Source organism: Arthrobacter sp. Marseille-P9274 (genome assembly GCF_946892675.1).
Lineage (GTDB): Bacteria > Actinomycetota > Actinomycetes > Actinomycetales > Micrococcaceae > Crystallibacter.
Genome location: NZ_CAMPOV010000003.1, coordinates 630364 through 683715 on the forward strand (window position 1 = coordinate 630364; position 53352 = coordinate 683715).

General features: G+C 68.3%; 51 protein-coding genes and 1 tRNA gene (1 of these 52 only partly in view). 23 read left to right on the forward strand and 29 right to left on the reverse strand.

Translation table 11 applies throughout. The features are described 5' to 3' along the window. A protein-coding gene (locus tag OC550_RS20175) for an O-methyltransferase (protein WP_262107714.1) crosses the window boundary here: on the reverse strand, window positions 1-92 show its 5' portion. Its footprint begins 592 nt before the window's first position; the window shows 92 of its 684 coding nt (coding positions 1-92); its start codon is at window positions 90-92; its stop codon lies beyond the left edge, outside the window. Next, window positions 89-418: a thiamine-binding protein gene (locus tag OC550_RS20180; protein WP_262107715.1), complete on the reverse strand. Its 330-nt coding sequence runs from the start codon at window positions 416-418 to the stop codon at window positions 89-91. The genes OC550_RS20175 and OC550_RS20180 overlap by 4 nt, the downstream gene beginning before the upstream one ends. Window positions 419-541: 123 nt before the next feature. Here OC550_RS20180 and OC550_RS20185 point away from each other — a divergent pair, with 123 nt between their 5' ends. The 4 genes from OC550_RS20185 (at window position 542) to OC550_RS20200 (ending at window position 4289) form a co-directional block, all read left to right on the forward strand. Continuing rightward, the gene (locus OC550_RS20185) at window positions 542-1699 is read left to right on the forward strand and encodes an acetate/propionate family kinase (protein WP_262107716.1); all 1158 of its coding nucleotides are present in this window, start codon (window positions 542-544) and stop codon (window positions 1697-1699) included. Between the two features lie 182 nt (window positions 1700-1881). Further along, window positions 1882-2832, forward strand: coding sequence for a zinc-binding dehydrogenase (locus OC550_RS20190; RefSeq protein WP_262107717.1), 951 nt, complete (start codon window positions 1882-1884; stop codon window positions 2830-2832). Window positions 2833-3011: 179 nt separating this feature from the next. Then, the gene (locus OC550_RS20195) at window positions 3012-3539 is read left to right on the forward strand and encodes an HtaA domain-containing protein (RefSeq protein WP_262107718.1); all 528 of its coding nucleotides are present in this window, start codon (window positions 3012-3014) and stop codon (window positions 3537-3539) included. A gap of 96 nt (window positions 3540-3635) precedes the next feature. Further along, entirely contained in the window at window positions 3636-4289 is a 654-nt protein-coding gene (locus OC550_RS20200) for a hypothetical protein (RefSeq protein WP_262107719.1), read from the forward strand. Window positions 4290-4337: 48 nt separating this feature from the next. Here OC550_RS20200 and OC550_RS20205 read toward each other — a convergent pair whose 3' ends face one another. The 7 genes from OC550_RS20205 to OC550_RS20235 all read right to left on the reverse strand — a co-directional run bounded on the left by OC550_RS20205 (window position 4338) and on the right by OC550_RS20235 (window position 11723). Further along, complete coding sequence (locus tag OC550_RS20205) at window positions 4338-4601, reverse strand: DUF1876 domain-containing protein (protein ID WP_262107720.1); 264 nt, start codon at window positions 4599-4601, stop codon at window positions 4338-4340. A 154-nt stretch (window positions 4602-4755) separates the two neighbouring features. Next, window positions 4756-5667: an NUDIX domain-containing protein gene (locus tag OC550_RS20210; RefSeq protein WP_262107721.1), complete on the reverse strand. Its 912-nt coding sequence runs from the start codon at window positions 5665-5667 to the stop codon at window positions 4756-4758. Between the two features lie 49 nt (window positions 5668-5716). Next, a complete protein-coding gene (locus OC550_RS20215) occupies window positions 5717-7363 on the reverse strand; it encodes an AarF/ABC1/UbiB kinase family protein (protein ID WP_262107722.1) in 1647 nt (548 codons plus the stop codon). A gap of 71 nt (window positions 7364-7434) precedes the next feature. Beyond that, window positions 7435-7746, reverse strand: coding sequence for an AzlD domain-containing protein (locus OC550_RS20220; protein WP_262107723.1), 312 nt, complete (start codon window positions 7744-7746; stop codon window positions 7435-7437). Continuing rightward, window positions 7743-8540 carry an AzlC family ABC transporter permease gene (locus OC550_RS20225; protein ID WP_262107724.1) on the reverse strand — a complete coding sequence of 266 codons (798 nt, stop codon included), beginning with the start codon at window positions 8538-8540 and terminating at the stop codon, window positions 7743-7745. Before OC550_RS20225 ends, OC550_RS20220 begins: the two co-directional genes overlap by 4 nt. An 18-nt stretch (window positions 8541-8558) precedes the next feature. Beyond that, window positions 8559-10727, reverse strand: a complete 2169-nt coding sequence (locus OC550_RS20230; RefSeq protein WP_262107725.1) for a glycoside hydrolase family 15 protein — start codon at window positions 10725-10727, stop codon at window positions 8559-8561. A 123-nt stretch (window positions 10728-10850) separates the two neighbouring features. Further along, window positions 10851-11723: a glycerophosphodiester phosphodiesterase family protein gene (locus tag OC550_RS20235; RefSeq protein WP_262107726.1), complete on the reverse strand. Its 873-nt coding sequence runs from the start codon at window positions 11721-11723 to the stop codon at window positions 10851-10853. A gap of 102 nt (window positions 11724-11825) precedes the next feature. Here OC550_RS20235 and OC550_RS20240 point away from each other — a divergent pair, with 102 nt between their 5' ends. Then, entirely contained in the window at window positions 11826-13106 is a 1281-nt protein-coding gene (locus OC550_RS20240; RefSeq protein WP_262107727.1) for a DUF445 domain-containing protein, read from the forward strand. A 512-nt stretch (window positions 13107-13618) separates the two neighbouring features. Here the strand turns inward: OC550_RS20240 and OC550_RS20245 are convergent. Continuing rightward, window positions 13619-14518, reverse strand: a complete 900-nt coding sequence (locus OC550_RS20245; protein ID WP_262107728.1) for a hypothetical protein — start codon at window positions 14516-14518, stop codon at window positions 13619-13621. A gap of 184 nt (window positions 14519-14702) precedes the next feature. On the opposite strand from OC550_RS20245, the gene OC550_RS20250 reads away from it, so the two are divergent. After that, entirely contained in the window at window positions 14703-14954 is a 252-nt protein-coding gene (locus tag OC550_RS20250; protein WP_262107729.1) for a DUF6458 family protein, read from the forward strand. Between the two features lie 29 nt (window positions 14955-14983). Here OC550_RS20250 and OC550_RS20255 read toward each other — a convergent pair whose 3' ends face one another. Together OC550_RS20255 and OC550_RS20260 are read right to left on the reverse strand one after the other, a co-directional pair. Continuing rightward, the gene (locus OC550_RS20255) at window positions 14984-15607 is read right to left on the reverse strand and encodes an alpha/beta hydrolase (RefSeq protein ID WP_262107730.1); all 624 of its coding nucleotides are present in this window, start codon (window positions 15605-15607) and stop codon (window positions 14984-14986) included. A 30-nt stretch (window positions 15608-15637) separates the two neighbouring features. Then, window positions 15638-16039: a hypothetical protein gene (locus OC550_RS20260; RefSeq protein WP_262107731.1), complete on the reverse strand. Its 402-nt coding sequence runs from the start codon at window positions 16037-16039 to the stop codon at window positions 15638-15640. A 157-nt stretch (window positions 16040-16196) separates the two neighbouring features. On the opposite strand from OC550_RS20260, the gene OC550_RS20265 reads away from it, so the two are divergent. Genes OC550_RS20265 through OC550_RS20285 form a run of 5 tightly spaced genes read left to right on the forward strand, consistent with a single transcriptional unit; the run spans window position 16197 to window position 22070 of the window. Further along, window positions 16197-16979: a DeoR/GlpR family DNA-binding transcription regulator gene (locus OC550_RS20265; RefSeq protein WP_262107732.1), complete on the forward strand. Its 783-nt coding sequence runs from the start codon at window positions 16197-16199 to the stop codon at window positions 16977-16979. Then, complete coding sequence (locus OC550_RS20270; protein ID WP_262107733.1) at window positions 16976-17962, forward strand: 1-phosphofructokinase family hexose kinase; 987 nt, start codon at window positions 16976-16978, stop codon at window positions 17960-17962. The genes OC550_RS20265 and OC550_RS20270 overlap by 4 nt, the downstream gene beginning before the upstream one ends. A gap of 12 nt (window positions 17963-17974) precedes the next feature. Beyond that, window positions 17975-20044, forward strand: a complete 2070-nt coding sequence (locus OC550_RS20275; RefSeq protein ID WP_262107734.1) for a fructose-specific PTS transporter subunit EIIC — start codon at window positions 17975-17977, stop codon at window positions 20042-20044. 46 nt (window positions 20045-20090) lie between these two features. Then, window positions 20091-21776: a phosphoenolpyruvate--protein phosphotransferase gene (ptsP, locus tag OC550_RS20280; protein ID WP_262107735.1), complete on the forward strand. Its 1686-nt coding sequence runs from the start codon at window positions 20091-20093 to the stop codon at window positions 21774-21776. Between the two features lie 15 nt (window positions 21777-21791). Next, window positions 21792-22070: an HPr family phosphocarrier protein gene (locus OC550_RS20285; RefSeq protein ID WP_262107736.1), complete on the forward strand. Its 279-nt coding sequence runs from the start codon at window positions 21792-21794 to the stop codon at window positions 22068-22070. Window positions 22071-22245: 175 nt separating this feature from the next. Here the strand turns inward: OC550_RS20285 and OC550_RS20290 are convergent, their stop codons facing one another. Beyond that, entirely contained in the window at window positions 22246-22458 is a 213-nt protein-coding gene (locus OC550_RS20290; protein WP_262107737.1) for a hypothetical protein, read from the reverse strand. 267 nt (window positions 22459-22725) lie between these two features. On the opposite strand from OC550_RS20290, the gene OC550_RS20295 reads away from it, so the two are divergent. Further along, complete coding sequence (locus tag OC550_RS20295; protein ID WP_262107738.1) at window positions 22726-23274, forward strand: hypothetical protein; 549 nt, start codon at window positions 22726-22728, stop codon at window positions 23272-23274. 30 nt (window positions 23275-23304) lie between these two features. Here the strand turns inward: OC550_RS20295 and OC550_RS20300 are convergent, their stop codons facing one another. The 4 genes from OC550_RS20300 to OC550_RS20315 form a co-directional block, all read right to left on the reverse strand. Beyond that, the gene (locus tag OC550_RS20300) at window positions 23305-23595 is read right to left on the reverse strand and encodes a GNAT family N-acetyltransferase (RefSeq protein ID WP_262107739.1); all 291 of its coding nucleotides are present in this window, start codon (window positions 23593-23595) and stop codon (window positions 23305-23307) included. 47 nt (window positions 23596-23642) lie between these two features. Then, on the reverse strand, window positions 23643-24878 hold the full coding sequence (locus OC550_RS20305) for an endonuclease/exonuclease/phosphatase family protein (RefSeq protein WP_262107740.1): 1236 nt from the start codon (window positions 24876-24878) through the stop codon (window positions 23643-23645). Between the two features lie 77 nt (window positions 24879-24955). After that, on the reverse strand, window positions 24956-26413 hold the full coding sequence (locus OC550_RS20310; protein ID WP_262107741.1) for an amino acid permease: 1458 nt from the start codon (window positions 26411-26413) through the stop codon (window positions 24956-24958). Window positions 26414-26426: 13 nt separating this feature from the next. After that, window positions 26427-29894, reverse strand: coding sequence for a bifunctional proline dehydrogenase/L-glutamate gamma-semialdehyde dehydrogenase (locus OC550_RS20315; RefSeq protein WP_262107742.1), 3468 nt, complete (start codon window positions 29892-29894; stop codon window positions 26427-26429). Between the two features lie 125 nt (window positions 29895-30019). Here OC550_RS20315 and OC550_RS20320 point away from each other — a divergent pair, with 125 nt between their 5' ends. The 3 genes from OC550_RS20320 (at window position 30020) to OC550_RS20330 (ending at window position 33202) form a co-directional block, all read left to right on the forward strand. Beyond that, entirely contained in the window at window positions 30020-30916 is an 897-nt protein-coding gene (locus tag OC550_RS20320) for a LysR substrate-binding domain-containing protein (protein ID WP_262107743.1), read from the forward strand. A gap of 280 nt (window positions 30917-31196) precedes the next feature. After that, the gene (locus OC550_RS20325) at window positions 31197-31865 is read left to right on the forward strand and encodes an ABC transporter ATP-binding protein (RefSeq protein WP_262107744.1); all 669 of its coding nucleotides are present in this window, start codon (window positions 31197-31199) and stop codon (window positions 31863-31865) included. Then, on the forward strand, window positions 31862-33202 hold the full coding sequence (locus tag OC550_RS20330; RefSeq protein ID WP_262107745.1) for an FtsX-like permease family protein: 1341 nt from the start codon (window positions 31862-31864) through the stop codon (window positions 33200-33202). The genes OC550_RS20325 and OC550_RS20330 overlap by 4 nt, the downstream gene beginning before the upstream one ends. 44 nt (window positions 33203-33246) lie before the next feature. On the opposite strand, the gene thpD is transcribed toward OC550_RS20330, so the two are convergent. From thpD to OC550_RS20355, 5 genes are all read right to left on the reverse strand, one after another. After that, complete coding sequence (gene thpD, locus OC550_RS20335; protein ID WP_262107746.1) at window positions 33247-34197, reverse strand: ectoine hydroxylase; 951 nt, start codon at window positions 34195-34197, stop codon at window positions 33247-33249. A gap of 91 nt (window positions 34198-34288) precedes the next feature. Then, on the reverse strand, window positions 34289-34684 hold the full coding sequence (locus OC550_RS20340; protein ID WP_262107747.1) for an ectoine synthase: 396 nt from the start codon (window positions 34682-34684) through the stop codon (window positions 34289-34291). 68 nt (window positions 34685-34752) lie between these two features. After that, window positions 34753-36021, reverse strand: a complete 1269-nt coding sequence (gene ectB, locus OC550_RS20345) for a diaminobutyrate--2-oxoglutarate transaminase (protein ID WP_262107788.1) — start codon at window positions 36019-36021, stop codon at window positions 34753-34755. 101 nt (window positions 36022-36122) lie between these two features. Continuing rightward, a complete protein-coding gene (ectA, locus tag OC550_RS20350) occupies window positions 36123-36539 on the reverse strand; it encodes a diaminobutyrate acetyltransferase (RefSeq protein ID WP_262107748.1) in 417 nt (138 codons plus the stop codon). Between the two features lie 366 nt (window positions 36540-36905). Then, window positions 36906-36978 (reverse strand) — tRNA-Lys (locus tag OC550_RS20355). Window positions 36979-37109: 131 nt separating this feature from the next. Between OC550_RS20355 and OC550_RS20360 the strand changes: the two genes are divergently transcribed. The 3 genes from OC550_RS20360 to OC550_RS20370 all read left to right on the forward strand — a co-directional run bounded on the left by OC550_RS20360 (window position 37110) and on the right by OC550_RS20370 (window position 39710). Continuing rightward, complete coding sequence (locus OC550_RS20360) at window positions 37110-37757, forward strand: hypothetical protein (protein WP_262107749.1); 648 nt, start codon at window positions 37110-37112, stop codon at window positions 37755-37757. Window positions 37758-38132: 375 nt separating this feature from the next. Continuing rightward, window positions 38133-38696: a nuclease PIN gene (locus tag OC550_RS20365; RefSeq protein WP_262107750.1), complete on the forward strand. Its 564-nt coding sequence runs from the start codon at window positions 38133-38135 to the stop codon at window positions 38694-38696. Next, window positions 38697-39710 (forward strand): inorganic phosphate transporter, encoded by a 1014-nt coding sequence (locus OC550_RS20370; RefSeq protein ID WP_262107751.1) that lies wholly within the window; start codon window positions 38697-38699, stop codon window positions 39708-39710. A gap of 111 nt (window positions 39711-39821) precedes the next feature. Here OC550_RS20370 and pstB read toward each other — a convergent pair whose 3' ends face one another. The 4 genes from pstB to pstS form a co-directional block, all read right to left on the reverse strand. Beyond that, on the reverse strand, window positions 39822-40601 hold the full coding sequence (pstB, locus tag OC550_RS20375) for a phosphate ABC transporter ATP-binding protein PstB (protein WP_262107752.1): 780 nt from the start codon (window positions 40599-40601) through the stop codon (window positions 39822-39824). Window positions 40602-40630: 29 nt separating this feature from the next. After that, window positions 40631-41743, reverse strand: coding sequence for a phosphate ABC transporter permease PstA (gene pstA, locus OC550_RS20380; protein WP_262107753.1), 1113 nt, complete (start codon window positions 41741-41743; stop codon window positions 40631-40633). Continuing rightward, window positions 41743-42672 (reverse strand): phosphate ABC transporter permease subunit PstC, encoded by a 930-nt coding sequence (pstC, locus tag OC550_RS20385; protein WP_262107754.1) that lies wholly within the window; start codon window positions 42670-42672, stop codon window positions 41743-41745. Before pstC ends, pstA begins: the two co-directional genes overlap by 1 nt. Window positions 42673-42822: 150 nt before the next feature. Further along, the gene (gene pstS, locus OC550_RS20390; RefSeq protein ID WP_262107755.1) at window positions 42823-43938 is read right to left on the reverse strand and encodes a phosphate ABC transporter substrate-binding protein PstS; all 1116 of its coding nucleotides are present in this window, start codon (window positions 43936-43938) and stop codon (window positions 42823-42825) included. Between the two features lie 272 nt (window positions 43939-44210). Here pstS and OC550_RS20395 point away from each other — a divergent pair, with 272 nt between their 5' ends. The 3 genes from OC550_RS20395 (at window position 44211) to disA (ending at window position 48054) form a co-directional block, all read left to right on the forward strand. Then, window positions 44211-45338, forward strand: a complete 1128-nt coding sequence (locus OC550_RS20395; RefSeq protein ID WP_262107756.1) for an FUSC family protein — start codon at window positions 44211-44213, stop codon at window positions 45336-45338. A gap of 31 nt (window positions 45339-45369) precedes the next feature. Beyond that, complete coding sequence (gene radA, locus OC550_RS20400) at window positions 45370-46797, forward strand: DNA repair protein RadA (RefSeq protein WP_262107757.1); 1428 nt, start codon at window positions 45370-45372, stop codon at window positions 46795-46797. A gap of 183 nt (window positions 46798-46980) precedes the next feature. Beyond that, window positions 46981-48054 carry a DNA integrity scanning diadenylate cyclase DisA gene (disA, locus tag OC550_RS20405; protein ID WP_262107758.1) on the forward strand — a complete coding sequence of 358 codons (1074 nt, stop codon included), beginning with the start codon at window positions 46981-46983 and terminating at the stop codon, window positions 48052-48054. A gap of 5 nt (window positions 48055-48059) precedes the next feature. Here disA and OC550_RS20410 read toward each other — a convergent pair whose 3' ends face one another. Beyond that, the gene (locus OC550_RS20410; RefSeq protein WP_262107759.1) at window positions 48060-48716 is read right to left on the reverse strand and encodes a hypothetical protein; all 657 of its coding nucleotides are present in this window, start codon (window positions 48714-48716) and stop codon (window positions 48060-48062) included. 89 nt (window positions 48717-48805) lie between these two features. Here OC550_RS20410 and OC550_RS20415 point away from each other — a divergent pair, with 89 nt between their 5' ends. Both OC550_RS20415 and OC550_RS20420 read left to right on the forward strand, forming a co-directional pair. Next, window positions 48806-49774: an A/G-specific adenine glycosylase gene (locus tag OC550_RS20415; protein WP_262107760.1), complete on the forward strand. Its 969-nt coding sequence runs from the start codon at window positions 48806-48808 to the stop codon at window positions 49772-49774. Further along, window positions 49771-50328 (forward strand): hypothetical protein, encoded by a 558-nt coding sequence (locus OC550_RS20420; protein WP_262107761.1) that lies wholly within the window; start codon window positions 49771-49773, stop codon window positions 50326-50328. The genes OC550_RS20415 and OC550_RS20420 overlap by 4 nt, the downstream gene beginning before the upstream one ends. Before the next feature lie 118 nt (window positions 50329-50446). On the opposite strand, the gene OC550_RS20425 is transcribed toward OC550_RS20420, so the two are convergent. Both OC550_RS20425 and OC550_RS20430 read right to left on the reverse strand, forming a co-directional pair. Next, window positions 50447-50959, reverse strand: coding sequence for an amino-acid N-acetyltransferase (locus OC550_RS20425; RefSeq protein ID WP_262107762.1), 513 nt, complete (start codon window positions 50957-50959; stop codon window positions 50447-50449). 10 nt (window positions 50960-50969) lie between these two features. Then, complete coding sequence (locus OC550_RS20430) at window positions 50970-53114, reverse strand: prolyl oligopeptidase family serine peptidase (RefSeq protein ID WP_262107763.1); 2145 nt, start codon at window positions 53112-53114, stop codon at window positions 50970-50972. Window positions 53115-53352: the final 238 nt, after the last annotated feature.

Genomic DNA, 53352 nt, shown 5'->3' on the forward strand with positions numbered 1-53352 from the left:
TCCTTGGCCGCGGCCAGGACGTCGTCCTCGCCCACCAGGGTGTCCGTCAGGAAGCGGTCAACCGCCAGCCAGTTCTCTTCCGACACGCTCATTTGCCGTCCCGCCTTTCGATGGCCGCTTCCAGCCGTTCAACCTTGCCGGTGAGCTCGCCGTAGTAGCCCGGCCGGATGTCCGCCTTCAGCACCAGCGAGACCCGTTCGCCGTAGTGCCCCACGGCCTCCGTGGCGCGGCGCACCACGTCCATCACCTCGTCCCACTCGCCCTCGATCGTAGTGAACATCGAGTCCGTGTGGTTCGGCAGGCCGGACTCGCGGACCACCTTCACAGCAGCAGCCACGGCGTCATGCACCGAGGCATTGGCCGGCGCGGGGCCGGTGGCGGGCGGACCGGACGGGGCGACTGAGAAGGCTACAAGCATGTGCCCAGTCTGGCATAGCGCCCGCGCGGGGCAACAGGTTTGCCTACACGGTCCGTCACATCGTGCAGGATGGTCTTGGCACCTGCCGCGCACCGGCACCGTCCCCTACAGGAGGCCGCTCTTATGCTCATCCTCATCATCAACTCCGGGTCCTCGTCGCTGAAGTACCAGGTGCGCCGGATGCACCCGGCGGGCTCCGGCGATCCGGGCGGCGACGTCCTGGCCGAAGGCACCATCGAGCAGATCGGCGAGGGCGATGTCCGCGACCATGGCCAGGCGCTGGACGCCATGGTGGAGAAGCTGGAAGACGGCCTCGGCCGGGTGGAGTTCGACGCGGTCGGGCACCGCGTGGTCCACGGCGGCGGCCGCTTCGAGAGGCACCAACTGATCGACGAGGACGTGCTGCGCGCCATCGAAGACCTCGCCCCGCTGGCGCCCCTGCACAATCCGCCCAACGCCGAGGGCATCCGCGCCGCCGCCAGGAAGTGGCCCGGCCTGCCGCAGGTGGCGGTGTTCGACACGGTCTTCCATGCCACGCTGCCCGAGCATGCCTGGCGCTACGCGGTGCCGGGCGAGCTGCAGGAGAAGTACGGCCTGCGCCGCTACGGCTTCCACGGCAGCAGCTTCGAATACGTCACCCGCGAGGCGGCGCGGGCGCTCGGCACGCCGCTGGAGGAGTTCGACGCCGTGGTCGCGCACGTGGGCAACGGCGCCTCCGCCACGGCCATCAGCGGCGGCCGAAGCGTGGACACGTCCATGGGCTTCACCCCGCTCGAGGGGCTGGTGATGGGCACCCGGCCCGGCGACCTGGACCCCGGGCTGCTGCTCTTCCTGCAGCGCGAGGGCTACGGCGCCGACCGGCTGCAGGAGCTGCTCAACCAGGAGAGCGGCCTGAAGGCGCTGGCCGGCAGCAACGACATGCGCCGTATCGTGAAGGCCGCCGAAGAGGGCAACGGCCGCGCCCAGATGGCGCTGGCGGTGGCGAGTTACCGGCTGGCCAAGTACATCGGCGCCTACCATGTGGCCTGCGGCGGCGCCGGCGCCCTGGTCTTCACCGCCGGCGTCGGCGAACATTCGGCAAGATTCCGCGCCCTGACCGTGGACCGACTCGGCATGCTCGGCATCCGCCTGGATCCCGCCGCCAACACCGCCGCGGACGACCCCCGGGAGGCCTGCACCATCAGCGCGGCGGACTCCGCCATCCCCGTGCTCGTGGTGCCCACGGACGAAGAACAGGTCATCGCCGAGGCGACCGCCGCCGTCGTCAGCTCCCTGCAATGAGGCGCGGCAGAACTTCAGGGCGGCGGGGCGCCTGCAGGGTGACGGAACATACATGCATATGTATAGAAATTTGCCCCCGGGAAAACTAGATTGGGTGGGGAAGGCCGAAACCCGCGGCCGTCAAACAGCGCCTCGATCCCGAGGCGCGCCCATCGCAGCAACGCGGTCAAGGAGGACCAACAATGAAGGCATGGCAGTTCACCAACACCCACGAACCGCTGGTACTCAATGAAGTCGATGAGCCCACCGCCGCACCCGGTGGCGTAGTCATCGATATCAAGGCCGCGGGCCTGTGCCACTCGGATGTCGGCATGCTGGAGGACGAAGGCTGGCTCTCCACCCTGGCCAAGCGCCCGATCACCTTGGGCCACGAAGTAGCCGGCGTCATCACCGAAGTCGGCGACGGCGTCACGGACTGGAAGGTCGGCGACCGCGTGGGCTTCTGCCCGACCACCTCCGTCGGCGCACCCGGGTACTCCTTCGACGGAGGCTTCTCCTCCAAGGCCGCCATCGACCAGGAAGCGCTGGTCCGCATCCCTGACAACGTCTCGTTCGCCCAGGGCGCCGCAGGCACGGACGCCGGCATGACCAGCCACCATGCAGTCATCGCCAACGGCCAGGTAAAGGCCGGCGACAAGGTCGGCATTATCGGTTTCGGCGGACTCGGTTCCATCGGCGCCCGTGTGGCCGTGCTGGCCGGCGCCGAAGTGTACGTGGCCGAGGTCAACGAGAAGGTCTGGGACCAGGCCAAGGAAGTCGGGGCCACCGCGGTCGCCAAGTCCATCACCGAGTTCAAGGAGATCGGCCTGGACGTCATCGTTGACTTCGCCGGCTTCGGCACCACCACCGCCCAAGCCATCGAGACGGTCCGCCGCGGCGGCCGCGTGGTCCAGGTGGGGATGGGCCGGCTCGAATCCACCATCAGCACCAAGACCCTGATCCTGTCCGAGGTCACCCTCATCGGCTCGCAGGGCGGCACCAAGGAAGACGTCCAGGGCGTCTACGACTTCTTCGCCACCGGCAAGCTGCATCCGACCATCACCGAGATCGACTTCGAAGGCATTCCGGAGGGAATCGAGAAACTCAAGCGCGGCGAGGTCATCGGCCGGCTTGTTGCGAAGATCGCCGACTGACGCGGCAGACGCCCAGCGTGCTGCGCATCCCGCCGCACGCACGCCGGCCCGGCGCGGTGTTCCCGCTGCCGGGCCGGCAGGTTAAGGAGTACGACGCCGGAGGCCGGGTTGCGTGCGCGGGCGCCCGTGTGTGCCGATAGGCTCGTCTGCAAGAGAATTCGACCCACCGGAGCACGACCATGAATGAGCCAGCCGTGAACCTTCACGCCGACGCAGACCCTCCCGCGCTGCCGCCGCTGGGCCTCACCTGGGGCATCAAGCGCAGCTTCGTCCGCTACCTCTCCGGCCTGCCCGACGCCCAGGTCTCCGCGACCGACGGAGCCGAGATCGTCGAAGGCAGCCTCTTCAACTTCCAGCCGGCCGGCGGCAGCTTCGACGCCGCCACCCGTACGGGCGTGCTGCGCTTCCGCGGCGACGTCCGGCTCAGCGGGCACTACGGCATGATGTTCGTCCAGCTGCTTGACCCGTGGGTGGAGTTCACCGCGGACGGTGCCGTCCTGACCATCGGCGAGCCCGGCGTCGACACCCGCTATCCGCTGGCCACCCTGCAGGCGGCGCCGGACTCCCCCGTCGACGCCGAGGGCGGCCGACTCTGGGAAGGCGTGCAGACCGCGCTGTCCGCCGCGGGATCCGAGACCTTCAACGACCAGTACCCCGCCGGCCAGCCGATGGACCCGCTGTTCATCCGGATCCCGGCGCCCGCCTAGGCAAGGGGTTTTCGTCGACGGGCCTCCGGCGGCTCCGGATAGACTTGTCCGGCCCTTCCACACCGACACCTCATACCAGCACCGGAGGAACACCCCTTGGCCCGAGGCAAGCACCATCCGCCACGTCCGAAACCGGCCGGCAGCGAGGGCATGCTCATCGCCGGCGACCTGAAGAAGGACCGGGGATGGACGGAGACGCACATCAAGACGTTCCTCCCCGAGCCGGACAAGCTGGCCCGCAACCCGTTCTCCCGCAAGGCTGCGCCGATGAAGCTGTACGCGCTGGACCGCGTGCTGCAGGTCGAGGCGACGCCCGAGTTCCAGAAGGCCAAGGAGGCCTCGCGGACCCGGCAGATTGCCGCACGGGAACGGGCCCTGGCCAAGAAGAAGGAGGCGGTGGCCGTCGCGGAGGCGCTGCCGCTGCGGATCGATCCGGAGCCGTGGCCGGTGGTGCAGCAGAAGGCGATTGAGCATTTCAACGCGCGCCTGAAGCGCAGCCAGTCCCCCGCCAGCATGAAGACCGTGAAGCACCGGCTGGACCGGCTCACCGTGAACTACCTGCGGCATCAGCAGACGTCCTACGAGACCGAGCTGCGGGCGTTCAAGGGGGTCGTCGGGGTGGGCGAGGCGTACCTGGTGGTCCGGCGGCGGATCCTCGACCTGATCGCCGAGACCTACCCCGCGCTGGCCGAGGAGTGCGAACGGCAGAAGTTCGACGAGGCCGAGCTGCCGGAGGGCGTCGAACTCTAGCCGCCGCGGCGTGTTCGCCGGGGCGGGTCAGCGGACGCCAGGCGGCCGTCAGGCTTTAATGTCCGACGGCGACTTGGTCACCTTTTCGATGTCCGCGGCCGTGACCTCGATCAGCTGGTGCGCCAGGTCCGCCAGCGCCCGCGCGGTGGCCAGCTCGTCGCCGATCTCGGGAACGTCGGGATCGTTGGGATTGAGCCGGGCCAGGCCCGTGCCCTTCAGCGTCGCCGCCTCGGCCTGCAGCCTGGCTTCGGCCCGGGTGCGGCCTTCGTGTTCGTCGATGACGATATCCACCGACCAGCGCTTCTCTTTCATGTCGATCTCCTCCTCGTGACCACCCCACGATCCCGCCGCCCGACAGCGACGTCAAGAGCAGTTCAGCCCAGATTTCGACGCGTTGTTTCGGGGCCGGGCGGCGGTCTCGACGCAGGGCCGGAGGGCGGCCGCACGGCGGGGCCGGGGCGCCTGCTCAGCGGCGGGAATCCAGGGCGTCCCGCAGGGCGCCGGCGCCGATGCTGCGCGCGCCCAGCTCCTCCACCCGCTGCCGCAGCCCGCGGTCGGACGTTGCCACCGTGACGGGAGCGCCGCCGTCGTTCTGCACAAGGGATTCCACGCGGGCCACGATCTCGTCATCCCCCGCCCCGCCGGCGCGGGCGACTTCCAGGCGGGGCGCCGTCGTGCCCGCGGCTGCCTTCGCGGCGCCTTCGAGGACGACGACGGTGTGCGGCCAGGCGGTGTGCGCGTCCATCCCGAGCAGCCCGGCGGGCAGGCCTTCGGCAACCGCCGGGGCGAGGGCTTCCAGCAGCCGGGATGCGGCTCCGGCGCGGTCCTTCCACCAGCCGTCCGGCCGGGAACCGACGACGTTGGCGGCGTCCACGACGAGCGCGGGGCGGTGCGGGATCATGGATCTGAGCAGCGGCCAGGCCTCGCCGAAGTGCGGGTGGAGCGGCAGCCTGTCCACCTCGTCGACGGGCACCCAGGCCAGGTCGAGGCTCTCTGCGTCCCGCACCTCAGGTTCGAATCCGCGCGTGGTCCAGGCCACCGCCGTCGTATAGGTCCAGAATCCTAGGTCCAGGACCCGGGTGAAGAGCGGTTCGAGGGCTTCGGCGGGAACGCCGGCCTCCTCGTGCGACTCGCGCAGCGCCGCGGCCACCGCGGACTCGCCTTCGTGCCGCGCTCCACCGGGGATGCCCCAGGTTCCGCCGAAGTGGCTCCACGTGGCGCGGTGCTGGAGCAGCACGCCGCGGTCCCGGTCCACGGCGAGCAGTCCGGCTGAGCCGAACAGGCCCCACATCCGCGTGCCGTCCGGGCCGACCGCCCAGGCGTCTCCGGGGTCCCTCGGGCCTTGGAAGGTCGGCGGTCGGGTGTCTCCGGCGGTCATTCCCCTAGCTTTTCACAGCTGTCAAGGATTCCGGCCGGTCTTCGGGGGGTCAGGGCCGGCGGCGCGAGGACCAGACGAGATAGCCGCCGAGGGCTCCCACTCCGCCGATTCCCGCACTGAAGAGCGCCTTCGGCCAGTTGCGCCACTGCGCCGGCTGGCCTGCCACGAGTTCGCCGATCGCGTTGATCAGCGCGGCGGCGAGAAGCCCGGCGACAATGCGGTTGCCCGAGCGCTCCAGCCGGGCGGCGATCGAGTCCAGCTCGGAGGTCCGCAGGTGGACGTCGATCCCGCCGCGCTCCAGCAGCTCCGCCGCCCGCCGCACCAGCGCGGGTGCATCCGCGCCGAGCCGGAGCGCGTCCGTGCCCAGCTGCTTCAGCCGCTCGGCGATGGCGGCCGGGGTGAAGGATTCGAGCACGACCCTGCGGGCGAACGGCTCCACCTCCGCCATGATCTCGAATCCGGGGTCCAATTGCTTGCCCAGCCCGTCCGCCATGATCAGCATTTTCAGCAGCAGCGCGGTCTCCCGGGGCAGCCTCAAATGGTGCTGGCGCAGCAGGCCGACCACTTGGGTGATGATCGGCACCACCGGAATCTCCGCGACCGGCCGGCCCGCGTAGCGGTGCAGCATCCGCGCGATGTCCGCTTCCAGCCCCGGGGCGTTCCGGGTAGACGAAGTCCCGCACATCTGCACCAGCGCCTCGGTCAGCCGCGGCGCGTCCTGTTCGACGACGGCAAGCAGCATCTTCACGAGCCGCGCCTTGAGCGTGTCCGAGATCCGCCCGACCATCCCGAAATCGATGATGCCCAGCCGGCCGTCCGCTTCGATGAAGAAGTTGCCCGGATGCGGGTCGGCGTGGAAGAAGCCGTCCTCGAAGACCATTTTGAGCAGCACGCCGGCGGCCTGCCCGGCCAGCATGCGCGGATCGTGCCCGGCCTCCTCCAAGGCCCGGACGTCGTTGATCTTGATTCCGCTGATGCGTTCCAAGGTCAGCACCCGCGAGGTCGTGGCCTCCTCGAAAACCTTGGGGATGTGGACGCGGCTGTCGCTGGCGAAGTTTTCCGCGAACTGTTCGGCGTTGTGCGCCTCCTGCAGGTAGTCCAGCTCGGCCCGCAGCGTCTGCGAAAACTCGTCGACGAAATCGGACACGCGGTAGTCGGCCGCCGCGGCGGAGGCCTGCTCCGCGCGCTTGGCCAGTTCCGCCATGATTTCCAGATCCAGGTTGACCTGCTCGACGACGCCGGGGCGCCGCACCTTGACAACGACTTCCGTTCCGCCAAGCCGTGCCGCGTGCGCCTGGCCGATGGAGCCGGTGGCCAGCGGGGCTTCCTGCAGGCCGGCCAGCAGGTTCCCGGCCCCGCTCAGTTCGTCCGCGATGACGGCCCTGATGTCCGCTGCAGGCACGGGCGGGGAACCGTCCTGAAGCTTGCCGAGTTCGGCCGCATACTCCGGCGGCAGGATGTCCGACCGGGTGGACATGATCTGCCCGAATTTGATGTAGACGGCACCGAGCCGTTCCAGCGTCAGCCGGACCCGTTCCGGCAGGGCCGCCCGGTCCCGCAGCGGGTGCCGGGTGAACGGCGCATAACCGTCGAACGGAAAATGCCGGTCCAGGCCCAGATAGCCCAGCGCGACGCCCAGCCCCTGGGAGCTCAGGGTTTCCATGATTTCCCGGAACCGGTCCCGCCGCGCGCTCATGCCGCGGCCTTCTGCTGTTGCTGCGTCACGCCAGCCAGCCTACACGGGACCCAGTAGGCGTGCCGGGGCCCCTAGCCCCATCCGGCGAGCCGGAGCAGGGCGGCCGCCGCGGCGCCGGCAATAACGACGACGAGGAACGGGGCGCGCAGCAGGAGCGCGGCGGCGGCGGCGAGCAGGGCTCCGACCCGCGCATCGAGAGTGAGCTGCTGGCCGCTGGAAAAGGCGTTGACCATGGTGAGCGAGGCGAGCAGGCCGATGGTCAGCGTGGCGGCGATGCGGGACATCCGCTCGTTCTTCATCCACTTGGCCGGCACCAGGTAGCCGGCGAACTTGGTGGCGTAGGAGATCACGCAGGCCGCGAGGATCCAGAACCAGAGGCTCATGCTTCTCCCCTCTCCGTCGGGCGGTCCGGTCCCCGGCGGGCGTCCGCGTCGGGCAGGACCATGTGGGCGCCGTCGTGCTCGGAGTACGGCTCCGCGTAGGGCTCGATGTCCGGCGCCAGCCCTTCCGGAACGGGCCTGTGGGCGAACCAGCCGACCGCCGCCGCGACGGCGGCTGCCACCAGGATCGGAACCCCGCTGGGCACGAACGGCACGGCCAGCAGGGTGGCCAGGGCGCAGACGACGGCGATGGCCGCCGGCTCCTTGCCCTTGAGCCGGGGCCAGAGCAGGGCCAGGAACGCCGCGACGGCGGCCCCGTCCAGGCCCCACGCCTTCGGGTCGCCCAGCGCGTTGCCGGCGAGCGCACCAACCACGGTGAAGACATTCCAGAGCAGGAAGATGCCCACGCCTGCGGTCCAGAAGCCGCGTCGCTGTTCGAGCGGGTCGACCTGGCCGGACGCGGTGGCTGTGGATTCGTCGATGGTGACATGGGCCGCCGGCAGCTTGCGCCAGCCGCGCGGGCCCACCAAGGCGTTCATCTGCATGCCGTAGATCCCGTTGCGGATGCCCAGCAGGGCGGAGGCGCTCATCGCGGCAAGGCCTGTGCCGCCTCCGCTGACCACGCCGATGAAGGCGAACTGGGATCCGCCGCTGAACAGCAGCAGGCTCAGCGCCATGGTCTGCCAGAGGTCCAGGCCGGAGGCCACCGAGAGGGCGCCGAAGGAGATCCCGTAGAGGCCGGTAGCTATGGAGATGGACAGGCCCACCTTGACCGCCGGAGACTGCAGGATTTTCACCCCTCCAGCCTAGTCGCGCTACAAGGCCTGCTGCGCGTGCCCGTTAATCGCGTCAGCCGCCCGGATCAGGGCCAGGTGCGAGAACGCCTGCGGGTAGTTGCCGGCCATCCGCTCGTTGGCCGTGTCATACTCCTCCGAGAGCAGCCCCAGTTCGTTCGCGTATCCCACCAGCTGGTCCATCAGCTTGCGCGCATCCTCGATGCGCCCGGTCTGCGCATACTGCTCCACGAGCCAGAACGAGCACGCCAGGAAGGGGTACTCGCCCGGCGACAGGCCGTCCATGCCTGCCTCGGTGCGGTAACGCCTCAGCAGCCCCGAATCATCCATTAGCTCCTGCTCAAGACGCGCCACGGTGCCCAGCATGAGGTCGTCGTCGTACTTCACGAAACCCACCTGCGCCAGCACCAGGAGGGACGCGTCCACCTCGCTGGACCCGTAGGACTGCGTGAACGAGTTGATCTCCTTATTGAAGCCGTGCTCCATGATTTCCTCGCGCAGCTCGTCGCGCTGCCGTGCCCAGTGGTCGTCCTCGCCGTCCAAGCCGTGGTCCCGCACGGCGCGGACGCCGCGGTCGAAGGCCGCCCACATCATCACGCGGGAGTGCGTGAAGTACTTCTTCTCCCCGCGCATCTCCCAGATCCCGTGGTCATGGTCGAAGAAGTGCTTCTCGGTGTAATGCAGCAACGACTTCTGCAGCGGCCAGGAGAAGTGGTCCTCCCGCTCGCCGAGGTTGCGGAGCTTCTCCAGGACCACCATGACCTCGCCGATCACGTCGCCCTGGTACTGGCACATGGCGCCGTTGCCCATGCGGACCGGTTTGGAATCCAGGTAGCCCGGGAACTGGCCGAGCTCGCGCTCGATCAGCAGCCGCTCGCCGGCCAGCCCGTACATGATCTGCAGGTCCTCCGGATCCCCGGCGACGGCCCGCAGCAGCCAGTTGCGCCATTCCAGCGCCTCCCGCTCGTAGCCGTGCGTCATCATGGATTCCAGCGTCAGCGCAGCATCCCGCAGCCATACAAAGCGGTAGTCCCAGTTCCGCTCGCCGCCGAACTGTTCCGGGAGCGAGGTGGTGGGCGCGGCCACGATCCCGCCGGTACTCTCATGCGTCATCGCGCGCAGCACCAGCAGCGAGCGCTTGACCATCTCGTGGTACTCGCCCTGCGGCGGGAAGCGCGAGCACCAGTCGCGCCAGTAGGCCACGCTGTCTTTGAGCTGCTGGTCCACGTTGCACATCGCCGGGACCTTGCGGTGCGACGGGAACCAGCACAGCTCAAAGTCCGCGACCTCGCCCGCCTGGAGGGTGAAGTCGCCGCGGTGCCGGCGGTCCTCCGCCACCGGCAGCTTGGAACCGTGCAGCACCACGGCGTCCGGCCCGGCCATGGCGACGATGGATTCGGCGCCCGTGTCCTCGTCGTTCACGCGGTAGACCCATGGCACCGCCTCGCCATAGCCGAAGCGGACCACGATCTCCTGGTGGATGGTGACGTGGCCGGAAGTGCATTCCACCCGCCGCACCACGGAAGCGCGGCGGTCTCCCACGGGCATGAACTCGGTGATCGTGGCCTCGCCGGTGGCCGTCTGCCAGCAGGTGCGCAGCACAAAGGTGGACTGCAGGTAGCTGCGTTCGACGACGACGGGGGCTCCCCGGCGGCGCTTCCGTTCGGCCTCGGCGGCGTCATCCGCGCCGGTGGCCCGGCCGCTGCTCCGTTCCGAGTGTGCCGAGCGGCCGTGGCCTTCGCGCGGATCTTTGGTGTTGTCCTGGTGGCTTGGCGCGCCGGTGGGATTGACGACGCCGGAGCCTCCTTGGGCTGCATCGTGCCACACCTGCTCGGTGGCGGTTCCCCCTTCGGTGGCCTTGGCGTCCGCAACCGCATCGCGGGACGAGGTGTCAGCGCCGCTGGCGGCCGTGTCCGCCGGCAGTTTCTGCCCATTCTCTGCCGGCGCCTCCGGAGTGCCGCCACTCGCATTGCCGGCCGGACCCGCGCCCAGCGGTTCGGTAGTACCTTCGTGCGCGCCGTCCGGGGCGAGCAACCAGCGGCCATGCTCCGGTGTGCCGAGCAGCGCGCCGAAGGTCGAGTCGGAATCGAAACGCGGGAAGCACAGCCAGTCCATGCTCCCGTTCCGGGACACAAGCGCCGCGGTATGCAGGTCCGACAGCAGCGCATAATCCTCGATCGGAGAGGCCATTTATCAACTCAATCACAGCAGGACCCGCTCCGCTACGCGGGCCGCCGAACTGTGATGTCCCTAGTGATGCAGGGGTCTGTGGCCGTGCGGGGAGCCAGCCCCAGAGAAACGCACCGGTGGGGGTCAGGCGCTCAGCCTGGCGGCCTCCAGCAGGCCCCGGACCTGCGCCGGCCGGTTGGTCGTGATCTCCTGGATGCCCAGGTCACGGCAGAGCTGTACGTCCTTGGGATCGTCGACGGTCCAGACCCGGAAGCGGCGGCCGGCTGCCAGCCAGCGCTCGATCACCGGGCGGTGCGCGCGCACGTAGTCGATGCCAGGGCCGGCCAGTCCAACGCTGCCGGCGTCGATCAGCTGCTCACCTTCGGACAAGGCCCGGCGCAGGAGCGCCACCACCGCACCGGCTGTGAGCTTGCCCATGAACAGGCTGCCGCGGATCTCCTCGGCTTCGATGTCGTCGACCAGTTGGCACAAGTGCTCCATCGGCACGTGGTCGCCCAGGTGCTTGACGGCGTCGGGATGGAAGCTCATGAAGGAGATGGTGATGTTGTCCAGCCGGGATGACTCGGGCTCCCAGCCCTCCGCCATGAGGTATTTCAGCAGTTCGTCTTCGAGGGTCTGGCCAAAGGGGCTGGGGTGTTTGAGTTCCACCGCCAGCTCCAGCGGACGGCCCGCGGCCCGCATCAGGTCGACCAAGGCGTCCAGCGTCATCAGCTGGTCCGCTATCCCGCCGTACTCGGGCGGTATCGATGCTCCGCGCCAGGACGAAACATCCAGCCGCAGCAGCTCATCAAGCGTATGGTCGGCAACATGGCCGGTGCCACTGGAGGTGCGGTCCAGGTCGAAATCGTGGAAGCAGATCAGCTTCATGTCGGCCGTCAAATGGATGTCGCACTCGATTCCGTCGGCGCCGTCGGCAATAGCCTGAAGGTAGGCCGCCCGCGTGTTTTCGGCGAATTGAGCGCTCGAGCCGCGGTGCGCGAAGATCTTGTGCTTCATGGATTTCACGCTACCCCGCAAATGGGGGCGCGGACCCTGCGCACGCTGACAGACTGGTTAACTTACTGTGACGAAGACTCGAATTTCCACGACGGAGGACGGATGGCCACTGAGGTGAGGTACGACGGCGGTGTACGGGCTTTGACCGATGCCGATCGTGCCGCGGGACTGCGGCAGATGAAGCGCATTGCCGGCGGCCTGCTCCTGGCCATGGCGGTGGTCTTCCTCATCGCCTTCGCCTTCCAGGACCGATACCCGTGGCTGGAGTACGTGCGCGCCGCCGCCGAGGGCGGCATGGTCGGCGCCCTCGCCGACTGGTTCGCCGTCACCGCCCTATTCCGGCATCCGCTGGGCCTGAAGATCCCGCACACCGCGATCATCCCGCGCAAGAAGGACCAGATCGGGGCAAGCCTCGGCGGCTTCGTCGAGGATAACTTCCTCTCCGAAGAAGTGGTCAAGGCCAAGATTGCCTCGCTGGGTGTCTCGGCACGCACCGGCGCCTGGCTGGAGCAGCCGCAGAACGCCGACCGGGTGGCACGGGAGGGCGCAGCCGCCATCCGCGCCGCCATGCTGGTGCTCAACGACGAAGACGTCCAGGACGTCATCGAATCCATGGCCCGCCGGCACCTGCTCGCCCCGGAATGGGGCCCGCCCCTGGGCAAACTCGCCAAGCGTGTGCTCGACGACGGCCACCACCTGAAGCTCGTAGACCTGCTGCTGGACCGCGCCGGCGATTGGGTGCTGGACAACCAGGAAACGGTTTCCCGCCTGGTTGCCGACCGCTCCCCCACCTGGGTGCCGTCCTTCGTGGACTCGCTGATGGGCGACAAGGTCCACATGGAGCTGTACCGCTTCATCGTCTCCATCCAGGACGACCCCGACCATCAGGTCCGCCGCCAGCTGGACGTCTACCTCCAGTCGCTCGCGCAGGACCTGCAGCACGATCCGGACATGATCGCCCGCGTCGAGCACCTGAAGAACAATGCCCTCGGCGATCCCGAGGTCCGCCAGCTCGCCGCCCGCATCTGGGAAACCATCAAGCGGGCCATGCTGCAGGCCGTCGATGACCCCCAGAGCGAACTCAGCCTGAAGTTCACCGCGGCCGTCCGCGACTTCGGCCACCGCCTGGCCAACGACGCCGACCTAGCTGCCAAGGTGGACGGCTGGATCGAGGAAGCCGCCGGCTACCTCGTGCGCACCTACCGCTCGCAGATCGCCGGTGTCATCACCGAAACGGTGGAGCGATGGGACGCCGAGGAGACCTCCCGGAAAATCGAGCTCCAGGTAGGCCGCGACCTGCAGTTCATCCGCATCAACGGCACTGTCGTCGGCTCCCTCGCCGGCTTGGTCATCTTCACCATCGCCCACGCCATCTTCGGCTAGCAATGTCGGGCCCACCGCCCGGCGACGCGGCCCGGGCTCGACCACCCCTGGCTCGGCCAGCCGGGCTCTGCCGCCTGGACCCGTTCACCCGGGCTCGGCCACGCGGCTCCGCGACGGAAACGGTGCAGTTCCTATCATCGCCTCCAGCAAAGCCGCAGGTCAGAGCCCCACAGTGTCGCCCAAGGCTGCCATTCTCCGCCAAAACTGCACCTTTTCCGTCGCGGCGAACGGGGCTGCCTGCCGAACCTAGCTCGTCAGCGAACCGCGCCCGCCCACCAAACCGGGCACGACAGCGAACCGGGGCCGCCCACCACCATTCCGGGCACGACAGCGAACCGGGGCCACCCGCCAGACCGCAGGCACATTCCCGGCGGACTCATCCAAACCGGCCCCCATATGGCGCACCGCTCCGCTTTGGTTACCTGGCTCCACCTCGTACCGGAGCAGGGGCACCAAAACGGAGCGGCTGCGGAGCCTGACCGGTCGCGCAGCCCGGCGGGGCAAGCCGGAAGTCAGGAGCGGCCCGGGCCCTCCCCGGCGTCCTTGGTGTCCCAGGCCCCCGCAGCCCCGCCGGTCTGCCCGGGACCCTCGGCGCCCTGCCCGGCAGCATCCACGCCGGCCCCGCCGGCGAGCTCGTGGTGCCGGCGCGGGATGTAGTGCCGCTTCTGGGCCAGCTCCTCCACCAGGCCCATCGGCAGTACCAGCGGCGGCTCGCCGAAGGCCTCCTGCGTGGCGGAGATGACCTTCCGGCCCATGAAGTGGTTGCCGGCGCCACCCACCACGGCTCCAATGCCGAAGGGCACGGCGCGGCCCAGCATGGCGGCGCCCTGTTTGGCGAGGATCTTCTTCAGGAACCGCCGGCGCATGCTGTCCACCACGGTTCCGACCATTCCGGACGGCATGCTGGTACCGACAATGTTGCCCCAGGTCTGGCCCTGCTTCTTGCCTCCGGCCTGGCCCACCAGGTCCCGGATCAGCGCGAGGCCCTCTTCGCCCATGAGAATGGCCATGACCATGGTGCGTGCACGGTCCGGGTTATCAAGGTGGATTCCGTGCAGTTCAGCGATCGACTGCGCATAAAGGGCCGTGGCCTCGAGGAAGCCCATGGTCGCGACCGCCGACAGGCCGAGTGCCGCGACGGTGCTGACGCCGGGCACCAGCGCAGAGCCGCCCACGGCCGCGCCGCCGCCTGTCACAGTCCGCAGATAGTGCTTCTCCAGCATTGCGGTCAATTCCGCGGGCGATGCCTCCGGGTACCTTCGCCGCAGCCGGTTCAGGTTAGCCAGCACCAGCGGCCGCTGGACATCCAGGGCCTTCATGATCGCGTTGGTCACGTGCGGCTTCGGGTTACCCTTCGCATCGAACGCCGTGCCCGCCGCCATCCTTATTGCCGGATTGTATTTCCTGGCCATGCGTCTCCTTCGTTCGTGCCTGTCGAGATCAACCCTAGAACACAGGCCCCCGGCATAACCGAAAACGGCGAATCAGCCCTTCCCGGAACCAAGATAAGTATGCTGAGCACGTAGAAGCACCGCCGATATTACAGCAGGTCGGGCGCCCGCGGGACCCGGCCGGCCAAGAGAAGGAGCAGTTGCTATGAGGATTGGATCATCGATAGCCCTGATCGCCATCGGCGCAATTCTGGCGTTTGCCGTCGCCGACGTCGTGGACTTCGTCGACCTGACGCTGGTCGGCTGGATCCTGATGGGAGTGGGCGCCCTCGGCTTGATCATCTCCGTCGTGATGGCGGGAACCAGCCGCCGCCGCGTGACCGAAAGCCGCCAGCTCAACGATTCGAGAACCGGGGAGACGGTCCGCCGCGACGACGTCCGCGACACCGGCCTCTAACGGCACAGGCTCGTAGCGGCTCGGGGGAATCACTGCCCCAGATAGACGCGAAGGAAAAGGCCGATGTCGCGCATTTCCTCCGCGCCGATGTTGTGCCCCATGCCCGGATAGGTCCTCGCCGTGAGCTGCGTGTGCGCCTCCAGCCATTCGGCCGAATACTGGATCGCATCCCCGTGGATGACAACATCGTCGGCGTCGCGGCCCCAAAAGAACGGCACGCTGCCGTCCAGCTCATCGGTCAAGGCCAGCAGGTCGTGGTCCAGCACAAAACCGGAAAGCCCGACGGCGGCGCGAAAGGCCGCGGGACGCAACCGCAGGAGCGTGGTCGCCATCGCCATCCCCTGCGAGAAGCCGAGCAGGCTCACGCTGCGGAAACTGCCGGCCGCGAGAATCGGATCCAGCCACCCGAACACCCGGTTGGCCGAGCCAACCACCTCGGCGAAGTCCGAGGTCAGGAACGGATCCAGCAGGAACCACCCGTGCTTGCCGCCGACGTCGAAATGGCCCCGCGGCGCCACCCCGGTGACGTTGGGCGGCAGCACCTCGAACAGCGGCAGCAGCCTCTCCTCGGAGGAACCATAGCCATGGATCATGACCAGCAAGTTGGTGCCGGCACGCTCTTCGGCCGGGCGGGACCAGACGGCGGTTTCCATGCACCACTTCTACCATCCGACCAAGCATTGTCAGCGCGGCTTGGTACTGCCGAGGACGGCGAGCGAGAACGCCACGCCGAGCCCGCTGACGGCCGTCGCCGCGAACTGCGCCGCGGGGCTGCCGGGCATCAGGACCGACAGCGCCAACTCGAGCGGGAACCACAGCAGCGCCCAGCCGAGCATGGCGAACAGCGGAGCATACCGCTCCCCGCGCGCCATCCCGCGGTAGGCCATGGCCGCGAACACCAGCACCACCGCGGCCACGCCGATCATCAGCGCGGCACCATATCCGCCCAGGATGAAGTCCGTCGGGGCGCCCACCAACGCCGCCGCCCCCTGGTCTATCCCAATAACCAGAACGACGGCGGCAATCGCCATGAGCAGGACGTTTACCGTCTGCAGCCACAGCAGTCTGCGTATGTCGGACCTCATACAGCTACCGTAGCCCGCCGCCCAGGACCCGCTTTTTTGGTTTTATCTGTTTTTGTGTTGACTTCCGGTGGGAAACGCAGATAAAGTCGTCAAAACAAACACGTGAGTGACTCCGGTCACAGCATCGCGACAGTCTTACGGAAGCACTTGGAGAAACATGTTCGCCGCTGAACGCCACCGCCTGATCGGAGCCCTGGTCGACGCCCGGGGACGCGTGACGGTCAGCGAGCTGGCGGACAAGTTCGACATCACCAAGGAGACCGTCCGGCGGGACCTCGCGATGCTGGAGGAGCTGAGCCAGCTGCGCCGGGTGCACGGCGGCGCGGTGGCCGTGCACAAGGCCAGCACCAGCGAGCAGAGCCTGGATACACGCCAGCTGCAGCGGCATGACGAAAAGCTGCGCATCGCGCGCCGGGCCCTGGCTCTGGTGCCCGCCGGCGCCGCCTCCGCCGTGATTGACGCCGGCACCACCACGGAACTGCTCGCCGAGCTGCTGACGTCGGAGCCGAACGGCCGCCACGACGAGCTGCTGGTGATCACCCACGCCGTGCCCATCGCCTACCGGATCTCCACCGGCTCGCAGCTCCAGCTCGAGATGGTCGGCGGGCGGGTCCGCGGCCTCACCAGCGCGGGCATCGGTGCCGCCACCTTGGAGCGGTTCGCGGCCCTGCGCCCGGACATCGCCTTCATCGGGGCCAACGGAATCCATGCCAGCTTCGGGCTGAGCACACCGGATCCGCTCGAAGCGGCGGTCAAGACTGCCATCGTCCGCTCGGCCCGCCGGGTCGTAGCGCTCATCGATTCCAGCAAGCTGGACGAGGAAACCCTGGTGCGTTTTGCCGGGCTGGAGGAAATCGACACCTTGATCACAGACAAAGAACCTGCCGGCCCCCTCGCGGGCGCGCTTGAACAAGCCGACGTAGAGGTCGTGGTCGCATGATCATCACACTGACAGCCAACCCAAGCCTGGACCGGACGGTCGAACTGACCGGGCCGCTCTCGCGCGGCAGCGTCCAGCGCGCGGCCTCGGCGTCGCAGCAGGCGGCGGGCAAGGGCGTCAACGTGTCCCGGGCCCTGGCGGCCTCGGGTGCGGAGAGCCTCGCCGTCATCCCCGGCGATCCGGAGGATCCGGTGGTCGCCGGCCTCCGCCAGGCCGGCCTGGCCCACCTGGCCCTGCCCATCGGCCAGCCCCTGCGCAGCAACATCACGCTGACGGAGCCGGACGGGACCACCACGAAGGTCAACGAACCCGGCCCGCTCCTCAACCGGCAGCAGCAGGACCGGCTGGCCGACGCCGTCGTGGCGCAATGCTCGGGGGCGGCATGGCTGGTCCTCGCCGGATCCCTGCCGCCCGGCGTCCCCGCCGACTTCTACGCGACGCTCACCGCCAAGGTCCGCTCCGAGCTCGGCGTTGCCGCCCCGCGCATCGCCGTCGACACCTCCGGGGAACCGCTGCGCCAGGTCTATGCGGCAAGCTTCGAGTCCGCCCCGGACCTGGTGAAGCCCAACGCCGAGGAGCTGGCCGAGCTGGCCGGCATGCACAGCGAGGCCGAACTGGAAGCGTCGCCGGAACTGGCTGCCGCCACCGCGGAGGTCCTGCTCGACCGGGGAACCGAGGCCGTCCTGGCGACCCTCGGCGCGAAAGGCGCCGTGCTGGTGACCCGGGACGGCGCCTGGTCCGCGGTCCATCCGCCGGTGGCTGCCCGCAGCACCGTCGGGGCCGGGGACTCATCCCTGGCCGGCTACCTCCTGGCGGCCACGCGGGGGGATGCCCCCGCCGACTGCCTCCGGCAGGCCGTCGCGCACGGCGCCGCCGCCGCTTCCCTGCCCGGAACCACCCTACCCTCACTTGAACAGACGAAGCCCGGCTCCGTCGTCGTCACCGCACTGGCTGTCCAGCTCCCGCCGGCAGCATCACGCTAATAAGGAAGACACATGTCCCAGCTCATCACCGAACAGCTCGTCACCCTTGACGAGAACCTCGGCACCACCAGCGAGGAAGTCATCCGGCACCTGGCCCAGCGCGTGGTCGACACGGGCCGCGCCTCTGCTTTCGAGGGGCTTTACGCCGACGCCGTAGCCCGCGAGCAGAAGACCGCCACGGGCGTGCCCGGCGGCATCGCCATCCCGCACTGCCGCTCCACAGCGGTGCTGGAGCCGACGCTCGCCATGGCACGACTCGAGCCGCGCGCCGATTTCGGCGCCAAGGACGGCCCCGCCGACCTGGTCTTCTTCATCGCCGCGCCGGAAGGGGCGGACAAGGAACACCTGCAACTGCTGTCCAAGCTGGCCCGCTCGCTGGTCAAGAAGGATTTCACTGCCTCGCTGCGTTCGGCGGTCTCGCCGGCCGAGATCGTGGCCCTGGTCGAGGGCGCCGTCTACCCGGAGAAGGCCCCGGCCACCGCCGCTGCGGGAACCGGCAGCACGGCCGCCGGCGCGGGCCCCGCCGCTGCAGCCGCTCCCGCCGCCGGCTCAGCACCCGCCGGCGCCGCGGCGGAGCCGGGGACGGCCCGGACCGCGCAGAAGACGCTGGTCGCCGTCACGGCCTGCCCGACCGGCATCGCCCACACGTACATGGCGGCCGACTCGCTCGCCGCGGCTGCGGAGGAGGCCGGCATCGGCCTGCAGGTCGAAACCCAGGGCTCCGCCGGCGCCACGCCGCTGGACCCCGCCGTGATCAACGCCGCCGACGCGGTCATCTTCGCCGTCGACGTGGACGTCCGCGAGAAGGAGCGGTTCGCCGGCAAGCCCGTCATCCAGTCCCCCGTCAAGCGCGCCATCGATGAGCCGGACGTGATGATCCGCGAAGCCCTGGCCGCGGCGGACAATCCCAACGCCCGCCGCGTCAGCGCCACCGCCGACATCTCCGAGCATGCAGGGGCGGGGGGCGGCGAAAGCTTCGGCGGCAAGCTCAAGCGTGCGCTGCTGACCGGCGTCAGCTACATGATTCCGTTCGTTGCCGGCGGCGGCCTGCTGATCGCGCTGGGCTTCCTGCTCGGCGGGTACGACATCACCGGCGTGGCGGACCAAGTCGTGCTGGAGAACAGCGTGTTCAACCTGCCCGACGGCGGCCTGATGACGTACTTGGGCGCGGTGCTGTTCAAGATCGGCGCCCTCTCCATGGGCTTCCTGGTCCCGGCGCTGGCCGGCTACATCGCCTATGCCCTGGCGGACCGGCCGGGCATCGCCCCGGGCTTCACCGCCGGCGCCGTCGCGCTGTTCATGGGCGGCGGTTTCCTCGGCGGCATGGTCGGCGGCCTCATCGCTGGCTTCTTCGCCTACTGGCTCACCACGCTGGCTGCGCCGCGCTGGCTGCGCGGCCTGATGCCCGTGGTCATCATCCCGCTGCTGGCCTCGATTGTCGCCTCCGGTGCCATGTTCCTCTTCATCGGCGGCCCCATCGCGGCGCTGACCCAGGGGCTGAACACTTGGCTGTCCGGCCTGACCGGCACCTCCGCGGCGATCCTGGGTGTCATCCTCGGCCTGATGATGTGCTTCGACCTCGGCGGCCCGGTGAACAAGGTGGCCTACTCCTTCGCCGTCGCCGGCCTGGGCGCCGGTTCCGCCACTAACCAGGCGCCTTGGATGATCATGGCCGCCGTCATGGCAGCCGGCATGGTCCCGCCGCTCGCGATGGCCCTGGCCACCGTGCTCGACCGCAGGCGCTTCTCCCTCGCCGAGCGCGAGAACGGCAAGGCGGCCTGGCTGCTGGGCGCCTCCTTCATTTCCGAAGGCGCCATCCCGTTCGCCGCGGCGGACCCGCTGCGCGTGATCCCGGCCAGCATGGTCGGCGGTGCCGTCACCGGTGCCATCTGCATGGCGACGGGCGTCACCTCGCAGGCGCCCCACGGCGGGTTGTTCGTTTTCTTCGCCATCGGCAACCTGCTGATGTTCATCGTCGCTATCGTGGTGGGAACGATCATCTCCGCCCTGGCCGTCGTCGCGCTGAAGCGCTACGCCGTCCGCAAGGAGGCTGCCGCCGAGCCGGCCGCCGTGCCCGCCTGACCGCAGCGTTCCGAAGAAAAGCAGGAATTCGACAGTGAGGTACCCAATGAGCAGCATCACCGGAGCAGGCGTCAGCCCGGGCCGCGTCATCGGCCCCGTGCTGCAGATGCCGCCCGCCGTCCCCGAGCCCGATGCCGGCGTCGGCCTCCCGGCGGAGGCGAGCGTCGAGGCCGAGGCCGAACGGCTGAAATCCGCGGCCAAGGCCGTCCAGACCGGGCTGAAGGCCCGCGCCGCCAACGCCAGCGGCGACGCCGCGGAGGTCCTCAAGGCCACCGCGCTGATGGCGGCCGACCCCATGCTGCTGAAGTCCGCGGCCAAGCTCCTGGCGGCCGGCCGCAGCACCGAGCGGGCCATCTGGGAAGCGGCCGAGCAGGTGGCGGCGCAGCTGAAGGCGCTCGGCGGCTACATGGCCGAACGCGCGGCGGACGTGCTGGATGTGCGGGCCCGGGTCGTGGCGGAGCTGCGCGGCGTCCCGGCGCCGGGCATCCCCGATTCGAATGTCCCGTTCGTCCTGGCGGCCGACGATCTGGCACCGGCCGACACGGCCACGCTGGACCCGGCCAAGGTCATCGCGCTGGTCACCGCCGGCGGCGGGCCGCAGTCGCACACGGCCATCCTCGCCCGCGCGCTCGGCCTGCCCGCCGTCGTCGCCGCCGAAGGCGTCACGTCCATCCCCTCCGGCACCGAAGTGTTCGTGGACGGTTCGGCCGGCCTCGTGGTGGCCGAACCCGGGGAGACGGAGCGCAGCGCGGCCGCGGCCTGGGCGGCCCGCGGGGCACTGCCCGCCTTTGACGGAACGGGTACGACGGCGGACGGCCAGTTGGTGCCGCTGCTCTCCAATGTGGGGGACGGGGAGGGTGCGCTGGCCGCGGCCGCCGCCGGAGCCGAAGGCGTGGGGCTGCTGCGCACCGAGTTCTGCTTCCTGAACCGCGATGAGGAACCGTCCTTCGAGGAACAGTCCGCCGCGTACAAGGCCGTTTTCGATGCCTTCCCGGGCAAGAAGGTCGTGGTGCGCACGCTGGACGCCGGCGCCGACAAGCCGCTGCCGTTCCTGACCGACGCCACGGAGCCGAACCCGGCGCTGGGAGTGCGCGGGTACCGCACGGACAAGGCGCACCCGGGCGTGCTGCAGCGCCAACTGCAGGCCATCGCCGCGGCCGCCGGCCAAAGCAAAGCCGAGGTCTGGGTCATGGCGCCGATGATCTCGGCCGCCTCCGAGGCCGCGCACTTCGCCGGACTGTGCGAGGCCGCCGGGCTGAAGACCCCCGGCGTCATGGTGGAGGTGCCGTCCGCGGCCCTGACCGCCGGCGCCATCCTCGAGGCGGTGGACTTCGCCTCGATCGGCACGAACGACCTGACGCAGTACACGATGGCAGCGGACCGCCAGCTGGGGCCGCTCGCCGAGCTGACGGATCCGTGGCAGCCGGCCGTGCTGCAGCTGATCAAGGCCACCGTGGACGGAGCCGCCGCCACCCACCAGCCGCCCAAGCCGGTTGGTGTCTGCGGTGAGGCAGCCGCGGACCCGGCCCTCGCCGTCGTACTGGTGGGGCTGGGCGTGAACTCGCTCTCGATGAATGCCCGGGCGCTGTCCGGGGTGGCCGCCCTGCTCAAGACGGTCACGCTGGAGCAGGCCAAGGAGGCGGCCCGGCTGGCCGTCACCGCGGACTCGGCCGAAACGGCCAAGGCCAAGGTCCGCGCCAACCTCCCAATGCTCGAAACCCTCGGACTCTAACAAAAGGAGACAACCATGCCCGAACGTATCGCTACCGTCGCCAGCCGGGTCGGCCTGCACGCCCGCCCCGCCGCCATCTTCGCCGAAGCCGCCGCCGAACAGCCCGTCGAGGTCACCATCGGCCTTGAGGGCACGCCGGCGGACGAGGCCCTGGATGCCTCGAGCATCCTGTCGCTGATGGGCCTGGGCGCCGAGTACGGCGCCAAGGTGGTCCTGCGCGCCGAGGGTGAGGGCGCTGCCGCAGCCCTCGAATCCCTCGCGCAGGTGCTCGAGACGGACCACGACGCCGAGTAGCGGCCGCCCGTCGTCAGCGCCGGACGCGCCGTGCCGGCCCGCTGGCAGCCGCAGCACAGACAGGGGCTCCCCTGGACCTTCCGGTCCAGGGGAGCCCCTGTCTAATAGGGAAGCCCGCGGATCAGGCGCGGGACCAGGCTGGCCGCGCCGCCAGCGGACGTCGCTACGGCCTGGGCTACCAGCGGACCTGCTTCTCGCCGCGGCCCTGGCGGCTGCTGGCGTGGGTCGGCTTGTGGCCGTTGCCGATGCTGTGCCAGCCGGGCAGGTCGCCCGGATTCTTGGCGGCGCGGGCCTCGTCGAGCCGCTTCTGCTGTTCGCTGCTCAGCTTGGCGGCCGCCGACGGGGCCAGATGGACGTGCAGGTCCTTGTTCTTATCAGCGGTGGTCATGGTTTCCTCCTGATCGTGAATGCTCTGCGGAGAAGGTGTCTGGTGCCGGCGCCAGTGACGGCGGAAGTCGGGTCGGTTCAGGCACGGAAGCGCGGGAACGACTCGCAAGGCACAGCCTCGGCAGGCGGGATTTTGAGCTGGCATCTGACGGGCATCGCGGCGGGGCGACACGCGGATTACTCGAAAATCAGTGTTCCCATGCGGGCAAGCCTAACAAGCGCGGACGGATTCGGATAGGTTGTGGGGACAAACCGAGAGGGGCGGCGAATGCCTGGCTTCGACGAGCGCTATGACCCGATCTACCAGCGCGGGCATCAGGGGCAGGCCCCCGGGACCGCGCAGTCCGCACGCGCCTCCGGCAACGGGCAGATCCGGAAGACCTCCGCATCCGGCTCCGGCCCGGCTTCCCAAGCCGTGCCGCGGCCGCCCGAGCATGCCCCGTTCGGCCGGCCGGACCACCCCGGCCGGCCGGCGGACCCCAGCCGCGACGGGCTCCATGAAGGCCCGGGAATTTCCGAGGTCGCGCCGGCCGGCGCCGCCGCGGAGGCCGGGGAACCTGCCGAATCCGTGGCGCGGAAAATCAACCCGTTCCTCCTGTCCCTCTGGCTTGTCGGCCTCGTCGCCCTCGGCCTGGGCATCTTCTCGGCGATGGTCCCGCTGGGCCTGATCGATACGGACCAGTTCGCTCCCGGCCCCGATCCGAGCGTGTGGCTGTTCATCCTGCCCACACTCTCCCCCGGCTTCCTCAGCGGGGGCTTCGCGTGCATCGGCCTGGCCCTCGGGCTGCACGCCCTGGCCTGGCAGCGGCGCCGCTGATCCGGCGCCCCTTCTCCGGCGCCCGCAGCCTCAGGGCCAGCGGACGCGCGTGGCCATCTCGGGATGCCGGCGCAGGTAACCCGCAATGTACGGGCAATGCGGCACGGCGGTCTTGTCCCGCCCTGCCACGTCGCTCAGGGCATACTCAGCGAGCTTGGCCGCCAGGCCTTCGCCCTCGAACTCGGCCCGGATGTCTGTGTGCTGGAAGGCGACCTCGCGCCCGCTCGCGTGGAAGACCGAGGCGCCCGCCAGCCTGCCGTCCACGTGGATCTCGTAGCGGCTCTGGGCGTCGTTGCGTGTCAGGGAGAAGCTCTCAACCATGCTTCGAGCTTCCCAGCGCCGGGCTGGCGGCGCAATGGCCGTCCGGCCTAGCCGCGCAGCTGCACATCGGCCCAGACCAGCCTGTGGTCGCTGGTGGGGAACGGGAACTCGCCGGTCAGCTCCGAGCCGGCTTCTCCCCGCTTGGGCCAAAAGACACCGGCGCCCCGCACCAGCAGGTTCTTCGACGGCAGCACGTAGTCGGCGCGCAGGTTGCCCGGCGCAGGGTCGTCGTTGAAGTCGGCGGTGTCGAAGCGCGGGTCGCCCAGGTGGCTGATGTTGGCTCCGCCCTGCAGCGCCGCCGCTTCTACAGCCCCCTGCGAGGCGGGCCTCGGGTCCTGGATGCGCGGGTGGTCCAGCAGCTGGTCGATCGCGCCCGGGTAGGAGTCTCCGTCCCGGGGGTCGGAGTTCTGGTCGCCCATGACCACGAAGCGCGAACCGGGCTTCAAGCCGCCCTGTGCCCCGCCGTCGTCGTAAATGTACGATGCCCGCGGCCCGCCTGCCGCATAATCCGCCCAGAAGCGGATCTCGTCATAATTGCGCTTCCCGTTCCTGTCCTCGGGCCCGTCGAAGGAGGGCGGCGTGGGGTGGCTGGCCAGCACGTGGACGGTCTTGTTTCCGACCTGCACCGGCACGTCCCAGTGCGACTTGCTGGAGAGCCGCAGCAGTTCCTGTGCCTGCGCAGAGTAGTAGTCCGTCGGCATCAGATTGCCCGGCATGTCCTTCCAGAGGAAGTTCTGGAAGGTGCGCACGTTGGCTGTGTCGATCGCGTACTTCGAGAGCACGACCATGCCGTACTGGCCCGGAAACAGCCCGAAGCCGAAGGCGTCGTCCCCGGTTCCGAGCACGCCGTCGTTGTTCAGGTCCACGCCCGTGTCGATGCCGGTGTTGGACGGCGCGGCGTAGGCGTACGAGTACTCCACCGGCGCCTGGGCGTTCTGGCTGACCTGCAGGTAGTTCTGCCGGAACAGGTCCACCGCCGCGTTGCCCTCGGCGTAGTCGAACTCGTTCAGCAGCAGGATGTCCGGGTTGTTCCGCTGGATGACCTCGGCGATGTTGCGGGCCTGCTGGTTGTCCGGCGTGGCCAGGTCGGCGAGCAGCTCGCCCTCTGCGCCGCGGTTGAGGCTGGCGTTGTAGGTGGCCATCCGGATCGTTTCCTGTTGCACGTTCCCAGTATGCGCCGCCGGCGGGGCCTGCTGCGGGGCGGCCTGGCCAGAGGGAACAACGACGGCGGACAGGGCTGCGGCGGCGAGCGCAGCCAGGAGCGGGGTCAGGATGCGGGTCATACGCCGAGCCTAGGCGCCGGCGGGAAAACGCATGGTGAATTCCCGCCGGACCACGGACCCTCCCGCCGCCGGACCGGTCAGCCGGGGCGGCCGGGCTTGAGCTGCTGGCGGCGGGGACTGTTCGGGTTCATCAGCGAATGCTTGTAGCCGTAGAAGAAGTAGATGAGCAGGCCGATAATCAGCCACACGCCGAACCGGAGCCAGGTTTCCCAGTGCAGCTGCAGCATCAGGAAAAACGAGGAGAGGACGCCGAAGGCCGGGACTACCGGCATCAGCGGCAGCCTGAAGGTCCGCGGCTCGTCCGGCCGGGTGTAGCGGAGCACGATCACGGCAACGCAGGTCACGACGAAGGCTGCGAGGATGCCGATGTTGGTCAGGTCCGCGACGGCCCGGATCGGGAAGACACCGGCGAGCAGAGCCGAGGCGATCCCGGCGATCCAGGTCACCCGCTGGGGAGTGCCGTGCTGGTCCGTGGCGGAGAACCAACGCGGCAGCAGCCCATCCCGGCTCATCGAGAACCAGACCCGGGTGACGCCGAGCAGGAAGGTCAGCATGACGGTCAGGATGGAGACCACGGCGAACGCCGAGATGATCGTGGCCACCACCGGCAGGCCGACATTCTGGAAGGCCGAGGCGAAGCCGGCCGTGGGGCTGATCTCCGTGTAGTTCTGCATGCCGGTCAGCACCAGCGTGGCCAGGACGTAGAGAATCATGGCGATCAGCAGGGAGAGCAGGATGGCCTTGGGCATGTGTTTTTTGCCGTCGACGGCCTCCTCCGCCGCTGTGCTCATCGCGTCGTAGCCGAAGACGGCGAAGAAGACGGTGGCGGCGCCGGCCAGGACCGGGCCGAAGCCCGAGGGCATGAACGGCGTGTAGTTGTCAGGGTTCACGAAGAAGAAGCCGAGCCCGATGATGAACAGGATCAGCAGCACCTTCACGCCAACCGCGACGAGTTCGAACCGGCCGAAGGTCTTGGTTCCGCGGCTGAGGATCCACGCGATGAGCAGGCAGACCAGAATGGCCGGCAGGTTGATGACGCCGCCCTCGATCGTGTCGGCGGTGCCCTGCATCCAGACCGGCACGTCGATACCGATCCCGCTCATGAACTCGGTGAAGTAGCCGGAAATGCCGATGGCCACCACCGCCACGATCGCGATGTATTCCAGCAGCAGGTCCCAGCCGATGAACCAGCCGATGATCTCGCCCAGGGCGACGTAGCCGTAGGTGTAGGCGGAGCCGGCCCGCGGGATCATGCCCGCGAATTCCGCGTAGGACAACGCGGCGGCGGCGCTGGCCAGTCCCGCGATCAGGAAGGAGATCAGCACCGCAGGCCCCACCGGTTCGGCCTCCCCTCCGCCGTTGGCCACCAGGCCGGCCAAGGTGAAGATGCCGATGCCGATGATGCCGCCGACACCAATCGCCGTCAGCTGCCACAGGCCCAGCGACCGGAACAGTCCGGTTTTGACGCTCTCGTCGTCGACTTCGTTCAGCGGCTTGCGCCGCATGATGGACTGGCTCAGATCACGTGTACTCATGGGGCTTCCTCTCCTAGATCAGCCCTACCGAAAGGGTGTTCGGCGTACCAAAGCGGTGCGCCGTGATGCTGACCGCCTGCTCATGCAGGAACGGCAACAGTTCCACTCGTCCGGCCTCGGTGACCGGATGGGGGTAGGCCGCCACGTCCGGCGAACCGCCAGCTGCTTCGGCGAGCGCGGACGGGTCCCCGCCGATAAGCCGGATCCGTCCGGGTCCCAGGCGCGGCACCCGCGCCAGCCACGCGGCGTCGTCCTCGACCACCACCTCGATGCCGCGGTCGATCAGCACCGCGCGCACTGCGGCGGGGAGGTCGACGGCGGTGGACACCTTCACGTCCGAGCCGGCCAGCAGCCCGGCGGCGAGCACGCGGACCAGCTTGGCGGGCCGCTCGGACTCCGACAGGCGGACGGTGACCGGCAGCGGCAGGTAGCGGAAGACGTTGCGCTCGGCGGCCACGCCCGAGACATCCTTCACCACCCCGAATTCTTCAGCCCAGGCCTCGGCGTCCGAGGACAGCGAGCGCGCCAGGAAGGCGGCCTCGTCCTCGTTCAGGAACCCCTGCGCCCCGGTGGCCGCGGCGAGAAGGTGGCGCACGCCGTCGTCCTTGATCTCTGCCGTAGCCCGGCTGGGCGCGGATTCCCACTCCCCCAGCCCGGCGAGATAGTTCGGGCCGCCGGCCTTGCTGCCCGCGCCCACGGCCGACTTCTTCCAGCCGCCGAAGGGCTGGCGCTGCACGATCGCCCCGGTGATGTGCCGGTTCACGTACAGGTTGCCGGCCTGGACATGGTCCAGCCAGTAGTCCAGCTCGTCGCGGTCCAGCGAGTGCAGGCCGGACGTCAGGCCGTAGTCGATCTCGTTCTGCATGGCCACGGCCTCCTCGAGGGTGTCCGCGGTCATCACGCCGAGGATCGGGCCGAAGAACTCGGTCAGGTGGTAGCGCGAGCCGCGGCGCACGCCGGTGCGGACTCCGGGGCTCCAGAGCTTGCCGGATTCGTCCAGCCGCTCCGGCTTCAGCAGCCAGTCCTCCCCCTCGCCGAGGTTGGTCAGCCCGTCCAGCAGCTTGCCGCTGGCCGGCTCGATGACCGGTCCCATCTGCGTGGCGGCGTCCTGCGGGTAGCCGACCGTCAACGACGTGACGGCGTCCACCAGCTGGTTTCGGAAGCGGCGGGACTGCGCCACGGAGCCGACCAGGATCACCAGCGAGGCGGCCGAGCATTTCTGGCCGGCGTGCCCGAAGGCGGAGTAGGCCACGTCCTTCGCCGCGAGGTCGAAGTCCGCGCTCGGCGTGACGATGATGGCGTTCTTGCCGGACGTCTCGGCCAGCAGCGGCAGATCCGGGCGGAAGGACCGGAAGAGCTCGGCGGTCTCGTAGCCTCCGGTCAGCACCACGCGGTCCACGCGCGGATCGGAGATCAGCTGCCGGCCCAGTTCCCGCTCGCCCAGCTGCACCAGCTGCAGCACCTCGCGCGGGACGCCGGCCTCCCACAGCGCCTCCACCATGACCGCGCCGGTCCGCTGCGCCGGCTTCGCCGGTTTAATGACGACGGCGGAGCCCGCCGCGAGCGCGGCCAGCGTGGATCCGGCGGGGATGGCGATGGGGAAGTTCCAGGGCGGGGTGACCACGGTGAGCCGCGACGGCACGTATATGGCCCCGTCCACCGTGTCGAGCCTGCGGGCCAGCTCGGCGTAGTAGTGCGCGAAGTCGATCGCCTCAGAGACCTCGGGGTCCGACTGGTCGAGGGTCTTGCCGGCCTCGGCCGCCGAGACCTCCATCAGGCGCGCCCGGTTGGCGGCGAGCGCGTCGCCGGCGCGGTGCAGGATCTCGGCACGCTCGGCGCCCGACAGCGCGCCCCACGCCTTGCCGTGCTCCACGGCGGTGGCGAGGACCCGCTCCAGCCCGGTCTCGTCCCGGATGGCGGCGGCCTCGATGGCCTCGACGCCCAAGGTGGAATCCGGGACCCGCTCGAGGATGCCGCGGCCCCATGCCCGGTTGGCCGGCAGGGACGGATCGGTGTCCGGGGTGTTGCGGAAGCCGTCGCGGGGAGCGGGCTCGACCGGTTCGTGCCGGTCCTGCCGGCGGTTGGGCGGCGGCACCGAGTCGTCGAGGTTCTCCAGCGAAGCCAGGAAACGCTGTTTCTCCCGCTCGAACAGCTGCTCGTTAGCGCTCAGCTCGAAGACCGCCGACATGAAGTTCTCCTGGCTGGCGCCCTCTTCCAGCCGGCGGATGAGGTAGGCGATGGCCACGTCGAACTCCTGCGGATGAACCACCGGGGTGTAGAGGAGCAGCGAGCCGACGTCCTTCTTCACGGCCTCGGCCTGGCCCTGGGCCATCCCCAGCAGCATCTCGAAGTCGATCCGGTCCGCCACGCCGCGGCGCTTCGCCAGCAGCCAGGCGAACGCCACGTCGAACAGGTTGTGCCCGGCGACGCCGATCCGTACGGCGTCAACGTGCTCGGGGCGCAGGGAGTAATTGAGCACCCGCTTGTAGTTGGTGTCCGAGTCCTGCTTGGTGCCCCACGTGGCCAGCGGCCAGTCATGCAGGGAGGCCTCCACCTGTTCCATCGGCAGGTTGGCGCCCTTGACCACGCGCACCTTGATCGGTGCGCCGCCGGCGGCCCGCCGGGCCCGGGCCCATTGGGTCAGCTCCATCATCGCGGCCAGCGCGTCCGGCAGGTAGGCCTGCAGCACGATGCCGGCTTCCAGGTTGTGGAACTCGGGGCGGTCCAGGATCCGGGTGAAGACCGCCATGGTCATGCCCAGGTCCTTGTATTCCTCCATATCGAGGTTGATGAACTTCGGCTGCGGCGACTGCGCGGCCTGCCGGTACAGCGGGGTCAGGCTTTCGACGACGTCCTCCACCGCCTCGTCGAAGGCCCACGGGGAATGCGGAGCCACGGTGGAGGAAACCTTGATCGAGACGTAGTCGACGTCGTCGCGGGCCAGCAGTTTGTGGGTGCCCTCGAGGCGGCGGGCGGCTTCGCGGCGGCCCAGCACGGCCTCGCCCAGCAGGTTGATGTTCAGCCGCACGTCGTCCCTGCGGATCTTGGCAATGGCCGGGCCGAGTCGGGCGTCCGTGGCGTCGACGATCAGGTGGCCGACCATTTCGCGCAGCACCCTCCGCGCCGCCGGAATAACCAGTTGCGGCAGCACGGGAGCCATCGCGCCGCCGAGCCGGACGGCGCCGCGCATGTACCAGGGGAGGAAGGCCGGGGCCTTGGGAGCCAGCGCGGCGAGGTTGCGGGCGGCCACCTTGAGGTCCTCCGGCCGGATCACGCCGTCGACGAATCCTACGGTGAACTCCAGTCCGTTGGGGTCCTTCAGCACCCCGGCCAGCTGCTTGGCCGCCGGGTCGACCGGCACCTTGGCCGCCTCGGTCAGCCAGCGGCGGACCAGCGCGATGGTCTCATCGGCGAGTTCGCCCGGAGTCTCTCCCGCCAGCGCATCCGTCTCCACGGAGGCCTCCTTCACAAGCTCTTTCATGCCAGCATGAACCCTTTGCAGTCGATTTGGGTAGGTCTTTCCTCAAGTATGGAAGCGGCGTTCAATTAGATAAAGTGATCTTTTCCGATCGATATGGATCGGATTCACCGAGGGATCGAGGAAGCATGCTGGACGTCCGCAGGCTACGGCTCCTGCGCGAGCTGAAAATTCGCGGCACCCTCGCAGAGGTCGCGGCCGCGCTCAACTTCAGTCCGTCGTCGGTCTCGCAGCAGCTGTCCCTGCTGGAGAAGGAAGCCGGCGTCGAGTTGCTGCGCAAGACGGGACGGCGCGTGCAGCTGACCCCGCAGGCCGAAATCCTGGTGACCCACACCGAGCAGCTGCTGCAGCGGCTGGAACGCGCCGAGACCGACCTGGCCGCGTCGCTGACCACCGTCACCGGCACCGTACGCGTGGCCGTCTTCCAGTCGGCTGCCCTGGCGCTGATGCCCCAGTCGCTCAGCGAGATGCGGGAGCGCCACCCGGAAGTGCGGATCGAAATGGTCCAGCGCGAACCCGAAACGGCGCTCTACGAGACGTGGGCGCGGGACTTCGACGTCGTCGTCGCCGAGCAGTATCCGGGCCATGCCGCACCCCACTATCCCGAGCTGGACCGGCAGCAGCTGACCACCGACGCCATCCGCCTCGCCGTCCCCGCGGAGGACGCCGGCCTGGGCGCCATCGGGTCGGTCGACGACGCCAAGCACCGGCCCTGGGTGATGGAACCGCACGGCGCCGCCTCCCGCCACTGGGCCGAGCAGGCCTGCCGCTCCGCCGGCTTCGAACCCGACGTCCGGTACGAGACCGCGGACCTCCAGGCGCAGATCCGCCTGGTCGAGTCCGGCAACGCCGTCGCCTTCATGCCGGACCTGCTCTGGACGGGGCGGGCGCACAGCTGCCGCCTGCTCGAACTGCCCACCAAGCCGCGGCGCACCATCTTCACCTCGGTCCGCCGCGCCAGCGCCCACCACCCCGCGATCAGCGCCTTCCGGGAGATCCTGGAGGGCGCCGCCGCCAGGATCTGACCGATCCTGACCGTCAGGCAGGATCAGCCGGCTCCACCCCGGGTATGAGCCCGGCGGGCCGGGTTTTCATCCCGGGGCCCGACGCGCCGCACCGCCGCCCCGGACAGGATGGAAGCATGAACTCCACCCGCACCGGCAGCACCGCTTCACGCCCGGCGCCGTCCGGCCCCGGCCCGTCAACGGCGCGCACCCCATCCCGGCACCCAGGGACCCCGCCGCCTCCGCCCGGGCACAGCACCCGTCCAACCGTCCCGGCCCGCCCATCCTGAGCGCCCGCGCGTTGACCAAGACGTACGGCAGCACCACCGCCCTGTCCGGCCTGACACTCAACATCCGGGCCGGCGAATCCGTGGCGATCATGGGCACCTCCGGCTCCGGCAAGACCACGCTGCTGCACTGCCTGGCCGGCATCGTCCTGCCGGACAGCGGCCAGGTCATGCTCAGTACCGCCACGGACAGCACGCAGATCAGCAGCCTGAACGAGTCGGCGCGCTCCCGCCTCCGCCGGGAGTCCTTCGGGTTCGTCTTCCAGCAGGGTCTGCTCATCCCGGAGCTGACCGCGCTGGAGAATGTGGCCATCGCGCTGATGCTCAACGGCATGGACCGGACGACGGCGGAGCAAGCGTCCGCGGGTTGGCTTCAGTCGCTGGGCCTCGTCGGCATGGAGCACCGCCGGATCGGAGAGCTGTCCGGCGGCCAGGCCCAGCGCGTGGCTATCGCCCGGGCCCAGGTCACGGGAGCGGGCGTGATCTTCGCCGACGAACCCACGGGCGCACTGGATTCGGCGACCTCGGCCGAGGTCATGCAGGTCCTGCTGGATTCCAGCACGGGCGCCGGCAAGACCCTGGTCGTCGTGACCCATGACGACGCCGTGGCGTCCCGTTGCACCCGCGTCGTCAGCTTGCAGGACGGCCGCCTGGTCGGCGATAGCGCCGGCGGTGCCCGATGAGCACCGCCGTCGTAAATCTCCGCTCCGCCGTCCGGCTGGCCTGGCTGCTGTCCCGTCCCGGAGCAACGGGAGGGTCCGCAGCGGCCCTGCCGGTCTTGGCCTTCGGGCTCGTCACCACGCTGCTGCTGACCGTGCTCGCCGGCGCCCTGTCCTTCTTCCGCTGGCAGGACCCCATCGCCGGCCTCTACCAGCTGCTGGCCGTGCTGGCGCTGGTGCTGCTGGTGCTGCCGCTGCTCACGCTCGGCGGCGCCTCGGCCCGGCTGTCCGCGCGGCGGCGCGACGACCGGCTGTCCGCCCTCCGCCTGCTCGGGGCCACGCCGTCGACCGTTGGCATCATCACCGTGCTCGAATCCACCGCCCTGGCGGCGGCCGGGGCGGTAGCCGGCGTGGCGGGCTATCTGCTGCTGGCGCCGCTGGTCCAGCTGATCGAGTTCCGCGGAGCGCCGATTGGCCCGGCCTTCTGGCTCAACCCGCTGGCGGTTGCCGCAGTTGCCGCCGCGGTGGTGCTGCTGGCCGCCGTGAGCGCTGCCGCTGGCCTCCGCAAGGTTGTCATCTCGCCGCTCGGCGTGCGCACCCGGCAGGCACCGGCCAAGGTGCACTGGCTCCGCGGCGTCCTCGGGGCGCTGGTGATCATCGCCGGATTCGCCGCCGTGAGCACGGGCTACGCTTCGGCTGCCATCGCCATCGCCGTGGTCCTGGGCACGTTCGTCGCCGGGCTCGGCGTGCTGAACCTGCTCGGTCCATGGGTGGTCTCCGTGCTGGGCCGCCGGCAGCTGCGCACGGCTTCGACGGCAGGGAAGCTCCTGGCGGCGCGGGCCATCCTGGAATCGCCGAAGGCTGCGTGGCGGCAGGTCAGTGGCGTCGCGATGACCAGTTTCGTGGCGGTTTTCGGCGGCACCGGAGCCGCGCTGGCAGCCGCGAGCCCGCAGGAGACCGTCGGCCCGGAGCAGTTCGTGGCGGGCGATATCCGCACCGGCATCCTGGTCACCATCATCGTTTCGTTCCTCATGGTGGCGTGCTCGGCCGGCGTGAACCAGGCCGCCGCGGTGCTGGACCGGGCCGACCTGTACAGCAGCCTGGACAAGCTGGGCATGCCGCGGCGCGTCATGGACCGAGCACGCATCCGCGCCGTGATGCTCCCGCTGCTGCTGGTAAGCCTGGGCTCCGCGGCGGTCGCGGCACTGCTGGTGCTGCCGCTGGCCGGCCTGGCCCTGGTCATGGCGCCGCTGTCCGTGCTGACCCTCGCGGCCTGCCTCGCGGCAGGGATCGGCGTCGTCCGCGGCGGCTTGTGGGCCACCGGGCCCGTCATGGCCAAGGTCCTCGAACCCGCCCGCTGACGACGCGAGCGGCGCCCCACGTACAGGGCGGGGCGCCGCCGTCGTTATGGTCCTGCCGGTCCGGGCGCAGCTTGCTTCACGCCGCTGGCCCCGGAACTACCCGCAGGGGTGAAGTCCGTGGACCCGATGAACTCCGGCCGGGGTGCGGCCGCTGCGTAGGGCTCCTGCGCCGCGTTCTCCACCGAGTTGAACACGATGAACACGTTCGAGCGGGGGAAGGGCGTGACGTTGCCGTTCGAGGCGTGCATGCAGTTCGAGTCGAACATGATGGCGCCGCCGGCCCTGCCCTCGAGCACGTCGATGCCGAAGCGGTCGGCGAACTCCGTCAGCGTGGCCTTGTCCGGTGTGCCGGCGCCCTGCATGACCAGGGACTTCTTGTAGTTGTCCTCCGGGGTGGCGCCGTCGCAGGAGACGTACTCCTTGTGGGAGCCGGGCATGATCATCAGCGGCCCGTTGAAGGAATAGTTGTCGGTCAGCGAGATCGAGATGCTGACCGCGCGCATCCCCGGCATGCCATCCTCTGCGTGCCAGGTCTCGAAGTCCGAGTGCCACATGAATTCCTTGCCCTCGAAGCCGGGCTTGAAGTTCACGCGGGACTGGTGGATGTACACGTCGGAGCCGAGCAACTGCCTGGCCCTGCCCACCACGCGGGGGTCGTTGGCGATGCGCTTGAAGACCTCGCTGATCTTGTGCACCTCGAAGACAGAGCGCACTTCCTGGCTCTTGGCCTCCACGATGCAGCGTTCGTCCGCGCGCACGGCAGGATCCGCGGAGAGCCGCTCCAGCTCCGCCCGCAGCTCCTCCAGCTCGGCCGGCGTGACCAGTTCGTCGATGGCCAGGTAGCCCGTCGCCTCGTAGTGGTCCAGGGTGGCCTGGTCCAGCGGTCCGTCCGCTTCGCCGCCCCAGACGACCTTGTCCTCGCGCGGAAGGACCCGGGCTTCGCCGCCGCGGGTGGGGTAGGTATCGATTCGGTTCTGTTCTGCGATTGCAGTCATGCGTCCCTCCTCGGGTGTTGTCGGTTTGTTTCCCGTAAGGAAAAAGCCCGGGCGGCTTGCGCCGTCCGGACTCTTCCTGGCTAGTGGGCCCTTAGGCCGGTTCTTCAACCACCAGCGGGTACACGCCGTTCTCATCGTGTACCTCCCGGCCGGTGACCGGCGGGTTGAAGACGCAGGCCATGCGCAGCTCGGTGGTGGCGCGCACGGTGTGCTTCTCGTTGCCGTCCAGCAGGTACATCGTGCCGTCCTTGATCTCATGGACTTCACCGGTGACCTCGTTGGTCAGGGTGCCCTCGCCCTGGACGCAGTACACGGCCTCGATGTGGTTGGCGTAGTGGAAGGTCGACGTGGTGCCCGCGTAGATCACGGTGTCGTGGAAGGAGAAACCCACTCCCTCGCGTGCCAGGACCATGCGGCGGCTGCGCCATGTCTCGGACTTGATATCCCGGTCGGTATCGTTCAGGTCATTCAGGTTGGTTACCAGCATGCATAACTCCTTGTTCCTCGATGCGGTCGGTTCGGTTGCGGGCCCCGGCGGGCCCGGCGGAAGGTCCCTTAGAGGGCTCCCGCAAGTTCACGGGTACCGGCGACGGCGTTGGTCGCCTCGATCAGGATGTCCAGTCCGCGGTCCAGCTCGTCCGCGCTGATGGTCAGCGCCGGCATCACCTTGACCACTTCGCTTTCCGGGCCCGAGGTCTCGACCAGCAGCCCGCGGTCGAAAGCGGCCGCGGCAATCTTGCCCGCGGTGTCCGGGTCGGGGAAGACGACGCCGGCCAGCAGCCCGCGGCCGCGCACGGCGGCACCTTCCACCGAGGAGGCGATGCGCTCCAGGCCCTCGTGCAGCTGCACGATTCGGGCGCCCACCTGCTGCTGGAACTTGCCGTCGGCCCAGTAGGTTTCGAGCGCGGCCGCGGCCGTGACGAAGGCGGGGTTGTGGCCGCGGAAGGTGCCGTTGTGCTCGCCCGGCGTCCAGGCATCCAGCTCGGGGCGGAAGAGCGTCAGCGCCATCGGCAGGCCGAAGCCGGAGATCGACTTGGACAGGCAGACGATGTCCGGCGTGATGCCGGCGCCCTCGAAGCTGAAGAACGTGCCGGTGCGGCCGCAGCCGGCCTGTACGTCATCGACGATCAGCAGGATGTCATGCTTCTTGCACAGCTCGGACAACCCGCGCAGCCAGGCCGCCCGGGCCGCGTTGAGGCCGCCCTCGCCCTGCACGGTTTCCACGATGATGCCGGCCGGCTTGTCCACGCCGGAACCGCTGTCCTCAAGGACGCGCTCCAGCCACAGGAAGTCTGCGGTTTCGCCGTCGAAGTAGTCGTCGTAGGGGATCTTCGAGCTGTTGGTCAGCGGAATCCCGGCACCCTTGCGCTTCATGGAGTTGCCCGTGACGGACAACGAACCCAGTGTCATGCCGTGGAAGGCATTGGTGAAGCTCAGGATGTGCTGGCGTCCGGTGATCTTGCGGGCCAGCTTCAGCGCCGCCTCCACGGTGTTGGTACCCGTGGGGCCGGGGAACATGACCTTGTAGTCCAGGTTCCTCGGCTTGAGGATGACGTCCTCAAAGGTCTGCAGGAACTTCCGCTTGGCCGGCGTCTTCATGTCCAGGGAGTGGACGATCGCCCCGCTGCGAAGGTACTCGAGCAGCGGTTCCAGCAGCGCCGGGTTGTTGTGGCCGTAGTTCAGCGCGCCGGCGCCGGAGAAGAAGTCCAGGTACTCGGCGCCGTCCTCGGTGTAGACCGTGCTGCCCTGGGCCCGTTCGAAAACGGCCGGCCAGCTGCGGCAATAGCTGCGAACCTCTGATTCACGTGTTTCAAAAATATCCATCATCAAACGCTTCCTTTCAGGTCGCCGCGGCGTTTCCAGAATTTGGCGCGGTAAATCGCCGCCGCGGATTGTTTAATCGAGCGTGTTAGTGGGAAAAGGGATTAATTGAGCGGGCCGATCCGGAACAGGAATTCGGTGTCGTGGGTATCCGGATACTGGTCCCGCGTGAACAGGGGCTCCCGTTCCAAGTCGGCACTCCGGCGCGCCGCGAAGCCAGTGAAGAGCCTGATTGACGCCTGATTGTCACCGGTAATCGTGGTCTCGACCCGTCGCGCGCCCGTCTGCCGGGCAAGCCGGTCCAGCATTGAGCCGGCCAGCCGCCTGCCGCGGAAGGACTCATCGACGGCGACCTGCCACACCATCAGCGTGCCGGGCTCGTCCGGCCGCAGGTACCCGGTGATGAAGCCTGCCGGCTGGTCGTCCACCGTCGCCAGGATCGACGTGTCGGCGAAATCACGGCACCAGAGCAGGTAGGAGTAGGAGGAATTCAAATCGAGCACCTGGGAATCCTTGGCCATGCGCCAAAGATGCTTTCCATCGTGCAGGGTTGGTTTGCGGAATCTTGCTTCTACACTCGTGTCGGTCAGGTTTTCTGCGAGTTCGTGAACCATCTATTCGACCGTATCGGGAATCGAATCGTAATCAAGCTGAGAACCCCGGATTTGACAGCTTCCGAAGCCCTTTGGGGCGGCCGACGCCCGATCCGCCCATTCCGGTTTTGGCCTTTGTTTGCGCGGCGATCCGGGAAACGACGACGCCGGGAATCGCGCGCGAAGCCATCGTTACCGTTTCGTTACATTTGCTATGTGACAGCCTTCGCCCGTGGCCCCGGACGCGTGAAAGCGCCACCACCGGGACGGTGTCCGGTGATGGCGCTTCGGGGGTGGGCCCTGCGGGGATCGAACCCGCGACCCGCGGATTAAAAGTCCGATGCTCTACCAACTGAGCTAAAGGCCCGCCGGCCGGGAAAAAGCGCGCTGGAAAGCGCACCCGGTTCCGGCCGTGCACCAGTTTATCGCAAGCCCGCGCCGATCCTGAACAGCCCCAATCCCCTCGACCGCACCAGAGGGCAGGAGTATGGTCAAGGCATGAGCCCCAACAGCGCAAATGAAGCCCCGAGGCCGCACAAGCCCAAGCCGTTTGCCCCGCTGGACTTCGAAGGATTCACCGGCGGCGCAGACCCCGCACGTGTCTCGGAAGCGGCCCATCTCGCGGCACAGGCACTGGTTCGCCACGGGCGCCAGTCGACCGACCCCGAGGTGACGGAGCGCTTGGTCAAGCTCGCGGACCGGCAGGGCCTGGACGCGATCGCCGAGATGTGGGCGGAGAGCCCGGCCCGGTCATTGCCAGGAGCCCTCTGGCGGCTCTACGCCCTGCGTACCGCCACCCGGCAGAACCCCGAACGCATGGCCGCCTTTTTCAAGGCAGGAAAGGACGTCGCCGAAGTCTCCAAGGCGGTGGCCGGTGTTGCCGAACCCCCTGGAGCCGACGAAGTGACCAAGATGGCGGACACCATCCTCTCCGGAGCATTCGACGGCGACTTCGACGTTGCCCTCGACCGCTCCGCTGCCTTCTGCCGTGTCGTGGCCCTCGGCCAGACTCATCACGCGGACGCCGCAGACACATCGAACGAGAACCACGCCAGCAAGCTGACCCAGAGCTCCCACCGGCTGGTCAAAACCGCCGAGGACCTGGAAGCCGCGGCCGCCGCCTGGCGCCGCGGAGAGCTGGACTGAACGGCCCGGGAGCCGGAACATGCCCCGCAGCGCGGGGCATGTTAGCCCTGCGATGGAACGTTTTCTACCCGGTTTGGCGAACTTTTTCCAGACATTCAACCACGGTTGACATCACTGTCCGGGCGTAGAAAACTGAAGGTGGTGTCGAACTGTGGCAGCCCCGGGCTCCAACTTTTAGCCGCTTCGAGCGGCCATCCGCCGAGAGGCGCTCCCAGTTCGGCACCATTATTCTTGTTCTCTCGCAGACGCTAGGCTTAGCTGTGCGGACTTTCCCCTGTCCGCCGAATTGTTCCCCTCTAGCTCGAGACCCCCGGTGAAACAGTGAAGCTCAGTCTCTTCCCGAAAGAGAACAAAAGCCTTGAAATGCTGGCCGACATGGCGGCCCTGTTCCGCGACGGCGTCACCACCCTTTCCGAATGCCTGGGAGCGCCTGCGGGCCAGTACGAGCAGTTGGCGGAGGACCTCCACCGCAAGGACGCGCGGATTTCGGAACTTCACTTTGCGATGCTCTCCCTCGTGCGGACCAGCTTCATCACGCCGCTGCCGCGCGAAGACCTCTGCCAGATCTCCCGCTGCCTGGTGGAGGGCTTCGAGAGGCTGGACTGCGCGGCCGAGCTGATGGCACTGAACCAGGTGAAGCGGCTTTCCGGACGTGCCTCTGAACAGCTTGAGGTGATTGGCCGGATGTCGGATCTCACCGCCTCAGCGATGGGACGACTGAGCTCGCTCAGTGATCTGGATGAATACTGCATGGACATGCTGCAGTTGGCACGCCGGGCCGAACGGACCCACCGGAAGTGGATCTCGGAGGACCTCCGGAACCTCAAACCGGCCACCTACGTGACCCACCGCGACGTCGCGGACGAACTGATCCACGCAACGCGCGAACTGCGCCGCATCTCGACACATGTCGCCCAGATCCTGGTCAAGGAATCGTAGGTGGAGCTGCTCCTTCTCGGGGTAGTCATCGCGGTCTCCGGCTGCTTCGCCTTCATCAACGGCTTCCATGACGTCTCCAACTCCATAGCCACGGCGGTACGGACCCGCTCGCTCCTGCCCCGGGTCGCCGTCGTTCTTGCCGCCTTCTTCAACTTCCTCGGCGTGCTGATGTCAGGCACCATCGCACTGCTCATCAGCACCCAATGGTTCAGCATTCCCGAGGGCAGCGCCGGCCTCGGCATCCTCATGGCCGGCCTGCTCGCAGCCTGCGGCTGGGGCATCTTCACGTGGTGGCGGCGCATGCCGTCCTCCTCGACCCACGCCCTGTTCGGCGGCCTGTGGGGGGCGGATTTCGCCGCAACGTTCCTGGGCCGCCCGAATGTCACGGCCTCCCACGATTTCCTCGCGGGACAGCTGTTCCTTCCGCTGCTGCTGTCCCCCGTGCTTGCCTTCGGGATCGCTTATCTGGCCGTATACCCGGCTGTCTGGATCTCGCGCTATGACACCCCCGTGGAATCGAACCGCACGAACCGCACAGCCCAGGCCGTCCTGGCCGGAGCCTTCTCACTGGGCCACGGCCTGCAGGACGGCCAACGCACCGTCGCGGTCGTGGTGCTGGCCCTGGGCGCCGCCGGTCTCGCCGGCAACAGCGCGGAGATACCCATGTGGGTGCAGCTGTTCGCCGGTACACTGCTCGCCACGGGCACGCTGTTCGGCGGCTGGAGGATCGTGCAAACCCTGGGCTACCGGCTGGTGCGCATCGACCCGCTCCGCGGCGCCATCGCGCAAGGCGTCAGCTCCATAATGCTCTTTGTGGGGGCCCTCGGATTGCACATGCCCCTCTCCAGCACCCACACGGTGGCCTCGGGGATCCTCGGAGCCGGGTCCAACCAGCGGTTCGCGGCGGTGCGCTGGCGGGTTGCCCTGCGGGTGCTGCTGGTCTGGGCGCTCACGGCCTTTGCCAGCGCCCTGCTCGGCGCCGTCCTCTTTCTGGCGCTCGATCCCCTCCTGTAGCCGGCAGCGGGCCCGGCGGCAGCGCCACCGGGCCCGTGCTGGCTAGTAAGTGCAGGGCGGCCGGGTCCCTACGTGGCGGCGCAGCCGACACGAAAGGGCCCGCCCTGCACGTTATCCGAAGCGGCCGGAGACGTAGTCTTCGGTGGACTTCTGGGCCGGGTTGTTGAAGATCGCCGTCGTGTCGTTGTACTCGATGAGCTTGCCGGGCTTGCCGGTGCCGGCGATGTTGAAGAACGCCGTCTTGTCCGACACACGCGCGGCCTGCTGCATGTTGTGGGTCACGATGACCACGGTGTACTCGGTCTTGAGTTCCTCGATGAGGTCCTCGATGGCAAGGGTGGAGATCGGGTCCAGCGCGGAGCAGGGCTCGTCCATCAGGATCACCTGCGGGGCGACCGCGATGGCACGGGCAATGCAAAGACGCTGCTGCTGGCCGCCGGAGAGACCGGATCCCGGCTTGTCCAGCCGGTCTTTGACCTCGTTCCAGAGGTTCGCGCCGGAGAGGGACTTCTCCACGAGGGCGTCCGCATCCGACTTGCTGATCCGCTTGTTGTTCAGCTTTACGCCGGCAAGCACGTTGTCGCGGATCGACATGGTCGGGAATGGGTTGGGCCGCTGGAACACCATTCCGATCTGGCTGCGCACGGCGACGGGGTCCACACCGGGACCGTAGAGATCCTCGCCGTCCAGCAGCACCTCCCCCTCCACCCGGGCACCGGGCAGGACTTCGTGCATGCGGTTCAGCGTGCGCAGGAACGTCGACTTGCCGCAGCCGGAGGGCCCGATGAAGGCCGTGACGGACTTCGCCTCGATGTTGATGTTGACGCCTTCTACGGCCAGGAAGTTTCCGTAGTAGACGTTCAGGTCGTTGACGTCGATACGTTTCGACATGGCTTTCCTTCTCTAGTACTGGGGGCGGCTTAGCGGCCGGTCTTGGGGGCGAAGATGCGTGCGATCACACGTGCCGCCAGGTTCAGCAGCATGACGATGACGATCAGCAGCAAGGCCGCTGCCCATGCACGCTGCAGGCTGGGCTCCACGTTGGTGGGCGAGGTGGGGTTCATCAGCTGCCGGTAGATGAACGTCGGCAGCGTGGTCATCCAGCCAGAGAACACGTTCCAGTTGATGCTGTTGACGAACCCGGCGGTGACCAGAATTGGAGCGGTCTCGCCAATCACCCGGGCGATGGCCAAGGTGACGCCGGAGGCGATACCGGAAATCGCCGTCGGCACGACAACCTTCAGGATAGTCCGCCATTTGCGCACACCCAGGGCATAGGAGGCCTCGCGCAGTTCGTTGGGCACGATCTTGAGCATTTCCTCGGTGGAGCGCACTACCACAGGAATCATCAGCACCGACAGGGCCACGGCGGCCACGAAGCCGGTACGGGTCGAGGGCCCGAAGATCAGGCCGAAGAACGCGGCGGCGAACAGGCCGGCGACAATCGACGGAATGCCGGTCATGACGTCGACGAAGAACGTGATCCCCCGGGACAGCGCGCCGCCCTTGCTGTACTCGACCAGGTACACCGCGGTCAGCAGGCCAACCGGAACCGAGATGACGGTAGCCCAGAAGGTGATCAAGACAGTCCCGACAATGGCGTGGTACGCACCGCCGAGGACCTCCGTGCCGTTGGCGACGGTCTCGTTGTCCACGACGCCGGTCATGCCGTTCATGGAAGTGAAGAGGAAGTTCGAGGTCAGGCCCGGAATCCCCTTCTCCAGCACGGTCCAGATTACCGAAATCAACGGCAGCACCGCGATGATGAAGGCGGCCGTGATCAGGCTTGTGGCCAGATGGTCAGCGGCCTTGCGCCTGCCTTCGACAGCCAGGGTCACGACGTAGCTGGCGATCACGAAGAGCACCGCCGAGAACAGGGCCCATGTGACCACGTGGAAGCCGGCCAGCGAAGACAGCGCGGCGCCGACGATCACCGATCCTGCGAGCACGGCCCATAGGGCCCAGCCCGGAAGCTGGTTCTTCGTCAGGGTCTTCTTGCGCAGTGGCGACTGGGTTGATGTGGTGTGCGACATTAGTTTGCCCCCGAGAATTCTTTGTGGCGGCTGATGATCCAGCGGGCGACCATGTTCACGGCGAGCGTGATGAGGAACAGCACCAGACCGGCGGCAATGAGTTCCGCCAGGCGCAGGCCGAAGGCCTCGGGGAAGTTCAGTGCGATTTCAGCAGCGATGGTCTGGTTGCCGCTCTTGATCAGGCTCGCCATCAACGCACCGCCGGAGAGCACCATGGCAACGGCCATGGTTTCACCCAGCGCGCGGCCGAGGCCAAGCATGACGGCGCTGATAACGCCGGGACGTGCGAACGGGAAGACAGCCATCCGGATCATCTCCCAGCGCGTGGCGCCCATGGCGAGTGCCGCTTCCTCGTGGAGTTTCGGAGTCTGCAGGAAGATTTCGCGGCTCAGCGACGTGATGATGGGAAGGATCATCACGGAGAGCACGATGCCCGCGGTGAGCATGGTCTTTCCCGTCTGGCTCGCGGGGCCTTCGAAGATCGGGATCCAGCCGGCGTTCTCCGCCAGCCACTCGTACACCGGCACCAAGGCCGGGGCCAGGACCGTCATACCCCACGCACCGTAGACAACCGAGGGAATGGCCGCGAGCAGGTCGACCACGTAGCCGAGGCTCTGGGACAGCCGGCGGGGTGCGTAATGCGAAATAAACAGCGCGACGCCGACGCCGACCGGTGTGGCAATCAGCAATGCTATCGCGGCGGCGATCAGCGTGCCTACGACAATGGGCCAGATGTAGGCCCCGAAGCCGTTGCCGCCGGTGATGTCCGCCGGGTCCGCAGAGAACGTGGGCAGCGCCTGCCAGAGCAGGAATGCCGCGACGCAGAACAGGACAAAGAGGATGAGGCAGCCGGCGAACAGGGCAAGGCCGGAGAAGACCTTATCTCCTGCGCGGCCTTTGCTGCCGACCTCCGTCAATGTGTTGGACACTTCACAACCCTTCGGACTCCTGGTTCTTCTTTGCGGTCAGTCGTTTGTCAGTCTTCACTCTATTGTGATCTCGGGCAATGTCTGCCGTTGAACACAAGGAGGCCCCGCTCGTCAAAGACCGACGGCGGGGCTCCCCGGTATTGCGGGATGCTACGAGGCCACCTTGATGGAGTCGATAGCGGTCTGTGCCTGCTCGCGGAGGTTGTCCGAGATCGGCGCGCTGCCGGCGGAATCCGCAGCAGCCTGCTGGCCGTCTTCGCTGATCACGTACTCGCCGAAGGCCTTGACCAGGTCGACAGTTTCCTGCGAGTCGTAGGAGGAGCAGAAGATGTGGTAGGAAACCAGCACGATCGGGTAGGCACCGGACTCGGTGGTGTCGCGCTTGAGGTCCAGCGACATGTCGACGTCGCCGCGGCCCTCAACCGGCGTGGCGGCCTCGACAGCCTTGGCGGCGGCCTCCGGGCTGTAGCCCACGAACTCTTCGCCGACCTTGACCTTGACAGTACCCAGATCGCCGACAGCCGAAGCGTCAGCATAGGTGATCGCACCGTCGGTGGAGCTGGCGGCAGAGACGACGCCGGAAGTGCCCTGGGCATTCTCGGCAACGATCGCAGCAGGCCAGTCGCCGGACACTTCATCGGTCCAGACATCGGGAGCGGCAGCCGACAGGTACTCAACGAAGTTCTCGGTAGTGCCGGATTCGTCAGCGCGGTGGACCACGGTGATCGGGGTATCCGGCAGTTCCACGCCCTCGTTCAGGGCCGCGATGGCTTCGTCGTTCCAGTTTTTGATCTCGCCGCGGAAGATCTTGGCGATGGTCTCGGCATCCAGGTTCAGCTCGTCGACGCCCTCGAGGTTGAAGGCAACCGCAATCGGGGAAACGTAGGACGGGATGTGGAATGCGCCCTCAGGCCCGCAGACTTCCTTGGCCTTCTCGAACTCTTCTTCATCCATGTAGGCGTCCGAGCCAGCGAACTGGACGCCGCCGGCAAGGAAGTTGTCGCGGCCGGCGCCGGAGCCGTCGGGGGAGTACTGCACATTTGCTTCGGGGTTCTGCTTGGTGAAGCCGGCGCTCCATGCCTGCATGGCGGAATCCTGGGAAGAGGCACCTGCACCGGAGAGGGTGCCGGAGACGCCTGCGCCGGCGGAGGCACTGCCGGCCGGCTGCTCGCCGCCACCGGTGGCGTTGTCGGACCCGCAGGCAGTCAGAGCCAGGGCTGCTACGGAAAGAACGGCGGCCACACGGCCGACACGGAAAGCCTTCACTATCTTGTGTCCTTTTTAGGTTGGCAAACGAGATCGAACGAGGGCGCGGCCTTGGCCGGGTCACTTCGCACTCACTCGAGGCTAAGAGGATCAGGTAACGAGATTGACGGGTCAAAATGAACGGAAGGTGAACAAGCGGGGACCATTTGTCGACACTGGCCGCGATGCAGTTGATTTTGTGAAGCGACTCATACTATGGGGCCCGCTTCATCAGCTTCTCCCCGGATTCCGCGCCGCATCGGGCTTCGAATCCTGACATCTAGACTGGTGCCATGAGTACCGGCACCCCAGTCACGAAAGCCAGTACTTTTTTTCGCAACCGTGCCCGGACAGGCTTCCGGCGCAGCCGGGCCTCATTCCTTGCCGCCGTGCGGATCACCGTCTGCGCGGTCACCGCCTATGTCATCGCCGAACGGATCCTTGGCCACCAGGGCCCACTGTTCGCCGCGACCTCGGCCGTCGTCGCCCTCGGATTCTCCTCTGGACCACGGCTACGCAAGGTGCTGGAAGTGGCAATCGGCTGCACGCTCGGAATTGCGGTAGGTGATTTGCTCCTCCATTTCCTTGGGGCAGGAATCTGGCAGGCCGCCGTCGTACTCCTGATTTCCATCCTGCTGGCCCGCTTCCTGGACAGCGGGTCCATTTTCTCCACCCAGTTGGCCATGCAGTCTGTGCTGGTGGTGCTGCTGCCTGCGCCGGAGGGCGGGCCGTTTACCCGCAGCCTCGATGCAATCGTCGGCGGTTCCCTCGCGTTGATTGCCACCATGCTCATTCCCGGGGATCCGCGCTCCGAGCCGCGCACCAAATTGCAGCGGCTGCTGGGCGAACTGGCCGGCGTCCTGCGCGAGTGCTCGGACGCGCTGGGCAAGAGCGATTCGACCATTGCCTGGCACGCGCTGGTCCGTGCCCGCGGCAGCCAGAAGCTTGTCGACGAGGTGCGCTCCACTTTTGTCGGCGCCCATGAAGTGGCACGGATCTCCCCGGCCTACCGGCGCCATCGTGCCGAAGTCGTGGACCTGCAGCACGCAGCCGAGATGACCGACCTCGCCATGCGGAACAGCCGGGTGTTCTCCCGCCGGCTCACCTCGACGATCAACCACGCGGCCATGAGCGACGAGGCGATCGCCAACTTGTCCGAGGTGCTGCAGGATGCAGCGGAGGCGGTGGAGATTCTCGCCACCGGGCTATCAGACTCGGACAGCCGTGCCCGCGAACGACGGTTGGAGAACGCGCGGGACGAATTGGCGTCGATCGCCGGCCGACTGCACCCCAAGGACCTCGGCGTGCAGACCATGGAGGGCGAAGCGCTGGTCGTGGTGTTCCGGCCGCTGATGGTCGACCTGCTCGAGGCGACCGGTCTGTCCCACGAGGACGCCGCCGACGCCCTGCCCCGGCTCTGAATTGTCAGAGGGCTCCGTTAGCCTGAATCCCATGAGTTCGAAGACCGGCCGCACCAAGGCCCCCGGCTACCGCTGTGCCGAATGCGGCTGGACCACCGCCAAGTGGGTGGGACGCTGCGGCGAATGCCAGTCGTGGGGGACGGTCGAAGAAGCGGGCCAGGTCACGGCCCGCACTACCGCTGCGGCGACGGTAGCCAAGCCGGCCCAGCAGATCAGCGACGTGGACGCCTCCGCGGCAGCCTTCAAGGCCACCGGCGTGGGCGAACTGGACCGGGTGCTGGGCGGCGGGCTGGTCCCGGGTGCCGTCATCCTGCTGGCTGGAGAGCCGGGCGTGGGCAAATCCACGCTGCTGCTGGACGTGGCCGCACGCGTCGCCGGATCCGCCCGGGACGTCCTCTACGTCACCGGCGAGGAATCCGCCGCGCAGGTGAAGCTGCGGGCCGAACGGATCGGCGCGGTCGCGGACGGGCTGTACCTGACCGCGGAGACGGACCTCGGCATTGCCCTCGGCCAGATCGAGCGGGTGCAGCCCTCGCTGCTCATTGTGGACTCCGTCCAGACCCTGGCCAGTTCCGAGGTGGAAGGCGCGGCCGGAGGAGTCACCCAGGTCCGTGAGGTGGCGGCGTCGCTGATCAACGCCGCCAAGAGCCGCGGGATGACGACGATCCTGGTCGGCCACGTCACCAAGGACGGCTCGATCGCCGGACCCCGCCTGCTTGAACACCTGGTGGACGTCGTGTGCCAGTTCGAGGGGGACCGGCATTCGCGGCTCCGGCTGCTGCGCGCGGTAAAGAACCGGTACGGACCCACGGACGAGGTGGGCTGCTTCGACCTGACCGAGGAGGGCATCGAGAGCCTGGCGGATCCGAGCGGGCTGTTCCTTTCGATGGTCTCCGAGCCGGTCTCCGGAACCTGCATCACGGTCGCCTTGGAGGGCCGGCGCCCGCTGGTCGCCGAGGTCCAGGCGCTGCTGGCGGAGACCGCCAACGCCCAGCCGCGCCGCACCACCAGCGGCCTGGACTCGTCGCGGGTGGCCATGATGATGGCCGTGCTGCAGCGGAGGGCCGCAATGTCGCTGCACCGTGATGACAGCTACGTGGCCACGGTGGGCGGCGTCAAGCTCACCGAGCCGGCCACGGATCTGGCCACTGCACTGGCCATCGCGTCGGCCAAGAGCAACAAGCCGCTGCCCAAGGGCCTGATCGCCTTCGGCGAGATCGGCCTTGCCGGGGAAGTCCGCCCCGTTCCCGGCATCGGCCGCCGGATCCAGGAAGCGGGCCGGCTCGGGTTCACCCACGCCGTGGTGCCGGCCTCCCACGGCGGAGCTGGCAAGCTGCCGGAAGGCTTCAGGATCAAGGAGGTACAGACCGTCGCCGAAGCCCTGGACCTGCTCTTCGGCAACGGTGCTGCGGCGTCCAATATCACGCGCCTTCCGATCGCCAGCCGCGCGGCGGAGTAGCCGCGCCGGCCGCGGCAACGGGGCCTCCGTCTGCCGCTCTCGCGGGCCGAAGACGGACCCGACACAGCGCGCCACCGTTGTGCGCCCTATTATGGTGCCTAGCGGCTGTTCACCCCACAGGCAGTCTCCTACCCAACCGTTCCACCCGACTGCACTGTGTACGACTGACCGAAGGAATGCTCGATGGTTAAGAGTTCCGAGGATGCCCTCAAGGCGACCTTGGCCCGGGTTGCCCCGGGAACTGCACTACGGGACGGCCTGGAACGAATTCTGCGCGGGCGCACCGGCGCCCTGATTGTGCTCGGCAACGACAAGCAGGTCGAGGCCATCAGCAGCGGCGGCTTCGATATCGGCATCGAGTTCTCTCCGACCCGGCTGCGCGAGCTGGCCAAAATGGATGGGGCCATTGTCTGCGACAAAGACGCGGCCACGATCTACACGGCGGCCGTCCAGCTCGTGCCTGACCCCTCCATCCCCACGCAGGAGTCGGGCACGCGCCACCGCACGGCCGAACGTGTGGCCATCCAGACCGGCCTTCCGGTGATTTCCGTCAGCCAGTCCATGCAGATCATCGCGCTCTACGTGGACGGCATTCGCCACGTGCTCGAAGGTTCGGAGCCGGTGCTGGCCCGGGCCAACCAGGCCCTCGCCACGCTGGAACGGTATCGTGCGCGGCTGGACCAGGTCACCAATTCCCTCTCCGCCCTGGAGATCGAAGCGATGGTCACCCTGCGCGACGTCGCCGTAACGCTCCAGCGCCAGGAAATGGTCCGCCGCATCTCCGAAGAGATCTCCCAGTACGTGCTGGAACTCGGCGTCGACGGGCGGCTCCTCTCGCTCCAGCTGGACGAACTGACGTCGGGGCTGGGGCCGGACAGCGGAATGATTTTGCGGGACTATTCGGACGTCAAGGGCGGGATCGATGTCGAAGCAGCTCTGGACAGGCTGCAGAACTTCAGCTCCACGGACCTGATCGACCTTGGGCGGATTGCCAGCGTGCTCGGCATCCAGCCCGGGACGGACTCCCTCGAAGCCGTCGTGCAGCCGCGGGGCTACCGGCTGCTCTCCGCGGTAAAGTCCGTTCCGCGCGCCGTCGCGGACCGCCTGGTGGACCACTTCGGCGGCCTGCAAAACCTCATGGCGGCCAACATCGATGATCTGATGGCCGTGGACGGCATCGGCGAACAGCGCGCAAGGCTGATCCGCGAGGGCCTCTCCCGAATCGCCGAAACCAGCCTGCTCGACCGCTTCATGTAGCCGGGCTACCGCAGGTCGAAGATGACCTTTTCGCTCTTGTGCGAGCCCAGCCTGGTCGTCAGCACATAGGTCCCCGGCTGCGGGTTGGCGTTCACCGCGGTACACCCCGGAGCGCTGCGCTGCCGCTCCCAGGTGAACTGCGCCCGCTCGCTCTCCCCCGGAGCAATGGTCCGCATCAGCTCCCCGGTCTCCACCGCGCAGTCCTTCGAAGAAAATATGCGGTCCTCGCCGCTGGTGACGATGAATTCCATGGCTTCGGTACCGACGTCAATTTCGCAGTCCGACTCCCCGGTGTTCTCCACTTCCAGGATCAACGTCGGGTTCTCGCCCGCGGCATAAGAGGGTGCGTCCGTGGCGGCGGAGACGGAAATATCGGATTCGTCGCAGGCCCCCGTCGCAGCCGGCTTCGGGGACGGCGCTACGGACGGGAACGCGGACGATGCCACGGGCACCGGCGCCTGGCCCTCGGCCTTCGGCTTGTCCTGGCCGAAGACGCTGGCGATCCACCAGCCGGCCAGCACCAGCATCACCACGAGCACAAGTACCAGCACCAGGGCGGCCAGACGGCGGCGCCGGTAAACGGCCGGACTCGGCCTGCGCCCGTTCGGCGGTACGGACCTGGAAGCCCCGCCCCGCGCTGCTCCGGTACCATTTGCCGCCATGCTTTAAGGCTAGAGACAGTTGGCCTCGAGGTGCGGCAGCACCACGCCGGGAACAGTACAGTATTTGTGGTCGTAGACAAGGAGCCCCGATGCCAACCCCAACCGCCGCCCGAGCGGCTGCCGCAGCGCCCCATGCCGACGGCTGGCCGCTGCATGGAGCGATCGGGAGATGGTTCGACGAGAACGCGCGCACGCTGCCGTGGCGCGACCCGGGCTGCAGTGCCTGGGGCATCATGGTCAGCGAGTTCATGCTTCAGCAGACGCCCGTTGTGCGCGTGCTGCCGGTGTGGGAGGAATGGCTGCGGCGCTGGCCGGAACCGGCCGCGCTGGCGGCGGAGCCCAGCGGCGAGGCCCTGCGCGCCTGGGGCCGCCTCGGCTACCCGCGACGGGCGCTGCGGCTGCACGCGGCGGCGACGGCCATCGTCGAGCGGCACGGCGGCGAGGTGCCTGCCGACAGGGAGGAGCTGCTGGCCCTGCCCGGCGTCGGCACCTACACGGCGGCTGCCATCGCGTCGTTCGCTTTCGAACTGCCGGAAACCGTGGTGGACACCAACATCCGGCGCGTCCACGCGCGGGCCGTCACCGGCAACGCCCTGCCCTCTCCCGCCCTCACCGCTGCGGAGTTCAAGCTGGCCGAGGCGCTGATGCCAGAACAGGACGCCAAGCGCTGGAACGCCGGCGTGATGGAACTCGGCGCCCTGGTCTGCACCGCCCGCTCGCCCCGCTGCGGAGAGTGCCCGCTGCTTGACCGCTGCGCGTGGATCGCCGCAGGGAGGCCGGAACCGCACTACGTGCCGAAGGGACAGGCCTGGGCCGGCACCGACCGCCAGGTCCGCGGCGCGATGATGGCCGTGCTGCGCATGGCCGACGGTCCCGTGCCCCGCGACGTGCTGCTGGGCGCGGTGGACCTGGTGCACAGCGGGGCGGAGCACGCCGTCGAACTGGGCAAACTGCTGGCCCTCGGTGCCAGCGACGAGCAGCTCGTGCGCTCCCTCGACGGCCTGCTGGCGGACGGACTGGCCGAAGCAGTACCGGCCGGTGTTCGCCTCCCGGGGTGAGCCTTGGCTTCGGCGCCGGCCGCCCCTACGCTGCACGTATGGGGCTCAAGTATCCGGCCATACTAACGACGGCGGTGCCCGCCTTGCTGGTGGCCGTCACCGCGTGCGGTGCTTCGCTGGGATCAGGCGGGCACGCCTGTACCGAGATCGGCGCCGCGCCCGGCGTTTCGCTCACCGTCGCCCGGGATTTCGCCGCGGAGGTCAAGGCAGCGAAACTCGAAGTCTGCTGGGAAGGCACCTGCCGGCGGTCCGCCGTCGACCTTTACCCCGGCAAGGACAGCGTGGACCTGGGCTGCGACGCTAAGACGCCGGCGGGCAGCTGTTCGGCAGCCTCGACGCCGAATGGCACGCTAACCGGATTTGTCCCCGTCCCGCGGTTGCCCGAGGGCCCGGTCCGAGCCGCCGCCACGATCACCCACCAGGACGGCACCGAAACCGAAACCGAACCGCTGGATGCGGTAACCCGAATGACCTATCCCAACGGCGAGCAGTGCCCCGGCGCCGCGACTCAGCTCGGCCTGACGCTGGACCGCGGCGGCCTGCACCCCTCCTGACTCCGGGCCCGCGCCCTTCTGCACTCGCCCGGCCGCGGGTTTCGCTCGGCGCCAGCCTGGCCTTGACCCCTGCCGAACCCCGTCCTGCCTCGTGCCTTCCCGCCGGACTCGCTGCCGCCTACCTCAGGCTGCGGATCATCCGGGTGTTGCCCAAGGTGTTCGGCTTGACCCGTGCCAGGTCCAGGAACTCGGCTACACCCTCGTCATGCGACCGCAGCAGCTCCGAATAGACCTCCGGATCCACCGCCGACTGATCGGCCATCACCTCGAACCCGTGCCGTTTGAAGAAGTCCACCTCGAAGGTCAGGCAGAAAACCCGGCTCACGCCCAAAGCCTCGGCCTGCGTCAGCAGCACATCCAGCAGCGCTCGGCCGACCCCCTGGCCGCGCCAGGCGGACGACGAGGCCAACGTGCGGACCTCGGCGATGTCTTCCCACATGACGTGCAGGGCACCGCAGCCGATCAGGGTGCCGTCCCGGTCTTCGGCGACCTTGAACTCCTGGATGCTTTCGAAGTACGCCACCGCTTCCTTCTCCAGCAGCACCCGTTGGTCCGCCAGCGGCTTGACCAGGCGCCTGATGTCGGCGACGTCGGTGGTGCGTGCCGGGCGGATCGTGAAGGCTGAGGTCATGGGTTCCAGTCTAGAGGCCCAGCTCCTCCGGCAGCTCGGCCTCGCCATCCAGGACGTGGCGCGCCAGGAACTCCTGCACCACTTGGTACCAGACCTTGACGTGCTGCGGCTTGAGCACCCAGTGGTTCTCGTCCGGGAAATACAGGAACCGATGGTCCGTCGTGCCGTCCTCGCGCTGCGGCAGGGCCGACTTCGAGAGCAGCTCATACCAGAGGCGCAGCCCCTCCCCGATCGGCACCCGGTAATCCTTGTCCCCGTGGATCACCAGCATCGGCGTGGAAATCTTCCCCACGTGCAGGTGCGGGGAATTCTCCAGCGCCATCTCCGGCGTCATCTCCTTCTCCCAGTAGAACGAGGCGTCGGTCGTGGGGCCGAACTGGTCCAGCGCCCAGAGGCTGGCGTGCGTGACTATCGCCCTGAACCGGTCGGTGTGCCCGGCGACCCAGTTCGCCATGTACCCGCCGAAGGATCCGCCCAATGCGGCCGTGCGTTCCCGGTCGATGTCCGGGCGTCCCACCGCCGCGTCCGTGAGCGACATGAGGTCCGTAAAGGGCGCCTTCCCCCACTGGCCCCAGCCACGCCGAACAAAGTCCTTCCCGTAGCCGGTCGAGAGCGCCGGGTCCGGAAGCAGCACCGCATAGCCCTGGGCCGCCATCAGCCACGGGCACCAACGCCACGACCACGCGTTCCACGAATGCAGAGGGCCGCCGTGGATCCACAGCAGCAGCGGGGCCGGATTTTCCTTCGACGCGCCCTCGGGCAGCACCAGCCAGCCCCGGACCCGCACGGACGAGCCGCCCTCCGTCGTCGTTGTTTCAATCTCCTCGAGCCGGCCGGGCAGCTGCGGGCGAAGGGCCGGACCGGGAAGCACCGCGGTCTCGCCGGTGGCCAGCTCGATCCGCACCGGTTCCGGCGGGAAGAGGTAGCTGCTGCGCAGGGCGTATGCATAGCGGCCGTCGGGGCTGACGACGACGTCCGTATAAGCGGCCGCGTCCGCAGTCACCCGGCGCACGCTACCGGTGCTCGCGTCGATCAGGAACACCGGCCGGGCGCCGTCCTCGTCCGCGGTCGCCAGCAGGGCCGAGCCATCCGGCAGCCACTGTGCGGGCTCGGGCCAGCGGTCCCAGTCAGCCGCCAGCGGAAGCAGATCCCCGCCCTCGAGCGGGAGCAGGCCAAGCGTGGTGTCCGGAATAGTCTGCGGGCCGGAGACCTTCTCGCAAACAACGACGACAACGCGCCCGTCCGGGCTGACCGGTCCGGGCCGGTAGTCAACTTCCTCCGAGGACAGCAGCACACGGACTCCGCCACCGGCGGTGTCGACTGCGGCGAGCACCTCCCGCATGTCGCCCTTGGCAAGAGGCTCCCGCCAACTGGTGAGCAGCGTGCGCCCGTCGGGGCTCAGCGAGGCACTGGATTCAACGAGGTGGGATCCCGCACCCGGTGTGATGCCGCGCAGCGAATAATCGCCCTCGGCCTCCTCGGTCGTCGGCAGGACCGACTCGATGGCGTGCTGCTCCAGCACGAACTGACTCGGACAGCCCGGACCCAAGTCGTGGTCCCAGAACCGCACAGGGTAGCCGCTGTGCAGAATGGCAGAAATCTGCTTGTCTTTGCGCAGCTGGCGGAGCCGCGCGTCGTCCTCTTCGTCTGCCGCGCCGGGCAGGACATCGGCATTGACCACGGCGACGTCCGCCGAACCGGCTGTCAGGACCGAGTTGATTCCCCCCGGGCGCGACAGGAGTTGCCGCGCCTCGCCCCCTCCTGCCGGAAGCTTCCAGAGCGCGGCCAATGGCTCATCAGCTTCGGTTTCAGGGGCGGGCCGGGCAGAAGTGAAGAGCAAGTCGCCGCTGGGCAGAAAGACAGGGTTGGCTTCCCCCTTCGCGCTGCGGGTGATTCTGCGGGCCGGCCTGCTCCCGGCGGGATCAACCTCCCAGAGCGCCGTGGTGTCTTCGGTCGACTTGCCATTGAGCACGCTGACCGCCGTGATCAGGCGGCTGCCGTCCGGGCTCAGGGCCAGGGAACCTAGCCGGGGCAGCGCGATGTAGTGGTCCAGGTCGTGAAAAGAGGTCTCGGGCCGTGTCGCCGCCGCCTCGGCCGGAACGCCCGCCGCATCGGCCTCGCCATCCTGATCAGAAAGAGTTGTTTCAGAAGTCATGGAGGACAGTATTGCGCAGGATCGGCCAGGGCGGTAGACCCCCCGTGGCGGTAGACCTCATAGAGACATTGATCCGGCCCCGACCTAGGCCTCGGAACCGGATCAATGTGGTTAAAGCGGTGAGGGGCGCCGCCGTCGTTGGCGGTGCCCCTCATCGTGGTGGTTGTGTCCGGCGGTGACCTACTCTCCCACACCCTCCCGGGTGCAGTACCATCGGCGCTGCGGGTCTTAGCTTCCG

Excerpts from the sequence above, each read along its gene's own strand:
- OC550_RS20180 (WP_262107715.1), bottom strand. The coding sequence starts at position 418 with ATGCTTGTAGCCTTCTCAGTCGCCCCGTCCGGTCCGCCCGCCACCGGC.
- OC550_RS20185 (WP_262107716.1), top strand. The coding sequence starts at position 542 with ATGCTCATCCTCATCATCAACTCCGGGTCCTCGTCGCTGAAGTACCAG.
- OC550_RS20190 (WP_262107717.1), top strand. The coding sequence starts at position 1,882 with ATGAAGGCATGGCAGTTCACCAACACCCACGAACCGCTGGTACTCAAT.
- OC550_RS20195 (WP_262107718.1), top strand. The coding sequence starts at position 3,012 with ATGAATGAGCCAGCCGTGAACCTTCACGCCGACGCAGACCCTCCCGCG.
- OC550_RS20205 (WP_262107720.1), bottom strand. The coding sequence starts at position 4,601 with ATGAAAGAGAAGCGCTGGTCGGTGGATATCGTCATCGACGAACACGAA.
- OC550_RS20210 (WP_262107721.1), bottom strand. The coding sequence starts at position 5,667 with ATGACCGCCGGAGACACCCGACCGCCGACCTTCCAAGGCCCGAGGGAC.
- OC550_RS20215 (WP_262107722.1), bottom strand. The coding sequence starts at position 7,363 with ATGAGCGCGCGGCGGGACCGGTTCCGGGAAATCATGGAAACCCTGAGC.
- OC550_RS20220 (WP_262107723.1), bottom strand. The coding sequence starts at position 7,746 with ATGAGCCTCTGGTTCTGGATCCTCGCGGCCTGCGTGATCTCCTACGCC.
- OC550_RS20230 (WP_262107725.1), bottom strand. The coding sequence starts at position 10,727 with ATGGCCTCTCCGATCGAGGATTATGCGCTGCTGTCGGACCTGCATACC.
- OC550_RS20235 (WP_262107726.1), bottom strand. The coding sequence starts at position 11,723 with ATGAAGCACAAGATCTTCGCGCACCGCGGCTCGAGCGCTCAATTCGCC.
- OC550_RS20240 (WP_262107727.1), top strand. The coding sequence starts at position 11,826 with ATGGCCACTGAGGTGAGGTACGACGGCGGTGTACGGGCTTTGACCGAT.
- OC550_RS20245 (WP_262107728.1), bottom strand. The coding sequence starts at position 14,518 with ATGGCCAGGAAATACAATCCGGCAATAAGGATGGCGGCGGGCACGGCG.
- OC550_RS20250 (WP_262107729.1), top strand. The coding sequence starts at position 14,703 with ATGAGGATTGGATCATCGATAGCCCTGATCGCCATCGGCGCAATTCTG.
- OC550_RS20255 (WP_262107730.1), bottom strand. The coding sequence starts at position 15,607 with ATGGAAACCGCCGTCTGGTCCCGCCCGGCCGAAGAGCGTGCCGGCACC.
- OC550_RS20260 (WP_262107731.1), bottom strand. The coding sequence starts at position 16,039 with ATGAGGTCCGACATACGCAGACTGCTGTGGCTGCAGACGGTAAACGTC.
- OC550_RS20265 (WP_262107732.1), top strand. The coding sequence starts at position 16,197 with ATGTTCGCCGCTGAACGCCACCGCCTGATCGGAGCCCTGGTCGACGCC.
- OC550_RS20270 (WP_262107733.1), top strand. The coding sequence starts at position 16,976 with ATGATCATCACACTGACAGCCAACCCAAGCCTGGACCGGACGGTCGAA.
- OC550_RS20275 (WP_262107734.1), top strand. The coding sequence starts at position 17,975 with ATGTCCCAGCTCATCACCGAACAGCTCGTCACCCTTGACGAGAACCTC.
- ptsP (WP_262107735.1), top strand. The coding sequence starts at position 20,091 with ATGAGCAGCATCACCGGAGCAGGCGTCAGCCCGGGCCGCGTCATCGGC.
- OC550_RS20285 (WP_262107736.1), top strand. The coding sequence starts at position 21,792 with ATGCCCGAACGTATCGCTACCGTCGCCAGCCGGGTCGGCCTGCACGCC.
- OC550_RS20290 (WP_262107737.1), bottom strand. The coding sequence starts at position 22,458 with ATGACCACCGCTGATAAGAACAAGGACCTGCACGTCCATCTGGCCCCG.
- OC550_RS20295 (WP_262107738.1), top strand. The coding sequence starts at position 22,726 with ATGCCTGGCTTCGACGAGCGCTATGACCCGATCTACCAGCGCGGGCAT.
- OC550_RS20300 (WP_262107739.1), bottom strand. The coding sequence starts at position 23,595 with ATGGTTGAGAGCTTCTCCCTGACACGCAACGACGCCCAGAGCCGCTAC.
- OC550_RS20305 (WP_262107740.1), bottom strand. The coding sequence starts at position 24,878 with ATGACCCGCATCCTGACCCCGCTCCTGGCTGCGCTCGCCGCCGCAGCC.
- OC550_RS20310 (WP_262107741.1), bottom strand. The coding sequence starts at position 26,413 with ATGAGTACACGTGATCTGAGCCAGTCCATCATGCGGCGCAAGCCGCTG.
- OC550_RS20315 (WP_262107742.1), bottom strand. The coding sequence starts at position 29,894 with ATGAAAGAGCTTGTGAAGGAGGCCTCCGTGGAGACGGATGCGCTGGCG.
- OC550_RS20320 (WP_262107743.1), top strand. The coding sequence starts at position 30,020 with ATGCTGGACGTCCGCAGGCTACGGCTCCTGCGCGAGCTGAAAATTCGC.
- OC550_RS20330 (WP_262107745.1), top strand. The coding sequence starts at position 31,862 with ATGAGCACCGCCGTCGTAAATCTCCGCTCCGCCGTCCGGCTGGCCTGG.
- thpD (WP_262107746.1), bottom strand. The coding sequence starts at position 34,197 with ATGACTGCAATCGCAGAACAGAACCGAATCGATACCTACCCCACCCGC.
- OC550_RS20340 (WP_262107747.1), bottom strand. The coding sequence starts at position 34,684 with ATGCTGGTAACCAACCTGAATGACCTGAACGATACCGACCGGGATATC.
- ectB (WP_262107788.1), bottom strand. The coding sequence starts at position 36,021 with ATGGATATTTTTGAAACACGTGAATCAGAGGTTCGCAGCTATTGCCGC.
- ectA (WP_262107748.1), bottom strand. The coding sequence starts at position 36,539 with ATGGCCAAGGATTCCCAGGTGCTCGATTTGAATTCCTCCTACTCCTAC.
- OC550_RS20360 (WP_262107749.1), top strand. The coding sequence starts at position 37,110 with ATGAGCCCCAACAGCGCAAATGAAGCCCCGAGGCCGCACAAGCCCAAG.
- OC550_RS20365 (WP_262107750.1), top strand. The coding sequence starts at position 38,133 with ATGGCGGCCCTGTTCCGCGACGGCGTCACCACCCTTTCCGAATGCCTG.
- pstB (WP_262107752.1), bottom strand. The coding sequence starts at position 40,601 with ATGTCGAAACGTATCGACGTCAACGACCTGAACGTCTACTACGGAAAC.
- pstA (WP_262107753.1), bottom strand. The coding sequence starts at position 41,743 with ATGTCGCACACCACATCAACCCAGTCGCCACTGCGCAAGAAGACCCTG.
- OC550_RS20395 (WP_262107756.1), top strand. The coding sequence starts at position 44,211 with ATGAGTACCGGCACCCCAGTCACGAAAGCCAGTACTTTTTTTCGCAAC.
- radA (WP_262107757.1), top strand. The coding sequence starts at position 45,370 with ATGAGTTCGAAGACCGGCCGCACCAAGGCCCCCGGCTACCGCTGTGCC.
- disA (WP_262107758.1), top strand. The coding sequence starts at position 46,981 with ATGGTTAAGAGTTCCGAGGATGCCCTCAAGGCGACCTTGGCCCGGGTT.
- OC550_RS20410 (WP_262107759.1), bottom strand. The coding sequence starts at position 48,716 with ATGGCGGCAAATGGTACCGGAGCAGCGCGGGGCGGGGCTTCCAGGTCC.
- OC550_RS20415 (WP_262107760.1), top strand. The coding sequence starts at position 48,806 with ATGCCAACCCCAACCGCCGCCCGAGCGGCTGCCGCAGCGCCCCATGCC.
- OC550_RS20425 (WP_262107762.1), bottom strand. The coding sequence starts at position 50,959 with ATGACCTCAGCCTTCACGATCCGCCCGGCACGCACCACCGACGTCGCC.
- OC550_RS20430 (WP_262107763.1), bottom strand. The coding sequence starts at position 53,114 with ATGACTTCTGAAACAACTCTTTCTGATCAGGATGGCGAGGCCGATGCG.